The organism is Arthrobacter caoxuetaonis (assembly GCF_023921125.1).
GTDB classification, from domain to species: Bacteria; Actinomycetota; Actinomycetes; order Actinomycetales; family Micrococcaceae; genus Arthrobacter_B; species Arthrobacter_B caoxuetaonis.
Genome location: NZ_CP099466.1, coordinates 3,140,148 through 3,197,264 on the forward strand (window position 1 = coordinate 3,140,148; position 57,117 = coordinate 3,197,264).

Annotated in this window: 50 protein-coding genes and 1 pseudogene (2 of these 51 running past the window's edge); 25 read left to right on the top strand and 26 right to left on the bottom strand. The window is 65.5% G+C overall.

Annotation, left to right across the window (positions count from 1 at the left end; translation table 11 throughout):
* Window positions 1-518, top strand: the 3' portion of a protein-coding gene (locus NF551_RS14525) for a hypothetical protein (protein ID WP_227893967.1). Its footprint begins 1,081 nt before the window's first position; 518 of the gene's 1,599 nt are visible here — the last part of the coding sequence; its start codon lies beyond the left edge, outside the window; the stop codon is at window positions 516-518.
* Between the two features lie 137 nt (window positions 519-655).
* Window positions 656-1,318 (top strand): class I SAM-dependent methyltransferase, encoded by a 663-nt coding sequence (locus NF551_RS14530; RefSeq protein ID WP_227893966.1) that lies wholly within the window; start codon window positions 656-658, stop codon window positions 1,316-1,318.
* Between the two features lie 9 nt (window positions 1,319-1,327).
* On the opposite strand, the gene NF551_RS14535 is transcribed toward NF551_RS14530, so the two are convergent.
* On the bottom strand, window positions 1,328-1,939 hold the full coding sequence (locus NF551_RS14535; RefSeq protein WP_227893965.1) for a dihydrofolate reductase family protein: 612 nt from the start codon (window positions 1,937-1,939) through the stop codon (window positions 1,328-1,330).
* A gap of 80 nt (window positions 1,940-2,019) precedes the next feature.
* On the bottom strand, window positions 2,020-2,574 hold the full coding sequence (locus tag NF551_RS14540; protein WP_227893964.1) for an acyl-CoA thioesterase: 555 nt from the start codon (window positions 2,572-2,574) through the stop codon (window positions 2,020-2,022).
* Between the two features lie 124 nt (window positions 2,575-2,698).
* On the opposite strand from NF551_RS14540, the gene NF551_RS14545 reads away from it, so the two are divergent.
* A complete protein-coding gene (locus NF551_RS14545; RefSeq protein WP_227893963.1) occupies window positions 2,699-2,911 on the top strand; it encodes a hypervirulence associated TUDOR domain-containing protein in 213 nt (70 codons plus the stop codon).
* A gap of 72 nt (window positions 2,912-2,983) precedes the next feature.
* On the opposite strand, the gene NF551_RS14550 is transcribed toward NF551_RS14545, so the two are convergent.
* Together NF551_RS14550 and NF551_RS14555 are read right to left on the bottom strand one after the other, a co-directional pair.
* Window positions 2,984-4,429 carry an APC family permease gene (locus NF551_RS14550; RefSeq protein ID WP_227893962.1) on the bottom strand — a complete coding sequence of 482 codons (1,446 nt, stop codon included), beginning with the start codon at window positions 4,427-4,429 and terminating at the stop codon, window positions 2,984-2,986.
* A 192-nt stretch (window positions 4,430-4,621) separates the two neighbouring features.
* Window positions 4,622-5,089 (bottom strand): DUF3237 domain-containing protein, encoded by a 468-nt coding sequence (locus tag NF551_RS14555; RefSeq protein WP_227893961.1) that lies wholly within the window; start codon window positions 5,087-5,089, stop codon window positions 4,622-4,624.
* A 159-nt stretch (window positions 5,090-5,248) separates the two neighbouring features.
* On the opposite strand from NF551_RS14555, the gene NF551_RS14560 reads away from it, so the two are divergent.
* A complete protein-coding gene (locus NF551_RS14560; protein ID WP_227893960.1) occupies window positions 5,249-6,556 on the top strand; it encodes an MFS transporter in 1,308 nt (435 codons plus the stop codon).
* 48 nt (window positions 6,557-6,604) lie between these two features.
* The gene (locus tag NF551_RS14565; protein ID WP_227893959.1) at window positions 6,605-7,531 is read left to right on the top strand and encodes a LysR substrate-binding domain-containing protein; all 927 of its coding nucleotides are present in this window, start codon (window positions 6,605-6,607) and stop codon (window positions 7,529-7,531) included.
* A 76-nt stretch (window positions 7,532-7,607) separates the two neighbouring features.
* Here NF551_RS14565 and NF551_RS14570 read toward each other — a convergent pair whose 3' ends face one another.
* Window positions 7,608-8,789 (bottom strand): M20 metallopeptidase family protein, encoded by a 1,182-nt coding sequence (locus NF551_RS14570; RefSeq protein WP_423720910.1) that lies wholly within the window; start codon window positions 8,787-8,789, stop codon window positions 7,608-7,610.
* 181 nt (window positions 8,790-8,970) lie between these two features.
* On the opposite strand from NF551_RS14570, the gene NF551_RS14575 reads away from it, so the two are divergent.
* From NF551_RS14575 to NF551_RS14590, 4 genes are all read left to right on the top strand, one after another.
* The gene (locus NF551_RS14575; protein WP_227893957.1) at window positions 8,971-10,428 is read left to right on the top strand and encodes a sensor histidine kinase; all 1,458 of its coding nucleotides are present in this window, start codon (window positions 8,971-8,973) and stop codon (window positions 10,426-10,428) included.
* Window positions 10,429-10,523: 95 nt separating this feature from the next.
* Window positions 10,524-11,258 carry a response regulator gene (locus NF551_RS14580; RefSeq protein ID WP_227893956.1) on the top strand — a complete coding sequence of 245 codons (735 nt, stop codon included), beginning with the start codon at window positions 10,524-10,526 and terminating at the stop codon, window positions 11,256-11,258.
* Between the two features lie 103 nt (window positions 11,259-11,361).
* Window positions 11,362-12,246: an ABC transporter ATP-binding protein gene (locus NF551_RS14585; protein WP_227893955.1), complete on the top strand. Its 885-nt coding sequence runs from the start codon at window positions 11,362-11,364 to the stop codon at window positions 12,244-12,246.
* Window positions 12,243-13,430 (top strand): ABC transporter permease, encoded by a 1,188-nt coding sequence (locus NF551_RS14590; protein WP_227893954.1) that lies wholly within the window; start codon window positions 12,243-12,245, stop codon window positions 13,428-13,430. Before NF551_RS14585 ends, NF551_RS14590 begins: the two co-directional genes overlap by 4 nt.
* Before the next feature lie 144 nt (window positions 13,431-13,574).
* Here NF551_RS14590 and NF551_RS14595 read toward each other — a convergent pair whose 3' ends face one another.
* The gene (locus NF551_RS14595) at window positions 13,575-14,168 is read right to left on the bottom strand and encodes a PadR family transcriptional regulator (protein ID WP_227893953.1); all 594 of its coding nucleotides are present in this window, start codon (window positions 14,166-14,168) and stop codon (window positions 13,575-13,577) included.
* Window positions 14,169-14,462: 294 nt separating this feature from the next.
* Between NF551_RS14595 and aceE the strand changes: the two genes are divergently transcribed.
* A complete protein-coding gene (gene aceE, locus NF551_RS14600; RefSeq protein WP_227893952.1) occupies window positions 14,463-17,204 on the top strand; it encodes a pyruvate dehydrogenase (acetyl-transferring), homodimeric type in 2,742 nt (913 codons plus the stop codon).
* 89 nt (window positions 17,205-17,293) lie between these two features.
* Here aceE and NF551_RS14605 read toward each other — a convergent pair whose 3' ends face one another.
* Window positions 17,294-18,058 (bottom strand): IclR family transcriptional regulator, encoded by a 765-nt coding sequence (locus NF551_RS14605; protein ID WP_227893951.1) that lies wholly within the window; start codon window positions 18,056-18,058, stop codon window positions 17,294-17,296.
* 214 nt (window positions 18,059-18,272) lie between these two features.
* Here NF551_RS14605 and NF551_RS14610 point away from each other — a divergent pair, with 214 nt between their 5' ends.
* The 5 genes from NF551_RS14610 (at window position 18,273) to allB (ending at window position 23,978) form a co-directional block, all read left to right on the top strand.
* The gene (locus tag NF551_RS14610) at window positions 18,273-19,667 is read left to right on the top strand and encodes an NAD(P)-dependent malic enzyme (protein ID WP_227893950.1); all 1,395 of its coding nucleotides are present in this window, start codon (window positions 18,273-18,275) and stop codon (window positions 19,665-19,667) included.
* On the top strand, window positions 19,664-20,956 hold the full coding sequence (locus NF551_RS14615) for a DUF6986 family protein (protein ID WP_227893949.1): 1,293 nt from the start codon (window positions 19,664-19,666) through the stop codon (window positions 20,954-20,956). The genes NF551_RS14610 and NF551_RS14615 overlap by 4 nt, the downstream gene beginning before the upstream one ends.
* On the top strand, window positions 20,957-21,769 hold the full coding sequence (locus NF551_RS14620) for a bifunctional allantoicase/(S)-ureidoglycine aminohydrolase (protein ID WP_227893948.1): 813 nt from the start codon (window positions 20,957-20,959) through the stop codon (window positions 21,767-21,769). It abuts the gene before it with no gap.
* 68 nt (window positions 21,770-21,837) lie between these two features.
* Window positions 21,838-22,623, top strand: a complete 786-nt coding sequence (locus NF551_RS14625; RefSeq protein ID WP_227893947.1) for a hydroxypyruvate isomerase family protein — start codon at window positions 21,838-21,840, stop codon at window positions 22,621-22,623.
* Window positions 22,620-23,978, top strand: a complete 1,359-nt coding sequence (allB, locus tag NF551_RS14630) for an allantoinase AllB (RefSeq protein WP_227893946.1) — start codon at window positions 22,620-22,622, stop codon at window positions 23,976-23,978. Before NF551_RS14625 ends, allB begins: the two co-directional genes overlap by 4 nt.
* A 35-nt stretch (window positions 23,979-24,013) precedes the next feature.
* On the opposite strand, the gene NF551_RS14635 is transcribed toward allB, so the two are convergent.
* From NF551_RS14635 to NF551_RS14645, 3 genes are all read right to left on the bottom strand, one after another.
* On the bottom strand, window positions 24,014-25,363 hold the full coding sequence (locus tag NF551_RS14635) for an HNH endonuclease signature motif containing protein (RefSeq protein WP_227893945.1): 1,350 nt from the start codon (window positions 25,361-25,363) through the stop codon (window positions 24,014-24,016).
* Between the two features lie 154 nt (window positions 25,364-25,517).
* Window positions 25,518-26,051, bottom strand: coding sequence for a metallophosphoesterase family protein (locus tag NF551_RS14640; RefSeq protein WP_227893944.1), 534 nt, complete (start codon window positions 26,049-26,051; stop codon window positions 25,518-25,520).
* Between the two features lie 203 nt (window positions 26,052-26,254).
* Window positions 26,255-27,070 carry a helix-turn-helix domain-containing protein gene (locus NF551_RS14645; protein WP_227893943.1) on the bottom strand — a complete coding sequence of 272 codons (816 nt, stop codon included), beginning with the start codon at window positions 27,068-27,070 and terminating at the stop codon, window positions 26,255-26,257.
* Window positions 27,071-27,175: 105 nt separating this feature from the next.
* Here NF551_RS14645 and NF551_RS14650 point away from each other — a divergent pair, with 105 nt between their 5' ends.
* Window positions 27,176-27,733 (top strand): maleylpyruvate isomerase N-terminal domain-containing protein, encoded by a 558-nt coding sequence (locus NF551_RS14650; protein WP_227893942.1) that lies wholly within the window; start codon window positions 27,176-27,178, stop codon window positions 27,731-27,733.
* A 47-nt stretch (window positions 27,734-27,780) separates the two neighbouring features.
* Here NF551_RS14650 and NF551_RS14655 read toward each other — a convergent pair whose 3' ends face one another.
* From NF551_RS14655 to NF551_RS14670, 4 genes and pseudogenes are all read right to left on the bottom strand, one after another.
* The gene (locus tag NF551_RS14655; protein ID WP_227893941.1) at window positions 27,781-29,325 is read right to left on the bottom strand and encodes an acyl-CoA synthetase; all 1,545 of its coding nucleotides are present in this window, start codon (window positions 29,323-29,325) and stop codon (window positions 27,781-27,783) included.
* 80 nt (window positions 29,326-29,405) lie between these two features.
* Complete coding sequence (locus NF551_RS14660; protein WP_227893940.1) at window positions 29,406-30,416, bottom strand: ABC transporter substrate-binding protein; 1,011 nt, start codon at window positions 30,414-30,416, stop codon at window positions 29,406-29,408.
* Window positions 30,417-30,525: 109 nt separating this feature from the next.
* On the bottom strand, window positions 30,526-30,981 hold the full coding sequence (locus NF551_RS14665; protein ID WP_227893939.1) for a MaoC family dehydratase: 456 nt from the start codon (window positions 30,979-30,981) through the stop codon (window positions 30,526-30,528).
* A gap of 26 nt (window positions 30,982-31,007) precedes the next feature.
* Window positions 31,008-31,932: pseudogene (locus tag NF551_RS14670) on the bottom strand (SDR family NAD(P)-dependent oxidoreductase).
* Between the two features lie 91 nt (window positions 31,933-32,023).
* Between NF551_RS14670 and NF551_RS14675 the strand changes: the two are divergent.
* Entirely contained in the window at window positions 32,024-32,527 is a 504-nt protein-coding gene (locus tag NF551_RS14675) for a MarR family winged helix-turn-helix transcriptional regulator (RefSeq protein ID WP_227895819.1), read from the top strand.
* Here the strand turns inward: NF551_RS14675 and malQ are convergent.
* Together malQ and NF551_RS14685 are read right to left on the bottom strand one after the other, a co-directional pair.
* The gene (gene malQ, locus NF551_RS14680; RefSeq protein ID WP_227895820.1) at window positions 32,524-34,665 is read right to left on the bottom strand and encodes a 4-alpha-glucanotransferase; all 2,142 of its coding nucleotides are present in this window, start codon (window positions 34,663-34,665) and stop codon (window positions 32,524-32,526) included. The genes NF551_RS14675 and malQ overlap by 4 nt on opposite strands.
* Before the next feature lie 96 nt (window positions 34,666-34,761).
* Window positions 34,762-35,091 (bottom strand): DUF6221 family protein, encoded by a 330-nt coding sequence (locus NF551_RS14685; RefSeq protein ID WP_227895821.1) that lies wholly within the window; start codon window positions 35,089-35,091, stop codon window positions 34,762-34,764.
* Window positions 35,092-35,214: 123 nt separating this feature from the next.
* Between NF551_RS14685 and NF551_RS14690 the strand changes: the two genes are divergently transcribed.
* Window positions 35,215-35,454 (top strand): hypothetical protein, encoded by a 240-nt coding sequence (locus tag NF551_RS14690; protein ID WP_227895822.1) that lies wholly within the window; start codon window positions 35,215-35,217, stop codon window positions 35,452-35,454.
* Between the two features lie 29 nt (window positions 35,455-35,483).
* On the opposite strand, the gene NF551_RS14695 is transcribed toward NF551_RS14690, so the two are convergent.
* The 9 genes from NF551_RS14695 to NF551_RS14735 form a co-directional block, all read right to left on the bottom strand.
* Window positions 35,484-36,242 carry an SDR family NAD(P)-dependent oxidoreductase gene (locus NF551_RS14695; RefSeq protein WP_227895823.1) on the bottom strand — a complete coding sequence of 253 codons (759 nt, stop codon included), beginning with the start codon at window positions 36,240-36,242 and terminating at the stop codon, window positions 35,484-35,486.
* Window positions 36,243-36,338: 96 nt separating this feature from the next.
* Window positions 36,339-37,385, bottom strand: coding sequence for a 3-hydroxyisobutyryl-CoA hydrolase (locus NF551_RS14700; protein ID WP_227895824.1), 1,047 nt, complete (start codon window positions 37,383-37,385; stop codon window positions 36,339-36,341).
* A gap of 109 nt (window positions 37,386-37,494) precedes the next feature.
* Window positions 37,495-37,737, bottom strand: coding sequence for a hypothetical protein (locus tag NF551_RS14705; RefSeq protein ID WP_227895825.1), 243 nt, complete (start codon window positions 37,735-37,737; stop codon window positions 37,495-37,497).
* Window positions 37,738-38,081: 344 nt separating this feature from the next.
* Window positions 38,082-41,570 carry a proline dehydrogenase family protein gene (locus NF551_RS14710; RefSeq protein ID WP_227895826.1) on the bottom strand — a complete coding sequence of 1,163 codons (3,489 nt, stop codon included), beginning with the start codon at window positions 41,568-41,570 and terminating at the stop codon, window positions 38,082-38,084.
* A gap of 95 nt (window positions 41,571-41,665) precedes the next feature.
* Entirely contained in the window at window positions 41,666-42,169 is a 504-nt protein-coding gene (locus NF551_RS14715) for a DUF805 domain-containing protein (RefSeq protein WP_227895827.1), read from the bottom strand.
* Window positions 42,170-42,401: 232 nt separating this feature from the next.
* A complete protein-coding gene (locus NF551_RS14720; RefSeq protein ID WP_341482267.1) occupies window positions 42,402-43,508 on the bottom strand; it encodes a YsnF/AvaK domain-containing protein in 1,107 nt (368 codons plus the stop codon).
* A gap of 226 nt (window positions 43,509-43,734) precedes the next feature.
* The gene (locus tag NF551_RS14725) at window positions 43,735-45,423 is read right to left on the bottom strand and encodes a long-chain-fatty-acid--CoA ligase (RefSeq protein ID WP_227895828.1); all 1,689 of its coding nucleotides are present in this window, start codon (window positions 45,421-45,423) and stop codon (window positions 43,735-43,737) included.
* Window positions 45,424-45,511: 88 nt separating this feature from the next.
* A complete protein-coding gene (locus NF551_RS14730; protein ID WP_227895829.1) occupies window positions 45,512-46,471 on the bottom strand; it encodes an ATP-grasp domain-containing protein in 960 nt (319 codons plus the stop codon).
* Window positions 46,472-46,538: 67 nt separating this feature from the next.
* Complete coding sequence (locus NF551_RS14735; RefSeq protein ID WP_227895830.1) at window positions 46,539-47,291, bottom strand: SDR family NAD(P)-dependent oxidoreductase; 753 nt, start codon at window positions 47,289-47,291, stop codon at window positions 46,539-46,541.
* Window positions 47,292-47,444: 153 nt separating this feature from the next.
* On the opposite strand from NF551_RS14735, the gene NF551_RS14740 reads away from it, so the two are divergent.
* From NF551_RS14740 to NF551_RS14765, 6 genes are all read left to right on the top strand, one after another.
* The gene (locus tag NF551_RS14740; RefSeq protein WP_227895831.1) at window positions 47,445-48,122 is read left to right on the top strand and encodes a phosphoribosyltransferase; all 678 of its coding nucleotides are present in this window, start codon (window positions 47,445-47,447) and stop codon (window positions 48,120-48,122) included.
* A 158-nt stretch (window positions 48,123-48,280) separates the two neighbouring features.
* Window positions 48,281-48,871 (top strand): HdeD family acid-resistance protein, encoded by a 591-nt coding sequence (locus tag NF551_RS14745; protein ID WP_227895832.1) that lies wholly within the window; start codon window positions 48,281-48,283, stop codon window positions 48,869-48,871.
* Between the two features lie 93 nt (window positions 48,872-48,964).
* Window positions 48,965-50,950, top strand: a complete 1,986-nt coding sequence (locus tag NF551_RS14750) for a serine hydrolase domain-containing protein (RefSeq protein ID WP_227895833.1) — start codon at window positions 48,965-48,967, stop codon at window positions 50,948-50,950.
* 210 nt (window positions 50,951-51,160) lie between these two features.
* Window positions 51,161-52,447, top strand: a complete 1,287-nt coding sequence (locus NF551_RS14755) for an ammonium transporter (protein WP_227895834.1) — start codon at window positions 51,161-51,163, stop codon at window positions 52,445-52,447.
* Between the two features lie 170 nt (window positions 52,448-52,617).
* Window positions 52,618-53,376, top strand: a complete 759-nt coding sequence (locus NF551_RS14760; RefSeq protein ID WP_227895835.1) for a LamB/YcsF family protein — start codon at window positions 52,618-52,620, stop codon at window positions 53,374-53,376.
* A complete protein-coding gene (locus tag NF551_RS14765; protein WP_227895836.1) occupies window positions 53,357-55,042 on the top strand; it encodes a 5-oxoprolinase subunit B/C family protein in 1,686 nt (561 codons plus the stop codon). The genes NF551_RS14760 and NF551_RS14765 overlap by 20 nt, the downstream gene beginning before the upstream one ends.
* On the opposite strand, the gene NF551_RS14770 is transcribed toward NF551_RS14765, so the two are convergent.
* On the bottom strand, window positions 55,031-56,818 hold the full coding sequence (locus NF551_RS14770) for a thiamine pyrophosphate-requiring protein (RefSeq protein ID WP_227895837.1): 1,788 nt from the start codon (window positions 56,816-56,818) through the stop codon (window positions 55,031-55,033). The two genes, NF551_RS14765 and NF551_RS14770, sit on opposite strands and share 12 nt — an antisense overlap.
* A 177-nt stretch (window positions 56,819-56,995) precedes the next feature.
* Here NF551_RS14770 and NF551_RS14775 point away from each other — a divergent pair, with 177 nt between their 5' ends.
* On the top strand, window positions 56,996-57,117 hold the 5' end (the start) of the coding sequence (locus NF551_RS14775) for an AraC family transcriptional regulator (RefSeq protein WP_227895838.1). The gene runs 895 nt beyond the window's last position; only the first 122 of its 1,017 coding nucleotides appear in the window; the start codon lies at window positions 56,996-56,998; its stop codon lies off the right edge, out of view.

Consider the following 57,117-nt stretch of genomic DNA (forward strand, 5'->3'; position numbering starts at 1 on the left):
TGTCCGCAGGCGCCCAGAACCTCAACCAGGGCCTCGTGACCCTCGAGTCCGGCGCCTACAGCCTCTCCGAAGGCAACGCCAAGCTCGCCAACGGTGCAGGAACCCTCACCACCGGCCTCGGCACGCTGGAAGCCGGCGCCTACTCGCTCTCCGAGGGCAACGCCAAGCTGGCCGACGGCTCCGGCCGCCTGCTCTCCGGTTCGGATTCGTTGAATGAAGGCATGCTCAAGCTGGACGACGGTGCCAAGACGCTCAAGGACGGCACCACCACGCTGAAGACCGGCGCGGCGGACCTGGCTGAAGGCAACGGCAAGCTGGCCGACGGCACCGTCACGCTCGCCGACGGCAACGGTGAAATCTCCGCCGGCGCCGGAACCATGCTGGAACGCACCTCCGCCATGACACCGGGAGAAATCCTCACCTCCCCGGCCATCCTGGCGGTCCTGATCCCGGTGGTCCTGCTGCTGATCCCGCTGGCCCTGTTGATCTCGGCCCGCAGCCGCCGCTCGCAGCACTAGGAGCGGCGCGGACAGAGCGCACCACCGACGATGAAAGGCCGGTACCGCAGCCCCGAGGGGGGCGGTACCGGCCTTTCTATTTGTCCACGGGACCTGGGGGTCTGCACCCGGGGACCAACCAGACTAAAATTCACGTCATGCATCACCACGACGACGCACCCCCGCCGCAGGACCCGGACGCATTCTGGGACGGCTTCTACCGCGCGAAGGACCAGGTCTGGAGCGGTAACCCCAATGCCCTGCTTGTCCGGGAAATCGAGAACCTGAATCCGGGCACGGCCTTGGAGCTCGGCTGCGGCGAAGGAGCCGATGCCGTCTGGCTGGCGAGACGGGGCTGGCAGGTTACCGGTATGGACATCTCCTCCGTGGCACTGGAACGCGCTGCTTCCCACGCCCGGGACGCCGGCGTCGGCGATTTGGTCACCTGGATCCAGGCCGACCTCGCGGCCTGGGCCCTAAACACTCCGGAATCCGGCCCCGGCTACGATCTGGTCTGCGCCCAGTACCTGCACTCCCCCGCCGAACTGCCCCGGGACGCCATCCTGCAGCGCGCCGTGGCCGCAGTGGCACCCCGCGGACGCCTGCTCGTCGTCGGGCACCAGGACTTTCCGCCGTGGGGCCGCCATCCGGCCCCCGATCCGGCGCTGCCGACGGCAATCGAACTCGCCGCGGCCCTGGGACTTGACGCTCTGGGCTGGGAGATTGAAACGGCCGAGGCCATCCCGCGCACTGTGGAGGGGCCGGAAGGACAGCAGGCAGTCGTGCACGACAACGTGCTGCTGGCCCGCCGCGGGGTCTGAAACCCCGGCCTACATCTCCGCGACGGTAAACGGCCGGGGCAGCAGGGACAGCGATACTGCGCCGGAATTGGTTATCTGCGATCCGGTAACCAGGAAGGATGACGGCAGGCACCCGTCTTCGAACAGACGTTTACCTGTGCCAACCACCACCGGGAAGATCAGCAGCCGGTATTCGTCCACGAGCCCAGCGGCATAGAGGGCCTGGGCCAGCTTATGGCTGCCGTGCACCTGCAGTTCTCCATGCCCCTGGTCCTTGAGCTCGGCCACGGCCCGCACCACATCCCCGGAGATCACCGTGGTGTTGCGCCAGCTGGGCTCGGTGACCGTGCTGGATACCAGGTACTTGGGCAGGTGGTTCAGTGCCTCGGCAACAACATCGGTCGGGTCCTCGACCGGTTCCCAGTACGGCTGCATCATCTGATACGTCGAACGTCCGAGCAGCAGCGCATCGGCCTGCCGGAACCAGCCGGTAACGACTTCGTCCATACCTTCGTCCGCCATGGGAACCAGCCATCCGCCGCGGTCGAACCCGTTGGACCGGTCTTCATCCGCCCCGCCGGGCCCCTGCATAACGCCGTCCATGCTCAGGAAGGAATTGACGGTCAGCCTCACGACGGACACCTCCGCACCTGAAAACGCCGGTCACCGCTGGTTGCGGTCTGTCTAGGCTCGGTCAGCTGCAACGGGCAGTCAAGGGTAAGTCAGGCAGCCCAGGCATGAGGTGCCGGCCGGCGTGCCCCGGGAAGGGCGACGTTGGCCCGCCATTCGGCAATCCATTCCGGCAGCTCAAGGTCTTCCGGAGGACGACTGCCGGCGGCAGCGAAGATTTCCTCATTCGTGACCGGCCCCTTCTTGGAGACCATGCGGGTGGCGATAACGGCGCTGGCGTAGATCTCGCCGTCGGCAACCATGCGCTGCTCAAAGTAGATCGCCCGCTCGTCGAAACCGACGATCTTCGTTTCGATGCTGTACCGCTGCCACGGCCCCAGCGACTTGCGGAAGCTGATGGTCTCGTTGCTGACCACCGGGCCCCAGCCCTGGCGCCGCATCTCCGCCCAGAAGCCGCTGCGGATCATCAGGTCGAACCGGCCCAGGTCCATGAGGGAGAGGTACATGCCATTGTTGACGTGGTTGGCGAAGTCCAGATCTGTAGGCAGGACCCGCATGGGCAGCGATGAAGTATCGAAAATGTCCAGCCGCGGCCTGCGGCGGCGTGCGGTCAACAGGAGCAGCAGGGTGCGAAAGATCAGGTGCATGCCGTTATATTACCCGTCAGTAACATAGCTGCCTAGGGTGCACTCGCCGTGAAGTTCACCGCTGGGTCCACTTGAGGGCCAGCTACCCGTTACATGGAGCCGTTGCGGTGCTATGACTCTGGGCATGAGTGAGCAATTCAAAGTTGGCGACCGGGTGCGGTGGAACTCGCGCACAGGTTCCGTCACGGGGGAAATCACTGAGGTTCACACCGCTGACTTCGAGTTCATGGGACGCCGGCGGCTGTGTTCGGAGGATGAGCCGCAGTACAAGGTGCGCAGTGACGCCACCGATCTGCACGCTGTTCACCGTGCAGATGCGTTGAAACGGCTCGGCTGAACCGAAAACGCGACGGCGGCCGCCCGGGTGGGCGACCGCCGTCGTACGTTTACTGCCTGGGCTATTGAGGCGTCAGCGGCGGGAGGCGTCCCGTTCGCGGAGCTTCGCCAGGACGTGCTCTTCTGCGTCAGGGCCGGGCTTGATGCCGCCGGGGACCCGGAAGAACATCGCCAGGCCGATGACCCACCAGAGACCGAACAGCAGCCATGGCTGGATGCCCAGGGCCGCAGGCATGCCGGGCATGTAGAGGCTGAACAGCGCGGTGCCCAGAATGGCAGCCGCGATGCCGATGGCGATTCCGCCCTTGCCCTTGCCTCCGACGCGCAGCGGCCGGTCCATTTCGGGTTCGCGCTTGCGCAGAATCAGGAAGGACACAGCAACCAGCGTGTAGGCGAGGACGATGCTCGGGGCACCGGAGTCCACCAGCCAGCCGAGCATCTGCGCACCGCCGAAGGGAGCCAGGACACTGAGTCCGCCGATGAACAGCAGGGCGTTGTGCGGCGTGTGGTACTTCGGATGCAGGCGGCCGAACCAGGCCGGAAGCATGCCCGAGCGTGCCAGCGAATACATCAGTCGCGAGGCACCCATGAGCAGGGAGTTCCAAGACGTCAGGATGCCTGCGATGCCGCCGGCAATCAGGACCTTGGCCATCAAATCGGAGTTGAACATGGCGCCGACGGCGTCGGCTGTGGCGATGTCTGTGCCGGCCAGGTCACCCGCGGACATGGCGGAGGACGTCGTGAGGATGACCATCACGTACCAAATGGTCGCGAGGATGACGGCAATGACCACGAGGCGGCCGATCTGCCGTGCGGGGATGTTTACTTCCTCGGCGGACTGCGGAATGACGTCGAAGCCGATGAACAGGAACGGCACCACGACCAGCACGGCAAAGAAACCGTTCATGCCCCCGGTGAACCAGGGATCCATGTTCGCGGCGCTGCCGCCGGTGAAGGATCCGGCGATCATGACCAGCCCGATGGCCAGCAGGAACAGCACGACGAACGTCTGCACGATGCCGGCTTCCTTTACGCCCCGGATATTGATCCAGGTAATGGCGACGGCGGCCACTGCACCGACCAGCGCCCAGGTCAGGTGCACCTCGAAGCCGGCAACTGTCCAGAGCGGAATCTGGCTGAGGTTGGGGAAGATGTACTGCACCGTGCGCGGCAGCGCCACCGCTTCGAAGGCCACGATCGTGACGTAACCGCCGATGATGGCCCACGAGCCGATGAAGGACGTGCGCGGACCCATGGCCCGCAGGATGTAATTGTGCTCCCCGCCTGCCTTGGGCATGGCTGCGCACAGTTCGGCGTAGGTCAGGCCCACGATCGCCATGATGGCACCGCCGGTGAGCATGGCCAGGATCGCTCCGCCGGTCCCGGCATTGGAGAGCCAGTCTCCCGTGAGGACAACCCAGCCGAAGCCGATCATGGCGCCGAACCCCAGTGCCAGCACGTCGATGCGGCCCAGGACCTTCTTGAGTGAGGGTTCGGTTCCGGTTTCTGCTGCGGACACGCCGACACCCCCTTTCTGTAGAGCTGTGCCACTATGGGCACCGAAACGAAATTGCCCACTTACGTTACTGGTGTGGTCCGGCCACACCTAATGTTTCACTCCGTTAGGGGGTGGGGGCGTAACGCGCTATACGTCTTCGGGTGCCATTGCCGTACCACCGTGCCGCCCGCGGTCCACTGCAGAAGAACCGGATCAGTCCACCGTATAGATTTCCAGCCGCACCTCATTCGGGAGGCGGATACCAGTGCCGATCAGTATCCGGCTGGAGAGCCATGCCCAGGCACCGGAGTCGGGCGCTTCAATCTTCGGGGTACAGCGGAAATAGATTCTCTCCGGGGCTACAGCCTCACCGCGCAGCAGGGCGGCAATATCCTCCTCGCTGCCCGAGCGCAGTCCGAAGTTGTTCACGTAGAGACGTTCGCCGTCGTCCGTTTCTATGGCGTATTTGGCTTCCAGCTCGGTGAGCGTGGAGGTGCGCAGGAGCTGGAAATCAGCGCCGACGGGGAGAACAGTGCCTCGCAGTGCTGGGCCTTCCACCTTTCCTCCGAGGATGGGGATGATGCGCCGCAGTCCGGCTGCAGTTTGGCCAACCTCGACGGGTTCGCCCACTTCAACGGAAACAGTGGCCAGATACGAAAGAGCAGGAGCGGCGGGAGACATGTCCATGAGGCTATCGCGTGCAGCCGCAGCTGCGCGATGACTCTTTTCCCAACATCAGAGGCCGGTTTTATACCGTTGACCTTCTCAACTATTGCTCTGATAGTTAGTCCATGAATGCCTGCCGGCTGCAGGCTCAGGCCACGCTGCAATGGAGGAGCAATGAGTCCCACGGTTACGCATACCGGAACATCCGGAGTCAGCACCGGCAAGCGGCGGCGCGATCTCGTTGCCGTCAATATCGGCAACACCCTTGAATGGTTCGACTGGAACATCTACGCGATCTTCGCGCCGTTCTTTGCCGCGCAGTTCTTCAAAACGGATAATCCAGTTTCAGCTCTCCTCTCCACACTTGCCATTTTTGCCGTCGGCTTCCTCATGCGGCCCATTGGCGGCTGGCTCTTTGGACGAATCGCTGATGAAAGAGGCCGGCGCTTTAGCCTGACGCTCGCCATTGCCCTGGCTGCACTCGGCAGCCTCGTGATTGCCGTAGCACCGAATTTCGATGCCATTGGGGTCTTTGCTTCCATTCTTCTTTTGCTTGCCCGGCTGGTTCAGGGCCTTTCCCACGGCGGCGAAACCGGCTCAGCATTCACCTACCTCGCTGAAGTCGCACCGGAAGGGCGGCGCGGTCTCTGGGCTTCCAGCCCGTGGATCGGCGTCGGGATCGGTTCCATGCTGGCCACCGGCCTGGGTGCCGTCCTCACCGCCGTGCTTTCGGAAGAGGACATGGCCAGCTACGGATGGCGCATACCCTTCGCAATCGGTGCGCTGCTGGGCCTCTACGCCATCTACATCCGCCGCACCATGAGCGAGTCCTCCGTCTATGAAGCCAACGCCGCATCCAAGACCGATCATGAGACCGGCATCCGCTGGACCCTCAGGCAGCTCGCAGCCAACCGCCGCGGCACCCTGCAGATTGTGGGACTGACCATCAGCGGCGTGGTGGCCTTCTACACCTGGTTCATTTTTGCCCCCGGTTATGCGGTGTCCGTGCACGGCATGGATCCGACGTCGGCACTGGTTGCAGGACTCTGCGGGCAGGCGGTGTTCCTGCTGGCTATTCCGCTTATGGGCGCAGCGTCGGACCGCTGGGGACGTCGTCCGGTCCTGCTGGTCTTCAGCATCGGCTTTATCGTCGCCGCCATTCCGTTGGAGTTTGGCCTGGGCTCCAGCCCGTTCTCACTGTTCGGAACCGTCGCTATGGCTTCCATCCTCCTGGCCGCGAACTGCGCCCCGCTGGGTGCGGTGTTCGCCGAACTGGTTCCTACCCGGCTGCGGGCAACCCTGATCGGCATTGCCTACGCGACCTCCGCCGCGATCTTCGGAGGCACGGCCCCCTACCTGAATACGTGGCTCTCGAGCATCGGCCTGCATGTGATATTTGTTGTCTACATCATGGTCCTTTGCGCCGTCAGCACGGTGGTGATCCTGACTATGCCCGAGACCCGGAACCGCCGCCTGGACTAGCTAATGGTCCCGGCCGGGCCACCGGGCCCCAGTTTCCAGGCGGTACCGATGAGCCAGTTCACCCTTCGCCAGCTGCGCTACTTCTGTGCCATCGCTTCCACCGGGAGCATCAGTGCTGCCGCCGCCAGGGAACATGTGTCCCGATCGGCCATGGCAGCTGCCCTGGACGAGCTGGAGCGGATCCTGAAATCGCAGCTGTGCACCCGGCACAAATCCCACGGAGTGGTGCTAACTGCGAGCGGACAGTACGTGTTTGAACAGGCGCTTTCACTTCTCCGGTCGGCGGACAACCTCGAGGCGACGGCCGGTGCGCGTGAACTGGCGGGTCCACTCGCCGTCGGCTGCTATCCGTCCTTGGCCCCCACGATCCTGCCGCAGCTGGTGAAGCTGTTCGAACGGCTGCACCCGGAGGTGGAACTGAGCATTCATCCCACCGACCAGGAGACCCTGCTGCAGCAGCTCAAAGCCGGAGACCTGGAACTGGCGATCATGTACAACATGCATCTGGACCGCAGGGTGGAAACCGCATGGCTGTATGACACCGCAATGCATGTGATCCTTGCTGCCGGGCATCCGCTCGCTGACTGCGACGTCGTAAGGGCCAAGGATCTGGAAAACGAACCCCTGATCCTGCTCGACGCGCCGCCCAGTGCTGACGACATCCTGTCCTATTTCACGGCCCAGGGCCTCTCACCCACCATCCGGCACCGGACCCGCCACTTCGAACTGGCCCGCTCGCTGGTGGCACAGGGGCTGGGTTACTCACTGTTCATCCAGCGCCCGCGGAACCCTTCAAGCTACGAAGGCCTGCCGGTCCTGGCCCGCGCACTGGACCCGCAGCCCCACCTGGAACGGGTATCCGTTGTCTGGCCGGCAGGACGGACGTTGTCTGCCAAAGCCCTGCGGTTCATCGAGCTGGCGCAGCAGAACGTTGCCTCCTACGCTCCCGAAGCCCTGTATCCCAGCCCTCGTTAGCACTGTTGCTGGTGTGACCACAGAGGGTCACACCAGCAACGAGGGTTGGGAAGGCGTGCGGGCCAAGCCCCGAAAACTACGTCAGCCGGTTGAATGCCAGCTGTGCCAGGGCCGCGGCCTGGTCAGCCAGGACCGAATCGTCGAAGAGCACCCGCGGCGAGTGGTTCCATGCAGCGGTGGCGGGATCAACGTCCGGTGGAGTCGCCCCCAGGAACAGGAACGTGCCGGGGATCTTCTGCAGCACCAGGGAAAAGTCCTCCGAGCCCATCAGCGGATCACGGGACTGGATCACGCGTTCTTCGCCGAAGAGCTCGCGCAGCTCCCGCATGGCTTCAAACGTTCGGGAGGGATCGTTCTCGGTCATCGGATAGAGGATCTCGAAGCTGACCTCCGCGGTGCAGCCATGGGCGGCCGCGATGCCGTCGGCGAGCGCCTTGGTCTCGATAATCAGCCGATCCACCGATTCCGCCGAGAGCGTGCGCACACTGGCGCCCAGGCTCGCGCTGTCGGGGATGACGTTGATGGCGCGGCCGGCCTCCAGCTGGGTCACAGTCAGGACGATCGGATCGAAGACAGAGAACTTCCGGGTAGCCATGACCTGCAGGGCAGCTGCAATCTCGACCAGGGCCGGAACGGGATCAAGCGCGTTGTGCGGCTGGGAGCCGTGCCCGCCGGAGCCGTGGACGGTAATCCGCAGCTCGTTGGCTCCCGCCATCAGGGTGTTGGGCTTGGTGCGGAAAACACCGAGCGGACCGGGACGGACATGGATGCCGTAGGCCGCCACGGGGCGCTCCCCTGCGGCCTCGAGGACGCCCTCGTCTATCATCAGGCCGGCACCGCCGTCGCCCTCTTCTCCCGGCTGGAACATAAAGACGACGCTCCCGGAGATGTCCCGCTGCTGCGCGGCAAGCAGCCTCGCTGCTCCGACCAGGCCGGCCACGTGCAGGTCATGCCCGCAGGCGTGCATCGCGCCGTTTGTGGAGGCGTACTCGAGGTCGGTCAGTTCTTCGACCGGCAGGGCGTCCATGTCTCCGCGCAGCAGGACAGCGGGTCCGTCCTCGCCGCCGCGCAGCACTGCCGTTACCGAGCTCAGCGACTTGCCGGTGGTGATCTCCAACCCCAGGCCGTCCAGGGCGTCCAGGATCTTCGCCTGGGTCCGCGGCAGATGGAGGCCAACCTCGGGTTCCCGGTGGATGTCCCGCCGAAGGGACACCAGCCCCGGCAGCAGCGCCTGTCCTTCGGAAGCAAACATGTCCATCCTTACGGTTCGTCCGGCCGTGCGTTTCAGGGGATCTCCCCCTGAGGAAGTAAACCACCCCGTGAACACAAACACACTTGCCACAAGGCAGGGAGCCTGCCATGGGCCGTCAATTCCCAACCCGCCGGGTTCCCCCGTACGGCGGATCCGCTGCGGCCGTCCCGGATTTAGACTGTTGGCCATGATCGAAACGCAGGCGTCTGGCACAGACACGGCCGGCCCGGCTTCGCAGGAGCAGGAAACGACGGTGCCCGGGCCCACCCTCAGGGGACCCGCCGGCAGACTGCGCAGTTTCCGGCTCAGTCTCCCCTGGAACTCGGAAGACGACTGGGAACGCCCCGCACCCGGCCCCGAGGGGTACCGCCGCGACGTGATCGGTGTGCTCATCGCACTGTTCCTCAGTGCGGTGATGCTCGAATTCATGCGGGGATTCGCTTTTGGCGAAGGTGATTCCGCGAGTCCCTGGGTCCAGCACCTGGTGCAGGCGTCTATTTTCGTGTTTTTGGTTTTTCGCCGCCGCTTCCCCGTTACGGTGATGCTGCTCAGTTCCGCCACATTCGTCATAGTCGGCATCACCATGCCGCCGATCAGCCAGACGCTGGGCTTCCAGGCGGCCTACTTCGCGTCCCTCTACAGTGCCGTGGCGTGGGCGCGGAACCGGCGGGCCCTCTGGCTCGCAGTCACCGTGGTGGTCGCCGCCATGTTCCTGTGGATCGTCCTGGGCTTCACCCTCTCCAGCAGCTACGACGAAATCCTGAAGACGTTCAACATTGAGTCCAATGACCCCGTGGGCCTGTTCCCGCCGCTGACTTCCTACGTGCTCTACTCGTTTATGCTCAACGCGGCCTATTTCGGCGGAGCAATCATGTTCGGCTGGAACTCCTGGCGCAGCGCCCACCAGCGCGAACAGCTGGCCGAACAGGCCGTCCAGCTCGAAGCCCAGGCCGCGGATCTAGCCCGCAAAGCCGTCATCGAAGAACGTCTGCGGATCGCACGGGAACTGCACGACGTCGTCGCGCACCACATCTCCGTGATCGGCATCCAGGCCGGAGCAGCCCGCCGGGTATTGGAGAAGAAGCCCGACGCCGCCGCCGGTGCGCTGCAGACGATCGAATCCTCCAGCCGCGATGCCGTGGCGGAGATGCGGTCCCTGCTCGGTGTCCTGCGCTCTTCCGACGCGGAGGCGGACGGCCCGGACGGAGCCGCCCACCGCCGGCCGGAGCCCGGATTGGACGAGCTTCCGGGCCTGATTGCGGACTACCGCAGCAACGGCCTGGACGTGAAGTTCCAACGGGCCGAGCACGAACCCGGTGCGCTGGGCAATCTCTCCGCCCCGCTTGCCCTCTCGATTTACCGCACCATCCAGGAGTCCCTGGCGAACGTGCGGCGCCATTCGACGGCCGGGGGCGCCGTCGTGGTCCTGCGCACCGGCGGCACACCGGCAGGCGCCGATCATGCCGCCCAGCGCTGGGTGGAAGTGGAAACGGTCGACGACGGCCGTCCACGCCACGGCACCAGCGGCACAGGCTACGGACTGCGCGGGATCCGCGAGCGGGCAGCGCTCCACGGCGGACTGACGGACATTGGTTCGCGCGACGGCGGCGGGTGGCGGGTACGCGTCCGTTTTCCGCTGCGCTGAGAGCGGCTGGTGCATGTGTGACCCCCGTTCCGCTGATGCCGATAGTTTTAGAGGGGGGCGGCAACGGGCTGCCGAGAGAACTGTGAAGGATATCCATGGAACCGATCCGTTTGCTGCTCGCTGACGACCAGGCGCTGGTACGGGCAGGCTTCGCCATGATGCTCTCGGTCGAAGAGGAAATCGAGGTGGTCGGCGAAGTCGCCAACGGGCAGGAAGCAGTCGACTTCGCCGCAGCCCACCCCGTGGACATCATCCTCATGGACGTCCAGATGCCCGTACTCGACGGCATCCGGGCGACCGAACAAATCGTGGGCGCCGGCCGCGCCAAGGTCATCATCCTGACAACGTTCGAACGCGATGACTATCTCTTCGACGCCATCCGCGCCGGGGCGAGCGGCTTCCTGCTCAAGAATGCCGACCCTGACGACCTCGTGGATGCCGTGCACGCTGTGGCCGGGGGCCACGCGTTGCTGGCGCCGGAAGTGACCGTGCGGGTCATCGAACGGTTCGCCCGCCACCTTGATGCGGAACAGCAACCCTCCAGCATTCCGGTGCCGCAGGCCGCCGCTGTCCAGCAGCCTGATCCGGAACAGCAGAAACTGCTGGCATCCCTGACTGCCCGCGAGCGCGAGGTCCTGGAACTCGTGGCCACCGGGCTGAGCAACGCCGAAATCGCGTCCCGCATGTTCGTCGCAGAAGCGACCGTCAAGACCCACGTATCGAACCTCTTGGGCAAGATCCAGGTCAGGGACAGGGTCCAGGCCGTGGTCTTCGCGTACGAGTCCGGGCTCATTCTTGCGGGTGACACCGGCCGCGGAGCCGCGGACTGATCTTCACCCGCACGGCCGATCCGGCGAACCGGGGACTTTCCTAGGATTATGGGAAGCAGTCATCCCAACTCTTCCGGTCCGCCGGGCAAAGGAGCAGTCCCCCATGCTGCAGGTCCGCAGTCTCACCCGCCGGTTCGGTGAGAAAACCGCCGTCGACGCGGTGACGTTCGATATCCCCTCCGGCCAGATGACGGGGTTCGTCGGTGCCAACGGTGCCGGCAAGACGACCACGATGCGCATGATCATGGGCGTCCTCAAGGCGACGTCCGGCGACGTCCTGCTCGACGGCGAGCCGCTGACCGCTCAGGCCCGCTCCACCTTCGGCTACATGCCGGAGGAGCGCGGCCTCTACCCCAAGCAGCCGATCCTGGACCAGCTGGTCTATCTTGGCCAGCTGCACCGGATGAGCCAGGCGGACGCCAAAAAGGGTGCCATTGACCTGCTGGACCGCTTCGGGCTGGCCGGAAGGACCAAGGACAAGCTGGAATCGCTGTCCCTGGGCAACCAGCAGCGTGTGCAGATTGCTGCTTCCCTGCTGCACAAGCCCAGCGTCCTGATCCTGGATGAGCCCTTCTCCGGCCTGGACCCTGTCGCCGTCGATTCCATGGTGGAACTGCTGCGGGAGCGCACCTCCGCCGGCGTGCCCGTGCTCTTCTCGAGCCACCAGCTGGACCTCGTGGACCGGCTCTGCGACAACATGGTGGTGCTGCAGCAGGGCAAGGTCATCGCTTCCGGCACCGGAGACGACCTGCGGGCCAAAGCGGTCAACCGGCACCGTCTCACCGTTTTCCCGGATGCAGGCTGGGTCCGGGACGAACCCGGAGTGCGGGTCCTCGACGTCGCCGGCCCCACCGCCGTCCTGGAGTTCGACGACGTCGACGCGCGGCAGCGCGTGCTGGCCGCTGCCCTTACCCGCGGCTCCGTGGAGGAGTTCGCCCCCATCCGACCGTCCCTGAGCGAAATCTACCGTGAGGTCACCGCAGCATGAGCACCGTTTCCCGGCCTACCCCGGCGTGGGCCATCGTCACCCTCCGTGAGGTCACGGTCAAGGCCAAGGACCGCAGCTACCTGATCTCCACCCTGGTCACGCTGGTGCTGATTGTCGGCGTCGTGGTCTTCAACGCCTACATGAGCACCAAGGCGGACGATTACAGGGTTGCCGTCAATGATTCCGCCGGCACTGCCGTCGTGGACCTGGCCCACGAAGCGGGGCAGGCCGACGGCGGGAATACCAGCTATGAGGCACGCTCCGCTGATTCGGCGAAGCAGGCCGAAGAGCTGGTCCGTTCGGGGGAGGCTGACGCGGCACTCATCCTCAGTGATGACGGCACCTGGACCCTGACCGGCAACGAGGAGCTTTCCGGCGGACTCCAGCAGGGAGTAGCCGAGGCCCTGCGTGCCTACACCCTGGGCATCAACGCCGGCCAGGCCGGGACCACGCCGGAAGCCCTGCTGGAAGGCAGCGAGTTCGAGACGGCGCTGCTCAACGGCAATGCCGAGAATCAGTTCCTGGCCCAGTTCACCGGCTATGTTTTCGGGTTCCTCTTTTATATGGCCGCGATTGTGTTCGGCATGGCGATCGCCACCTCCGTGCTGGAAGAAAAGCAGAACCGGGTAGTGGAGATCCTTGCGACGGCGATTCCGATCCGGCAGCTGCTCTACGGCAAGGTTGCCGGCAACACTGTCCTGGCCATGATCCAGCTGGCGCTGTACGCCGGCGCGGCCCTGCTTGCCCTGACCTTTACCGGGACGGCAGATTCGGTGAGTACGATCATTCCGGCGTCGGGCTGGTTCCTGGTCTTCTTCCTGGTCGGCTTCCTGATCCTGGCTTCCCTGTGGGCCATGATCGGCTCCATGGCCTCACGCTCCGAGGACCTGAACAACAGCTCCGGTCCGGTGCTTACCGTGATCATCGTCGCCTTGTTCGCGGGCCTGTTTGCCAAAGGCCAGCTGCTGGTTCTCGCATCCTTCGTTCCGGTGCTCTCCACCGTTGCGATGCCGGTGCGGATGCTCAGCGGCGAAGTTCCCCTGTGGCAGACGTTTGCATCGCTGGCCATCGCGCTGGCCGCTGCATATGCGCTTCTGCGGTTCGGCGAGAAAATCTACCGGCGGGCCGTCATGCAGGGCGGCGGGGCCCTGACCCTGCGCAAGGCCATGAAGCTGGAGCAGTAGCCGCTCGCAGACCACCGAGATTGCAGAAACTGCCCGTGAGAGCTCACGGGCAGTTTCTGCTGTCTGGGGGAAAGGCTCAGGCGTGCGGCCGGCGAGTGGGTGGCCGGCAGGCGCGCGGCAGTGTGAGATCTCAGCGCGTGATGTCTAGGCAGACCCCTGAGGATAGAGCTCATCGAGCAGGGCAAGTCCACGTTCGGCCCAGGCGACTTCGGATTCAGCCCGCGAGGTCAGTCCCTCATACGTGAACCGTTTGAAGGCCGCCACCTTCCCGTGGTCTTCTTCGGGTACGGTCGCCAGGCGGCGGTTGAGCATGTCCGAGGATCCGCCGTCGATCTCCTGGATCTTCTGCCGCCATTGCAGGAGAAGGGCACCGTAGTGCTCAATGTGGGCTTCAAGCTGCCGGCGGGCAGAATCGGGTTCAGCCCATTCCAAATAGGCAGCTTTCAAGTGCATGGGGTCCCGTTCCCGGGGGTAGTCCAGCTGGCTGTTGACCCAGGTCCGGAAGGCATCACGTCCGGCATCCGTGACGTGGTACTGCCGTTTGCGCCCCTTGGAGCCCCACCGGACTTCTTCTCCCTCCAGCAGTCCGTCCCGTTCCATCCGGCGAAGTTCGGGGTAGATCTGGGAGTCCGGGGCATGCCAGACGTACCCGACCGAGGACTGGAACTGCTTGTACAGGTCGTAACCAGTCATTGGCTCGACGTTCAGCAGTGCCAGCAGCGCGTATCGAAGGCTCACTGGTGCCTTTCCGGAGAAGAATCCTTGCCCGCACCACTATAGGCATAGCTAGTGGGCCGGTCCTTGGCTGGACCGGCCGTTTAGCTGGAGGGCGTCGGGGAATTGCCGCTGTCTTGCCGGATATGCCCTAAAGGGCATCTGTGATACGTCTTACGGTGAAGCAACAATGCCGTACCCGAAGAAGCATGAAATCGCCTGTTCGTATAGATTGAACTGAGCATTCCGCATAACGGAGTGGTCGGTGAGTCACCGAATTACCTTGAGGGGACCCCGCCCTCAACCGAGAGGCTGCATATGAGCGTCAGTGAAGACAGAACGGACATCCTCAGCGGGCTGACAAGCCAGCTGCCGGATCGTGACCCGGAAGAAACCGCGGAATGGATTGAATCCCTCGATGAGCTGATCCGCTCGCAGGGTACAGAGCGTGCGCAGTTCATCATGCGCTCCCTGCTCCAGCGGGCAGGTTCCCGCTCCGTCGGCGTCCCCATGGTGACCACCACCGACTACGTCAACACCATCCCCGTTGACCAGGAACCTGAGTTCCCGGGAGACGAGGAAATCGAACGCCGCTACCGCGCCTGGCTGCGCTGGAATGCCGCGATCATGGTGCACCGCGCCCAGCGCCCCGGCATCGGCGTCGGCGGCCACATCTCCACTTACGCAGGTGCCGCCACCCTGTACGAAGTGGGCATGAACCACTTCTTCCGCGGCAAGGACCACCCCGGCGGCGGCGACCAGATCTTTTTCCAGGGCCATGCCTCCCCCGGTGTGTACGCCCGCGCCTTCCTTGAAGGCCGCCTGAGCGAGGAAGACCTCGACGGCTTCCGCCAGGAGAAGTCCCGCGAGGGACACGCCCTGTCCTCGTACCCGCACCCGCGTTCCATGCCGGACTTCTGGGAATTCCCGACCGTGTCCATGGGCATTGGCCCCATGAACGCGATCTACCAGGCACAGTCCAACCGCTACCTGGAAAACCGCGGCCTGAAGGACACCTCAGACCAGCATGTCTGGGCGTTCCTTGGCGACGGCGAAATGGACGAGCCGGAATCGCGCGGCCTGCTCCAGCTTGCCGCCAATGACAAGCTCGACAACCTGACCTTCGTGGTGAACTGCAACCTGCAGCGCCTCGACGGTCCGGTGCGCGGCAACGGCAAGATCATGCAGGAGCTCGAAGCCTTCTTCCGCGGCGCCGGCTGGAACGTCATCAAGGTTGTCTGGGGCCGCGAGTGGGACTCGCTGCTCGAGAAGGACAACGACGGCGCACTCGTGGACATCATGAACTCCACGCTCGACGGCGATTACCAGACCTACAAGGCCGAGTCCGGCGGCTTCGTCCGCGAGCACTTCTTCGGCAAGACCCCGCAGACCAAGGACATGGTTGCCGATCTCTCGGACCAGGACATCTGGAACCTGAAGCGCGGCGGCCACGACTACCGCAAGGTCTACGCCGCCTACAAGGCCGCCACTGAGTTCAAGGGCAAGCCGACCGTCATCCTGGCGCACACCGTCAAGGGCTACGGCCTGGGCACGCACTTCGAGGGCCGCAACGCGACCCATCAGATGAAGAAGCTGACGCTGGAGGACCTCAAGGCCTTCCGCGACCACCTTCGGATTCCGATCAGCGATGAGCAGCTTGAAGCCGACCCCTACCAGCCGCCGTACTACCACCCGGGTGCCGACGCACCGGAGATCAAGTACCTGCTGGAACGCCGCAGGGAACTCGGCGGCAACGTCCCGGAACGCCGCGAGAAGCACGCACCGGTGAAGCTGCCGGATGAGTCCGCCTACGAAGTCGCCAACCGCGGTTCGGGCAAGCAGATGGCCGCCACCACCATGGCGTTCGTCCGCCTGCTCAAGGACCTCATGCGGGACAAGGAGTTCGGCAAGCGGATTGTGCCGATTATCCCGGACGAGGCCCGTACCTTCGGCATGGACTCGTTCTTCCCGACGGCAAAGATCTACAACCCCAAGGGCCAGAACTACCTGTCCGTGGACCGGGACCTCGTCCTGGCCTACAAGGAGTCCCCGCAGGGCCAGATTGTGCACGTCGGCATCAACGAGGCCGGTTCCATCGCTGCGTTCACCGCTGCCGGTTCGGCCTACGCCACCCACGGCGAACCGCTGATCCCGGTCTACGTGTTCTACTCGATGTTCGGTTTCCAGCGCACCGCCGACTACATCTGGGCAGCTGCTGACCAGATGGCCCGCGGCTTCCTGATCTCCGCGACTGCCGGCCGCACCACCCTGACGGGCGAAGGCCTGCAGCACGCCGACGGGCACTCGCCGATCCTGGCCTCGACCAACCCCGCGGTGAAGACTTACGATCCGGCCTACGGCTACGAGATCGGGCACATCATGCGCCGCGGCCTCGAAGAGATGTACGGCGAAGGCTCCGAGGACCGGAACCTGATCTACAACATCATGGTTTACAACGAGCCGATCCTGCAGCCCAAGGCTCCGGAGAACCTCGACGTGGAAGGTGTCCTCAAGGGCATTTACCGTGTCTCGGCGTCGGACGCCCAAGGGCCGAAGGCCCAGCTGCTGGCTTCCGGCGTCGCGGTTCCGTGGGCCCTCGAAGCCCAGAAGCTGCTCGCTGACGACTGGGGAGTTTCGGCTGATGTCTGGTCGGTGACGTCCTGGAACGAGCTGCGCCGTGACGGTTTGGCTGCCGAAGAAGAAGCCTTCCTGAACCCCGGCTCCGAGCCCCGCGTGCCGTTCGTGACGCAGCAGCTTGCCGGTGCCGAAGGCCCGATCGTGGCGTCCACGGACTACATGAAGGCTGTTCCGGACCAGATCCGCCAGTTCCTGCCGAACGACTTCGCCACCCTAGGTGCGGATGACTTCGGTTTCGCGGACACCCGGGCCGCAGCACGCCGTTACTTCAAGATCGACAGCCACTCCATGGTGGTCCGCACCCTGCAGCTGCTCGCCAAGCGCGGCGAGGTGGATGCTGACGCACCGCGTATGGCGCTGGAGAAGTACGACCTGCTGAACGTCAACGCAGGGACCAGCGGCAATGCGGGCGGCGACGCCTAACCGCTGACCAGCTAAGTAAGGGCCGGAAACCGTGCGCGGTTTCCGGCCCTTACTTGTTTCAGCGTGTCTGGTTTAAGCGTGCGGCAGGCTCAGGCGTGCTGCAGCGCCAGATCCCCGGAGATCTCCCGTGCAGCAGCCTGGAGCATTGGAACAGCCCGTTCACCGAAGGCCTCATCAACACGGGAGACCGGGCCGGAGACGGAGATGGCTGTCGGTGTAGGGGCATCCGGAACCGCAGCAGCGAAGCAGCGGACTCCGAGTTCCTGTTCCTGCTCATCAATGGCGTAGCCGCGTTCACGGATGATGGCCAGGTCGGCGAGCAGGCCTTCGATGCTGGGAATGCTGGCCGGCGTGGCTGCGGGCAGGCCGGTCCGGGCCACGATGCCGCGCACCTGCTCATCGGTGAGCTGCGCCAGGATGGCCTTCCCGACGCCGGTCGCATGGCTGTGGGCGCGGCGTCCCACTTCCGTGAAGGTCCGCATGGAGTGCCGGGACGGAGCCTGGGCGATGTAGAGCACCTGGTCCGAGTCGAGTACTGCCATGTTGGCTGTTTCCCCGACTTCGTCCGCCAATTTCCGCAACACAGGTGTCGCCAGCGCTCCGAGCTGCTTTCCGGCGCCCTCGCCGAGCCTGATGAGCCGGGGGCCAAGGACATAGCGCCGGGTCGGCAGCTGTCGGGCGTAGCCCAGCTTTACCAAGGTGCGCAGCAGGCGGTGAATCGTCGGGAGCGGAAGGCCTGCCGTGGCAGACAGCTCGCTCAGCGTCGCGGATCCTCCGGCGTCAGTGATCAATTCCAGCAGTTCGAACACGCGCTCGACGGACTGCACACCGCCTCCGGCGCTTCGCTCGGCCATCTCGTTGGATCCTTCCGGGGCGGTTCGAACTCAGAAGTGGTTTTGTTATCGTCATGCGGAAAAGCAGTTTCGGATTCCCCACCGTAACCGCGGTTGGGAGGGAAGACCAGCTATTTCTTCCCCTGGATCACAATCCGAACAAATCTCTTGTCATTCCATATGGCAAACAATATTATCCATAATACGGAAATCGTTCGGCTGGGAGGTAGAGAAAATGGCAGTTCCCGGCCCAGGCAATTCGATGACCTTCCGCGTCCACGTGCCCTCGGATTTCAGTGCCGCCAGTGATCTGGCCGCGGCGGTCGGCCACGCCGGAGCCGCCCTGACCGGACTGGACGTCGTGGAATCAAGCAACCGCGTCCTGCACATCGACCTTACCTGCAACACCATTGATGACGCCCACGCCGCACTTGTGAGCGAGCAGCTCGAAGCCCTAAGCGGCGTCACGGTCGAGAGCGTCACCGACGGCACCTTCGCGATGCACCTTGGCGGCAAGATCGCCGTCGCGCCTACCGTACCGCTGGATAACCGTGACGATCTCGCCCGTGCCTACACTCCCGGCGTCGCCCGCGTGTGCAATGCCATTGCCGCCGATCCAGCCGAGGCCCGCCGGCTGACCATCAAGGGCAACACGGTTGCCGTGGTCACGGACGGTTCCGCGGTGCTGGGGCTGGGCAACATTGGTCCGGCTGCTGCCCTGCCGGTCATGGAGGGCAAGGCGGCGCTGTTCAAGCAGTTCGGCGGGGTGGACGCCTGGCCGGTCTGCCTGGACACGCAGGACACGGAGGAGATCATCCGGACCGTGCAGGCCATCGCTCCGACCTATGGGGGCATCAACCTGGAGGACATCGCTGCGCCGCGCTGCTTCGAGATCGAACGCAGGCTGCGCGAAGACCTGGATATTCCTGTGTTCCACGATGATCAGCACGGCACCGCGGTTATGGTGCTGGCGGCCCTGACGAATGCCCTGCGTGTAGTGGATAAGCCGCTGGATGAGGCGCGGATCGTGGTTTCCGGAGTGGGCGCGGCGGGGTCGGCGATCATCCGCCTGCTCCTGTCCGACGGTGCCGCACGGATTATCGCTTTCGGCCGGGAAGGGGTCCTCCGCTCTGCTGATGAGCAGCCCGATCCCACCCGTGCCTGGCTCGCGGCCAACACGAACCATGACCAGTTTGCCGGGAGCCTGTCCGAAGCCCTTGCCGGTGCTGATGTCTTTATCGGGGTCAGTGCACCCGATATCCTCAGCGAGGCTGATATCGCCTCGATGGCTCCGGACGCCGTCGTTTTTGCGTTGGCCAACCCCGATCCGGAAGTGGATCCGGCCGCCGCTGCACGGCATGCCGCCGTCGTTGCCACCGGGCGAAGCGACTTTCCGAACCAGATCAACAATGTCCTGGTGTTCCCGGGCTTGTTCCGCGGGCTGCTCGACGCCGGCGCCTCCGAGATCACCACGCCCATGCTGGTAGCGGCTGCGCGTGCGATTGCGGAGCGTGTTTCTCCGGAGGAGCTCTCTGCTGCGTACATCGTGCCCAGCGTGTTCGACCCGATGGTTGCTCCGTCCGTGGCCTCCGCTGTGGAGTCTGAGGCCCTTTCAGAAGGAAATCGATGAACCCGCCCGATACCGCGAAACTCGCCCTGAGTGCGGAGGATTACGCACGAATCGGAGAGTCGCTTCGCGCCACAGATGAGCTGCTGGCCGCTGGCTATCCCGGCGATGACGGCTCCCGCCAGCCGGTGCATACCGTGTATGTTCCGGCGGATAAGTTCACGCCGGCCCTGGCATCCGAATGGGGACAGCAGGCCCTGGCTGCGGTGGATGCGCAGGGCGGCCTCGAACGCCTGGCGTCCTGGCTTGATCTGGAGAACCCAGGTGTCCTTGCGGGCCTTGTGGAGGCGAAGCTGGCCTCGGAACCCATCGAAGACCTGCGCCTGGACTTCGAAGACGGCTACGGCTCACGTCCCGATGACGAGGAAGACGCCCACGCCGTGGCGGCCGGAACCAACGTGGCACGTGCTGTCGCTGCCGGGACCGCTCCTCCCTTCATCGGCATCCGCTTCAAGTGCTTCGAGGCTGCGACCCGGGACCGCGGCCTGCGGACCCTGGACCTGTTTCTCGGGTCCTTGCTGGACTCGACGGCGAACCGGACCCTGCCTGACGGCCTGGTGCTCACGCTTCCCAAGGTGAGCACGGTGGCGCAGGTGCAGGCCATGGCCTACGCCTGCGAGCGGCTTGAGGACGCGCATGGCCTTCCCTCCGGACGGCTGCGCTTTGAAGTGCAGATGGAGACGCCGCAGCTGATCCTCGGGGCCGACGGTACAGTTCCGGTTGCTGCCGTGCTGCATGCTGCCGGCGGTCGGGTCAGCGGGCTGCATTACGGCACGTATGACTACAGCGCCTCGCTCGGCATAGCCGCAGCGCATCAGTCCATGGAACACCCCGCTGCGGATTACGCGAAGGCTGTCATGCAGGTGGCGGCTGCAGGTACCGGTGTCCGGCTCTCTGATGGCTCAACCAACATCCTTCCCATCGGCGACCCCCAAAACGTTGACCGGGCCTGGGCCCTGCATGCCCGGCTGGTCGCCCGGTCGCTGGCTGCCGGTTACTACCAGGGCTGGGACCTCCACGCAGCGCAGCTGCCTACCCGGTTCCTTGCCACCTACGATTTCTACCGCAGCGGATTCGCGGCAGCTGCTTTCCGGCTGCGGAACTACGTCCACCGGCTCGAGAGCACAATCCTGGACGAACCTGCCACAGCCCGGGCGCTGGCCCGCTACATCCACCGTGGCCTGGCCTGCGGTGCCGTGACCGCAGCAGAAGTCGCCGATGCAGCCGGGGTTTCCACGGAAGACCTGGCTGCCCTTGCCCACCCGAACGCCCCCAAGAGAACCGGATCCTGAGTGAACACCTACTACGCACCCGAGGCCGGACTTCCGGCACAAACCGCACTGCTTTCGGACCGCGCCGTCGTCACAGAGGCCTACACGGTGATCCCGCGCGGCGTGCTCCGGGACATCGTCACGAGCGTCCTTCCGGACTGGGACGGTACCCGCGCCTGGATTTTGAACCGGCCGGTTGCCGGAGGTGCCACCACGTTCGCGCAGTACCTGATGGAGGTCGCGCCGGGCGGAGGTTCACGCAAACCCGAACCGCAGGAAACCGTGGAGTCGTTTGTGTTCGTGCTCGACGGCGGTCCGCTCACCGTGACGATCGACGGCGAGCAGCACGAATTGACGCCCGGCGGCTTCGCCTACCTTCCGCCGAAGATAATCTGGACTGTTGCCAACGAAGGCACCGAACCGGCGCGGTTCCAGTGGATCCGGAAAGCCTACGAACCTCTGGCGGGGCACCTGCCCAAGGTCGTCGTCGGGCACGAAAGCGACCTTGAACCGGCGGGGATGCCCGGCACGGATAACAAGTGGCGCACCACGCGGATGCTTCCGGTGGACGACCTTGCCTACGACATGCACATCAACGTCGTGACGTTCGAGCCCGGCGCCTCGATCCCGTTTGCCGAAACCCACGTCATGGAACACGGCCTCTACGTCCTGGAGGGCAAGGCCGTGTACCGGCTGAACGAGGACTGGGTGGAGGTCCAGGAGGGCGATTACATGTCCCTGCGGGCGTTCTGTCCGCAGGCCTGTTACGCCGGGGGCCCGTCGAATTTCAGATATCTGCTGTACAAGGACGTAAACCGTCAGATCATGCTCTGAGCACGCCCATGAGCGATAGTCCCCTGGCTGCTGTACCTGGTACATGCTGGACCGTGAATTGTTCGATCATGCTGACGGATCTGCCTCTGCTGGAGCGTCCGGCCGCAGCAGCTGCCGCCGGGTTCGAGGCGGTCGAATTCTGGTGGCCGTTCGATTCGGCTGTTCCGGACGATCTTGAGGTCGATGCGTTCCTGCGCTCGCTGAATGAGGCCGGGGTCCGGTTGACCGGATTGAACTTCTTTGCCGGGAACATGCCGGCCGGTGAGCGGGGTGTACTGTCGTCGCCGTCCCGCAGCCAGGAGTTCCGGGCCAGCCTGGAAACGGCCGTCGGGATCGCGAGGCTGACCGGATGCCGGGGCTTCAACGCGCTCTACGGGCTTCGCGAGGACGGCGTTCCGCTGGCCGAGCAGGACGAGACGGCGGTGGAGAACCTGATGATCGCTGCCGACGCCGTCGCTCACTTGGGCGGCACGGTCCTCCTGGAACCGCTTAGCGGTGCTCCGGGGTACCCGCTGCTGACGGCGTCGGACTGTTTTGCTGTCATCGACCGTGTGCGGAATGGCGGGATGCCGAACATTGCCCTGCTGGCCGATTTCTACCACCTGGCGGTGAATGGGGTGAATGTGCCGGCGCTGATTGCGTCGCATGCTGCGGAGTTTGGCCACATCCAGATCGCTGACGCCCCGGGACGAGGAGTGCCGGGAAGCGGGAACCTTCCGCTGGCCCAGTGGGTTGCCGAGTCTGTGGCCGCGGGTTACACGGGGTTGGTTAGCTTGGAATACCAGAGTCTGGCGGCTGATGCCTTTGGCTGGCTGCAACTGCCGGGTGCAGAAACTAAGGAGTGCGACGTATGACCCACGCTGATTTCGATCTGGTCGTGCGCGGCCGGAAGATTTACGCCGCTGCCGGGACTGGTGCCTGGGAGATCGGCGTCCGCGGGGGCACCGTGTCCGCCGTCGTGCCCCTGGGGACGGGGCTGAGCGGAGCGCGGGAGATTGAGCTCGCTGATGACGAGGTTCTGCTGCCCGGCTTGGTGGACACGCATGTGCATGTGAATGAACCCGGCCGGACGGAATGGGAGGGGTTCGCGTCGGCCACTCGGGCTGCTGCTGCCGGCGGCGTCACGACGATCATCGATATGCCGCTGAATTCGATTCCTCCCACCGTGTCGGTGGAAGCTCTCCACGCCAAGCAGGAAGCGGCGGCTGGCCAGGCTTTTGTGGATGTGGGGTTTTGGGGTGGTGCCGTTCCGGGCAACACTGCTGACCTGCGTCCGCTGCATGATGCCGGCGTCTTCGGATTCAAATGCTTCCTGGTTCATTCGGGGGTGGATGAGTTCCCTCACCTGGAGCCGGCGGAGATGGAGAAGGACCTTGCGGAGCTGGCGTCTTTTGACTCGCTGCTAATCGTGCACGCGGAAGACCCGGCCGTGATTGAGGCCGCACCGGAACCGTCTGGAAGGGACTATGCAGGGTTCCTGGCTTCCCGGCCGCCGTCTGCGGAGAACAATGCGATCGCACAGGTCATTGAAGCGGCGCGGCGGACACGGGGACGTGCGCACATTCTGCACCTGTCCTCTGCCGAAGCCCTGCCTATGATCGCGGAGGCCAAGCGCGACGGAGTCCGGCTGACCGTGGAGACCTGCCCGCATTACCTGACACTGCTGGCGGAGGACATCCCCGACGGAGCGACAGCGTTCAAGTGCTGCCCTCCAATTCGGGAGGACGCCAACCGGGAGCAGCTGTGGCAAGGGCTGCTTGACGGGACCATCGATCTCATCGTCTCAGACCACTCCCCCAGCACCCTGGACCTGAAGGACCTGGAAGCCGGCAATTTCGGTGTGGCCTGGGGAGGGGTCTCTTCGCTTCAACTGGGACTGTCCCTGATCTGGACGGAGGCACAGCGTAGAGGCATTGGGTTGGAAAAGGTCCTGGAGTGGATGAGCCACCGACCGGCTGAACTGGCACGGCTGGGACGAAAGGGCCGGATTGAGGTGGGTGCTGACGCCGACTTCGCCGTGTTTGCTTCAGAAAGGACCTTCGTCGTCGACGCAACCAGACTGCACCACAAAAATCCCATCACTCCCTACGCCGGCAAGGAACTGTCAGGCATTGTTCAGCAGACGTTCCTGAGGGGTGTAGAGGTCAGCCCCGCACCAAACCGTGACACTGAGGTACCGCCAACAGGTCGTCTGCTACGACGTGACTGAGCGACGTCAGTTCACCGAAACGTAATCCGAGCCACCTATCCTGCCCGGGTTTCCGGCCCTTCCCCGGCCGCAGGATAGGTCGGCCGCCCATAGTCCAGTACAGGTTTGACCTGGTAGGTGCGACCAAGAGTCGATCTCCACTTCAAGACCCCGGGAACCGGCTGGTCGGCCGACCAGAATCCCAGTGTCTTGTATCTGTGGTGCTTCGGGCACAGGTTGGCCAGATTTCCGTGCTCGGTGGGACCGCCATGGGACCACGGGATCGTGTGGTCGATTTCGGTCCGCGGCGTACTGACCGAACATCCCGGAAAGCGGCATGTGCCATCCCGCGCCTGCAGCCAGCGTTTGAGTCCGGCGGGAACCCGGCGACGCCGGCCCACTGCCAGGATCTCCCCGGTAGCCGGATCCTGGACCAGCCCTGTCCAGTGGAGCGCTTGTCTTGCCAATCTCCGGGCAGCCTCTGAGCTGATCGGGCCGTAGCCGTTTAGTTCGGCAGCTTTGTCGTCGCCGCCAAAGAGCGTGTCCGCGGGGATCAGCACCATGATTTCGGCGGCGATTCCGGGGACTTCATGAACCGTGTCCCCGTTGCCCGCAACCTGCGGCACGGCCGGATCGTCGGGACCTGCTCCAAGCATTAGGGAGCTGAAGATGTCTGCGCGCAGTTGGTCCACGGTTCGCGTGTCCCCTGCCTGTTGCTGCCCCCGAGCAGCCGCCGTCAGCTTCGAGAGGATTGCCTGTCCTGTCTCCGCTGCCACAAAAGCAGTGAACTGGCCCATACCGTCGGGAAGAGGGTCAAAGCCCACTCTGCGTTTCTCCAAGGCGGCACGGTGACGCTCAATCATGGTCTCCGGCCAGCGCCGTTCCCTGAGCCGCCGAGCCGCACGCATCAGGTGGGCGCAGGTCTGTCCCTCCGCCAAAGCCAGCAGCTCGGACTGGAACCCCCGCCGTTCCTCCTCCGGGACACTGTCAGCCTGGTCGATAACTGCCTGCGCGTGCCGGTAGCTGATACTGCCGTGGGAAAGGCTCGCCAGTGTCTCCGGATACCGGTCGCACAGTGCTTCCGAATCGCTGACCAAATGCATCGCCGTCATATGCGGCAACCGCAGCACGGAACCAGCCTCGGCTGCAGTCAGCGACATGGCCATCACCGGATCAGGCTTCTGCAGCATCTCCTCAACCTCACGGTTGATGAGTTCCTCCATGCGGTGCACCACCCTGGCTTGCAGCGCCTGGGCCCAGGCAGTCAGCGACGCAACCGCCTCCAGCATTTCGACGGCTTCGGCAGCATCAAGGGCGTCAACATCCGAAACGGTCAAGGACCCGCTGAAGCGTCTGGAGATTCCTTCCGCCAGAGTGAAGTCGTTGAGCAGACCTCGCCCGGACATGGCCGAAGCGGCATCTGTCCGAACTCCTTCTGAAGCACCCCTTTTTTCCATAGGCCCAAAAGTGCCAGCCCTGCTAAAGGGAACGTCCTTCCGCAGGCCCCTTTGTGGAAAACATCTGGCACGAACCGCCACGTGGCGACGTTGTGGATAATCCTCAGGGAACCGGCCCGGCCTGCACCCGCAACCCGCGCAGCGGCAACCGCCGCAGGTCAGCCTCGACCGTCCGGCCATCCACGGTAACGACCATGTACGTGCAGAACGGCTGCCTGCGCCGGTCTGTGGGTGAACCTGGATTCAGCAGCCGCAGGCCGCCCGGCGCGGCGGTATCCCACGGAATGTGGCTGTGCCCGAAGACCAGCAGGTCTGTCCCGGGATAGGCCTCAGCCATGCGCGCTTCACGCCCGCGGGCGGCGCCTGTCTCATGTACGACGGCGATTCTCACGTCCTCGACGACGGCGCGGGCGACTTCGGGGAGCCTGGCACGCAGGCCCGGCCCGTCATTGTTTCCCCAGCAGGCCAGCAGCGCGCGGGACCGGTCCTCGAGCTCGTCCAGCAGATCCTCGTTCACCCAGTCGCCGGCATGTACCACCAGGTCTGCAGCTTCAACCGCGGCCCAGACCTCGTCCGGCAGGGCTTTGGCCCGCAACGGCAGGTGGGTGTCTGCAAGCAGCAGCAGGCTCGTTGTCATGTTGGCGTTCCTCCCCAACGGCGTATCGGCCGGCGCATCGGCGGGCGGCCGATGCGCCGGCCGCTGACCTGGCCCCTGACTAAGCAGCGTACCCGGGAAGCGGTGCCTGCCGGCGCCCGGCGCCGGCGGCAACGGCGGCCACGGCAACGGCAACGGCAACGGCAACGGCGGCAGTCATCACGGGGCAGCAACGGGCCCGCAGATCACCGGACCTCCCCAGGCATTCCCTTCGCCATGCGCGCAAACAGGCCAGGGGGCCATCCGGTAGCCGCTCGGAAATCCCGGGAGAAGTGGGACTGATCGGTGTACCCGAGCCGGGTGGCAAGATCTGCAAGGGACCCTCCGTTCCTTAGCCGCTCCCCTGCTTCATGCAGCCGCCGCTGCCGGATCAGCCAGCGTGGACTCACACCGAGGAAGCCGGAACACAGCCGCTGGAGTTTTCGCTCCGGCAAATCAAGCGCTTCACAAAGATCGGCAACGGAAGCAATCAGCGGATCCTCCACCATGGAGACCACCCTGCCGGCGAGGACTGCACCGTCATCCGGGTGGCCAAGTGACGCAACCCGCCCTTCCACGACGTCCTGTGCCGCTCGATGTGCATCCGCACTTCGGGGGTCGGCCTGCATGAGATTCCGTATCTTCTCCGCAAGGCCGTGAAGGAGCGCTATCTCCGAGAGATCCGCGTACCCGTCGGTTATCGCCGAAACATCGCGGCCCAGCAAGCGCCGTCCAACGCCGGGACGGAACATCACCCCAAACGCCCAGCCGTCGCCGCGGAGCACCTGCCGTGCCGCAACGCTGGCCGGTCCGACCAGACGTGCGTACGAATCCGTAATGCTCAGCAAACACACCGGGTGGGTGAGGACCCGCTGTTCACGAAACCCGGACTCTGGAACCGACCACACGGGAATCCAGAAAACCTGAAGCCAGTTCCGGAGGGAAGCGGAGGGGTCACGGCGGTAGATCGTAACGGAACCGTCCTCCGGGTCATTGAGGTGTCCCCTGCTGATTTCGTCCACGGCTTCACCTGCCCTCCACACTGACGGATTCGTACAAGACAGGCAGCGGGGCGCGGCCCTAGCCTCAGATAACCCAAACCTGGCGGAAATGACAAGGAGAAGAATATGACGGAAGCACTGCGAATGTGGCGTGAACGGGCAGACCCATTTACCGCCCTCGTGATGGCAGCCGCTGACTGGGACGCGCCGACACCCTGCGCCCAGTGGCGGGCACGGGACATCGTGGCACACATAGTGTCGACGGAGCGGGAGTTCCTGGAGCAGCATAATCTCCTGGGAGGCGATGCCGCAGCGGACACCGGGCCGGTCCGGCAATGGACCAAACACGAGAAAACGGTGGCCGGCCTGCTGGCAGATCCCGACGTCGCCCGCCGGAGTTTCGCGGGCTACTTCGGCCCCAGCACCATCGGGGAAACCCTTGCGGGGTTTTACGGCGGCGATCTTCTGGTGCACCGGTGGGACCTTGCCGTGTCCCAGGGACTGGATGCGCTGCTGACCGAAAAGGACCTCAATGACATCGGGGCAGCCATGGACGGGTTCGGCGACCTTGCCTACGCGCCCGGCCTCTTTGACCGGCCGGTGGACGTTCCCGACGGAGCGGACCTGGAACAACGGGTGCTGGCGCGAACGGGCAGGACGGTCCCGTTCATCGCCGTCGAATGAGCCGTTGAATGAGCCGCCCCTAACCAGCCGCCGGATCAGCCGGATCGCTAGCCGGCATGCTCCCGCCGCAGGTCGGCCTTCCGGATCTTTCCGCTGGCCGTCCGCGGGAATTCCGGCACGATTTCAACCGTCTTGGGGATCTTGTACCTGGCCACCCGTCCGTCCAGGTGCGCCGGAACCTCAGCAGGGTCAAGGGCGTACCCGTCACGCAGGGTGATGATGGCCTTTGGCACTTCACCCCACTTCTCGTCGGGTATCCCAATCACAGCCACACCGCTGACAGCCTCGAGTTCGCTGATGATCTGCTCCACCTCGGCCGGATAAATGTTCTCCCCGCCGGAAATGATCATGTCCTTGAGCCGGTCGGAGATGAAGAGGAAGCCGTCGCCGTCGAAATAGCCCATGTCGCCGGAACGGAACCAGGACCCGTCGGTGAAGGATTCCTCCGTGGCCTCAGGCCGGTTCCAATAGGACTTGATGACGTTCGGCCCGCTGATCTGGACCTCGCCGACCTCTCCCGCAGCGGCAACCGCGCCATCAGGACGCGTGACCCGAACCGACGTGAAAAAGTGCGGGATTCCGGCGGAGCCGGCCTTCTCCCGGGAGCGCGACGGCGGCAGGGCAGTCGCTCCGGGAGCCGTTTCGGTCATGCCGTAGCCGTTGGAGAATCCGAGACCACGCTCTTCGTAGGCGTCGATCACCCGCAGCGGAACGGCGGAACCTCCGCAGGTCAGTTTGCGCAGCGAGCTGATGTCGCGCTTGGGCCAGTCCGGATGTTCACACAGCAACTGGTAGGTGGTGGGCACACCGCTGATAAAGGTGGCGCGGTACTTTTCGATCAGCTCCAGCGTCCGGCCCGGTTCAAACCGGGTTTCCAGAATGACGGTTGCACCCTTGAGCAGGTTGGGAAGAACCCCCATGTCCAGCGAGGCAACATGGAAGAGCGGCGAGATCATGAGCGCCACGTCGTCCCCGGCGACGTCGTAATCCACCAGCACGTTGAAGCAGTTCCAGGCGAGATTGGCGTGAGTCAGCAGCGCACCCTTGGGTCGTCCCGTTGTCCCTGAGGTGTAGAGGATGATGGCGCCGTCCTCAAGCGAGACTTCAGCGTCAGCAAACGGGGCATCAGTGGAGAAGCAGTCCTCGTACGCCTGGACCGGCAGGCTGCCGGCCTCCGCGGAGGCCGCACCGCTGCCGTCATCCACGAGCAGGCGGAGTTCGACGCCGGTCTCCCGGGCGCCGCGGACCGCCAGGTCGTCCAGGGCCAGGGTATTCACCAGGATGATGCTCCCGGAGTCCTGCAGCGCGTACTGGATCTCCGGTGGGGCCAGCCTGGTATTAAGCGGAACAAACACTGCCCCAAGAGATCCGGCAGCGAAGAAGGTCTCCAAGAACGCCGGGTGGTTGTCGCCCAGGAAAGCGACCCTGGATCCGTGTTCCACGCCGTTGGCTCGGAGCACGGAAGCCAGCCGGTTGATCCGGGCGTCCAACTCGGCGTAGGAAATGCTGCTGTCCCGGAAAATCAGTGCAGTCTTGGATCCAGACTTAACCCGCTGGCGGTGGATCCATGAGCCCAGGCCCTGGTTCTGCATTGCTCGAAATCCTTCATCGGTGGGTGAGTTGCCGGAGGTAGTGCCGGGGCCGGCCGGAGGAAGCAGGCCCCGGCACGGCTCTATTCGACCGTCATGGAGCCCAGGTCAGGGGCCTTTTCGACGAACTTGTACTTGAGCATCAGTTCGCCCATGTCGGTGAGCTCTTCAGTGCGAAGTTCGGCCTCGTACTGCTCCATCTTGAGGTTCGCGGCAACTTCGGGAGGCATGGTCATGAAGTCGGGCAGGGTTGCCTTGACGTCGTCGATGTTCTCCTCCGCCTGGACCAGGAGTTCCTCCATGGCGTCCTTGAACTTGGCCACGGTTTCCGGGTTTTCAGACGCATACTTGCCGGAGGTGAAGGACACCATGGTGGGCATTCCGGGAACGGCTTCCTGGTTGGAGTAGCCGACCAGGACGTTGTCCGGGTTGGAGAGTGCCTTGCTCAGGAACGGCTCGGGAAGCCAGACGGCATCTGTGTTGCCCAGCTCGAGCTGCGCTTCCATGTCCGCGAACGGCATTTCGGAGAAGTTGATGGCGCTGGGATCGGCACCGGCCAGTGAGGCGGCTTCCATGATGGTCAGGTCGCCCTGGGTGTTGATGGCGTTGACCGTGGCGGTCTTGCCCTCCAGGTCGGCAAAGGAGGTGATGCCGGAGTCTGCCCGGGCGACCACGCCGTTGATGTCCTCCCCCTCCGCGTAGGAGTTGGAGTAACCCGTGACGATCTTCATGTCCAGGCCCTTGTCCTTGGCCACCATCACTGTCAGCGGGTTGCCAACGGCGAAGTTCATGCTGCCGGTGGAGACGGCCGGAAGCATCGCCGCGCCTCCCTGGCCCGTCTCGAGCGTGACGTCGAGTCCGTGCTTCTCGAAGACGCCTTCCTCGATGCCGTAGTGCATGGCAGCCGACGGCGCGATCGCCAGGACACCGACTACTACCTTCTCGAGTTCACCGCTTCCGGCGGACTCGGAAGCGGCAGGTGATCCGGACTCGCTGCCGGACAGGCTGCCGCCGCCGCAGCCTGCCAGTGCCAGCGTCGCAACGGCGCCGAGCGCAAATACCTTCGCGGACCGGCGGGTAATGAAGTGCCTCATAACTTTCCTCTTCCTTGAGGGGAGAAACGGATACTGCGGTGATGGTGCTTGGTACAGCTTTTCCTTCCCGGCCCGCGGAGGGAGCCGGAAGTCAGGGACGCCAGGGGAATCAGGCGTAGAAACGGGCCAGGAATTCAGCGACGACGGCGGGACGTTCCTCGCCTTCGATCTCGATGGTGTTGGACGTCTTGATCTGCACGCCGCCCTTCACCTCGGTGACCTCCGCGATCACAGAGTGCAGCCGGACCTTGGAGCCCACCTTCACCGGGTTCGTGAACCGGACCCGGTCCAGGCCGTAATTGACCTTGGTCTTCACGCCGTCCACGTCGAACAGGGCACTCCACAGCGGAATGATCAGGGACAGGGTCAGGAACCCGTGGGCGATGGGGGCTCCGAAGGGCCCGTCCTTGGCCTTTTCCGGATCGGTGTGGATCCACTGGTGGTCATCGGTCGCGTCAGCAAAGGTGTTGATCTGGTCCTGGGTGATCTCGATGTAGTCGGTGTAGCCCAGGTCCTTGCCGACCAGTGAGGGAAGTTCTTCGAGGGTGACAACGGTAGCGCTCATAGGGTTTTCCTGTTTCTTCGTCGTAGCTAGTTGGAAGCGGTCTGCGGCTGGAGCTCTTCGGGCAGCGGCGGGAACTTCTCCCCCACACTCTGCTGCTGCCCGGCGAACGGGAACGCCGACGCGAGATCCGCATAGGACCAGCCGCCGTCACGGTACTCAGTGGCCACAGCCTCAGGATGGGACCACAGCTGCAAACGGTCCCCGCCCACACCAATCGCCTGACCCGTGATCCCGGCAGCTTCCTCCGACGCCAGGAACGCCACCAGCCCGGCAACATCCTCCGCCGTACCAAAACCCAGGTCCTTGCGGAAGAAATCAGGCATCGCCTCACCGCGCTCGTCCGCTTCCACGGCGGCAGCGAAATACGGGACCGTCTTCGTCATCGCCGTCGCAGCCACCGGAATCACCGCATTGGCAGTCACACCGGCCTTCTTCATCTCCATCGCCCAGGTCCGCACCATGCCCACGATCCCGGCCTTCGCCGCAGCGTAGTTGGTCTGTCCGAAGTTTCCGCTGCCCGGTCGGGGAACCGATCGTGATGATCCGGCCGGCCACGTTGTGTTCCTTGAAGTAGGCATAGGCCTCCCGCACACAGGTGAACGTCCCGCGCAGGTGCACGTTGATCACCAGGTCAAAGTCCTCATCGGTCATCTTCAGCAGCGACTTATCGCGCAGTACCCCGGCATTGGTCACCAGGATGTCCAGGCCGCCGAAGTTCTCCACCGCAGCATCCACCAGGGCCTTCGCCGTCTCGGTGGACCCCACCGGGGCAACAACAGCCACGGCACGCCCGCCGTCGGCCGTGATCACCGCGACTGCCTCCTCAGCCACAGAAGCATCGACGTCGTTCACCACCACAGCCGCACCCTGCCGGGCCAGCTCCCGGGCGTAAGCGAGGCCCAGCCCCCGCCCGCTGCCGGTAACAATCGCGACTTTGCCGTCCAGGGACATGATGACTCCTCATTATTGTGTCCTACCTCACACCATAACAACCGAGATGATTGAGAATGTCAACAGTTGTGATTGGGCGTACTCTGGACCCATGACTCAGACCGCCCGACAGGACAACGCTGCCGCAGCTGCCGCTCCCGAGACCGGGATTGAACGGCTGTATTCCTCCGAACTGGCGAATGAAACGGAGTTCCTGGCCGCCCGGGCCCGCTCTGTGGGTTCGCGGCGTGCGAACGAGGATCTGGCCGCCCTGGACCTCAAAGTGCGTTCGTATTCGGTGCTCTCCCTGGCCTGCAGCGGATTGAAACCCTCGCAGCGCGAACTGGCCGAGTTCCTCTTCCTGGACCCGAGCCAGATCGTGGCCCTGGTGGACGCACTGGAGAAGCGCGGCGCAGTGAAACGCAAGGCCGATCCGCGGGACCGCCGGTCCAACATCATCACACCGACTGCCGCAGGCAAGCGCCTCTATGCGGAGGCGGCGGCAATTGTCCAGAATGCAGGAAACAGTGCCCTCGGGGCCCTCTCCCCCGCCGAAAGGGACCAGCTCCGGTCCCTGCTTCGCCGGGTGGCCTTCGCTGACCAGCAGCCCGCTTAGCTCCGCAGTGACTCGTTCATGACCTCGGCGAGGGAACGGAACCGCTGATTTCCGGCAAGGTCTTCCAGCAGGACAGGCGCCCCGTCCGGGCCGGCCAGCGGAATCCGCCAGTTCGGATATTCATTTGATGTCCCCGGCTGGTTCTGGATGCGGGATTCCCCCACGGCATCGACAAGGCCGACGCCGATGAGCACTGACGGCGTCTCGGCGATAAAGCGGTGCAGCGCTTCGACAGTCTCTTGTTCTCCCGCCTCTTCGGAGAGCAGTCCGTGTTCCTTGACCAGGTCCAGGATTGCCGACGTCGCTTCCCGGTCCAGGGCGCGTTCTTCCTCCAGCGGGCGGTTCAGCAGCCCCAGGGAGTCCCTCAGCCTGACATGCTCTCCGGCGAGGTAGCCGGCGGCAGGCGGAAGGTCATGGGTCCCGATCGTGGCGAGTGCACCCGCGCGGTAGTCCGCAGGCTGGCGCGGCCCGTCAGCGGTGTGCTCAAACCAGAGGATCGACGTTCCCAGGACACCCCGTTCGGCAAGGTATTCCTGGACCCAGGGCTCGAAGACCCCAAGGTCCTCACCGATCACGACAGCCCCGGCGCGCTGCGCTTCGAGGGCCAGGATTCCGACGAGCGCCTCGTGGTCGTAGTACACGTACGCGCCGTGGCCCGGTGCCTCGCCGCGCGGGATCCACCAGAGCCGGAACAGGCCGAGGATATGGTCCACGCGGACTCCGCCTGCATGCCGCAGGACGGTGCGGAGCATGTCCCGGTAGGCCCCGTAACCGCTTTCAGCCAGCCGGTCCGGGTCCCAGGGCGGCTGGCTCCAATCCTGCCCCACCTGGTTGAACATGTCCGGCGGTGCCCCCACCGAAACTTCGGGAACCAGCACATCCCGCAGGGTCCAGGCATCCGCACCGCCGGGATGGACACCAACTGCCAAGTCGTGCACGGTTCCGATGCCCATGCCGGCTCTCCTGGCCGCACGCTGCGCGTATTCAAGCTGCTCGTCGCAGATCCACTGGAGCCACTGGTAGAACCGTATCTCCGCGGAAAGTTCAACCGCCTTCGCCCGGGCATAGTCGCTGTGCAGCCCTGCTTCCCATTCCGGGGCCCCCGCCGGGGCCTGCGCGGCGAGGGCACACCACAGGGCGAAACTCTCCAGTCCGGCGCCTTCGCCGCTGACAAAGGCCTGGAACTGCTGCTCGCGCGAGGGGCTGCGCGGCACCTGGTACACCTCTCGCAGGCTCTGGAGTTTGGCCGCAAAGGCGGTGTCCCGGTCAAGCAGCCTGGCGTCATGGTTCAGCGCCTGCTGGCCGGCGGCCCGGGCTTCGATTCCGGCGCGGGTCGCGGACGGAAGATAGCTGTACTCCGGGATAGCCTCCACCCTGATGTAGAGCGGGTTGAAGAACCGCCGCGTTGCGGGAAGATAGGGCGAGTCCTCGACATGAGGCACCGGTTCCGCCGCATGGAGCGGATTGATCAGGACGAATCCGGCACCCGCTTCGCCGGAGATGGCGGAAAGATCGGCCAGGTCCGCCAAGTCGCCGACCGCCCAGGAACGTTCGGAGCGGACTGAATACAGCTGGGCCATAATTCCCCAGCTCCGTTCCTGTCCTCCGTGTCCGGGACCGGGCAGCCGATCCGGTGTAACCACCAGCACGGAGTCGGCCTGCAGGCCGCCGGCATCAACGTGCAGCCGGTGCCAGCCCAGCGGAAGCTCCGCCGGCAGCGCCAGCTGCGTGCGCTGGATTTCGGTTCCGTCGACGACGGCGGATTCCTCCGGCTCGCCGGGCCAGGAAAGCTGCGCCGTGCCCCCGTCCTCAAGGTCGATCCATGCCCGCACCGTGCTTCCCGGTGTCAGGTGGACGGCCACGGATACGGAGTGTCCCTCCCGTGCCACCGCTGTCGGAGGCAGGACCCTGCGCCAGGGAGCGGCCAGGGCCTCGCGCAGCGATTCCTCAGCCTGCGCCGGGGTATCCGCTGGAGCTCCCCGTGCCGCGAGGATCGTCCGCAGGGTTGTGTCCGAAACATCCTGCCGCCCGCCGTTCCAGCCGGTGAACGTCGTCGCCACCCGCTTGGCTTGCGCGAGCTGTTCCAGGACGGCGCGGCCGGCAGATGTCCCACCGGCAACTTCACTAACGGCGTTCATGCGGTCTCCACAGTCATGTCTGCCAATCTAGGCGTTTGCGGTTCATCCCAACAGGCCAGCGGACGGTCAGCGGGATCTCCCGGAGGACGGTGGAAATCAGGGCCGCTTTTCCACCAGCCGCCAGACATCCTGGTATTCGGAATGGTCGGCATAGGGAGCAGCCAAAGCTGCCAGGGCCAGTGTGGTCCATTCCAGTTCGTCTGCGTAGGCACGGCTGCCGTCCTCCGTGTCCTGAAGCATCCTGGACAGGGCATTGCGGCGTGCACCGCCGATGATGTCGATCAGCATCAGTTTCGCTTCGCATTCCCGCAGGAGCCGTTCCTCATACCAGCGGTCCGAGAGCGAAATCTCGGAACCGCCCAGCAGCTTGCGGGACTCCGCGGCGTCTTCGTGAAAGCGCGTCAGCAGGAAATCCACGATGTCCATGGCCCAGACTTTACCCTTCGGACAACCCTGCGTCAGGGGGTGGATAACGCTTTGGGAATATTTGGGGGCAGTTGATCCGTTGACATAACTAGGCCCCCTTAGGAACTGTCCAGGAGTACAAGCTTGCCCTCAGCCACCCCGTCCCCATCTACCCCCAATACCTTTGCCCGCCGCATCCGCAATGTCAGTTCGATCCACCGCGGAGACCATGTTGAAGTCCGCAGCGGCGGCCACGTCTACTATCGGGGAGAGGTGCGGGATACAGCCCCGGGGCTGGCTACGTTGTGGCTGCGCGACGAAGAGTCCGGAGCACACACGGCGGTAAGCACCGAGGATTACACCATCTGGCGGACCCTCGCCTAAAGCCGTTCCCGGCCCCGGAACGGGCGCTGCTACCAGTCGATCAGCGCGCCTGCACTGATGTTGATCGTTGCTGCCGTCACGCTCGCTGCCATGTCCGACGCCGCGAAGACCGCCGCATTGCCGACGTCCTCGAGCGTCGCGGCGCGGCCCAGCATCGTGGCGTCCTGAATCGCGGAGGCAATGTCCTCCCGCCCCTGAAGGTCCGCCGGCAGCGACTCCGGTATGCCGCCGGAACGCAGGGTCACCACACGGATGCCGTGCGGTCCCAGTTCGACGGCGAGCTGGCGGCGCATTGCCTCAATCGCTTCCAGGGCTGTGATCAGGCCGCCCAGGTACTGCCCCGGGCTCTGGGTCCCTGATCCGCCGAAGGCCAGGAGAACGCCGGAGCCCTGTTCCATCATGTGCCGGGCAGCAGCCTGGGCCGTGGTGAGGGTTGCCTGGACGGCGGTGGACACCGGTCGCAGGTAGTCCTCCACATACATGGCGGCCATCGGAGTTCCCTGAACATCACCGTGCTGGATGACGTTGACGGAGATATCCAGGCTTCCGGCGCTGGAGGCGACGTCGTCGGCGTGCGCGTTGACCGCCTCCTGGTTCAACGCGTCCAGGACGGCGGTTTCCGCCAGGCCGCCGGCCTCCCGGATCTGCTCCGCGACGGCCTGCAGCGGTTCGGCGTGCCTGCCGGCCAGGAAAACCCGTGCACCTTCACGCGCGAACGCCCGGCCGACCGCACCGCCGATCGAGCCGCCGCCGCCGTAAATGATTGCATTCCTGCCGTTGAGCAGCATGAGGTGTCCTTTGCCCGAACCTGTGCGGGCCACCATCATGGCACCGGTCCGGCGGCGGGACCAGCGTCCCTCCGCCAACGGCGGCCGGCGATGCTGCTAAAGAGCCAGCGTCCACGCGACGTCTTCGGCAGACACATCCTCCAGCCGCCCCGGCATCCATACCGGAGCGTCCCGGTCAATCAGCCGGGCCCGGACTCCCTCACGGAAATCCGGCCGGACGATCATCCGGTCCGCCATGGTCAGGTCCCGGGCCAGCACCTTCTCCAGCACAGGGTCCTGCGCTGCCGCGCGCAGCCCGGCCAGGGCAACGGCCAGGGAGAAAGGCGCCATACCCCGGATCGCTTTCGCAGCTTCGGCAGCTGCCGGTGCCTCATGGCCGTCCAGGCGTTCGAGAATGAGCTGCAGGTCAGTTCCGGCATAGCATTCGTCGATCCATTCCTGCTCCGCTGCCAGCGGCGCTTCGGGCGGCTCGACGGCGAAACCCGCCACCACGGCGGCGGCGTCGGAAGGCGATTCCTCCAGTTCGGCTGCCAGCGCCCGAAGTGAGCGGGAGGGGACGTAGTAGTCCGCAAAACCGCACAGGATGGCATCAGCCCCGGTCATGGTGCCGGCGGTCAGGGCCAGATGGGTGCCCAGTTCGCCGGGCGCCTGGGCCAGGAGCAGTGCCCCGGCGCAGTCCGGGCTGAAACCGATCCGCACTTCCGGCATGGCCGCCTGGGTCCGTTCGGTGACGATCCGGATGCCGGCATGGCCGGACACGCCGACGCCGCCGCCCATCACGACGCCGTCCATCACAGCGACGTATGGCTTCGGGAAGGACGCCACAGTGGCGTTGAGGGCATATTCCGCGCTCCAAAACTCCATTGCTTCGGCGTCTGTTCCGGCGGCAATGGCACGGATGTCCCCGCCGGCGCACAAGCCGCGGTCACCGGCACCCATGAGCAGGACGGCGCGGACGGCGTCGTCCGCTGCCCAGTCCTGCAGCACCCGGTTCATGGCCTTCACCATGTCCACGTTCATTGCGTTCAAGGCCCGCGGCCGGTTCAGGCGGATGGTTCCCAGGCCACCGGAAATCCACGCGAGAAGTTCTTCGGTAGCGTGGGCGGAAGACCGGGGCAAAGTGGCGGGGGGTGTTAAATCCATGATGTTTAGCATCCCAAAGAATCCGGCCCGGCCCCAACTCCGCAGAGTCCTCCCCGCAACAGCGAACCGGCTGCAGGCGGGCAGCCTGCAGCCGGTTCACCAGGGATTCCTACCAGCGGACCTTACGTTCCCGCGGGCCCTGGCGGCCGTTGGCGTGGTTCGGTTTGCCTCCTTTGCCAAGGCTCTGCCAGCCCGGCAGGTTCGCCTCCTCCGCGGACTTGGCGGAAGCCAGGCGGCGCAGGCCTTCCTCACTGAGCCTGCGGGCGGCTGCGGGCGCGATGTTGACCTGCAGTTCCGGATCGGCGGACATCTGGTTGGACACTTCAGTAGGTTTCTTGATCGGCTTCGTCATGGTTTTTAGCTCCAGATCTTCTGAGGCTTGCCGGGGCCGGGCTGTGCCCTTCCGGGCGCGCTGAGGCGTTGCGCCACCAGCGGTTTTCGAGGTGCAGACGGAAGGACTCGGAGGCCGCAGCCTCAACAAGCTGTGTACTGTGCGGTCTGCTTAGAGCGATGCGGACCAGCGGGGGAAACCCAGGGTTTCCCGGCCGGCGCGCAGTTCGCTACTCGAAAATGAGCATGTCCATGCCGAGGACCGTAACAGCCGAGGGCAGCGAAGACCAGAGGCAGCACAAAACCCGTTCCGGCGCTGGGCACATTCCGGCGCTGGGCACATTCCGGCTTAGGGCACATTTCGGCTTAGGGCACCCCGGGGGTCACGTCGGCGATGGGGCTCGGCGTACCGAAGCGGTGCGCCGTGATGCTGATGGCCTGTTCGTGCAGGAACGGCAACAGTTCCACCCGCCCCGACTCGGTCACGGGCTGGTCATACACCGGGACGTCGGGACGGCCTCCAACAGCAGCGGCGACGGCAAGCCGGTTCCCTCCGAGCAGCCGGATGCGGGCCGGCAGCCCGCCATCGAACCCCGTTCCGGAGCCCAGCCGGGCGAGCCAGCCGGCGTCGTCCTCCACACTCACCCTGTAGCCGCGGCCCGCAAGCAGTGCGCAGATCCCCGAAGGCAGCGGGAACGGAACCGAGATTGTCACCGGTGCGCCCGCGCGAAGGCCTGCAGACAGCACGCGCAGCAGGCGCGCCTCCGGCTCTCCCTCCGCAAGCCGGACATGGACGGCGACCGGAAGGTAGCGCAGCAGGTTCCGCTCCGCGAGCAGGCCGGAGACGTCACGGACCTCGCCGTACCCGGCACGCCAGGCGGCTTCGTCACTGGCCGCCGAGCGGGCCAGGAAATCCATCTCTGCCGCGGAGTAGCTTCCGCAGAGGTCCGCTTCGGCGAGCAGGGCAACCGCGTCCTGTCCTGGTTGTGCGTCCGCTGTGGAGGGGCGGGATGTCCAGCCGCCCAGGCCCAGCAGGTAATTGGGTCCACCGGCCTTGGTGCCTGCGCCTACAGAGGACTTCTTCCAGCCGCCGAAAGGCTGCCGCCGCACAATCGCCCCGGTGATTCCCCGGTTCACGTACAGGTTTCCGGCCTGCACCTTCCCGGTCCAGAAGCGGATTTCCTCCGGATCCAGTGAATGCAGTCCTGCCGTCAAGCCGTACTCCACCTGGCTCTGCAGTTTCACGGCTTCCTCGAGGGTCGATGCCCGCATGACTCCAAGCACGGGTCCGAAATACTCGGTGAGGTGGAACTCGGAGCCCGGCCGGACCCCGGCCCGGATCCCGGGGCTCCAGAGCCGGCCTTCGACGTCGAGTTTCTGCGGCTGAAGGACCCAGGACTCCCCCGCGCCCAGTTCCGTCAGGCCGCGCAGCAGTTTGCCCGTTGCCGGCTCGACCACCGGGCCCATCTGAGTTTCAGGATCCTCCGGACGCCCCACCACCAGTGATTGCACAGCGTCCAGGAGCTGGTGGTGGAAACGCCGGGATTCAGCCACGGAACCCACCAGGATCACCAGCGAGGCAGCCGAACACTTCTGCCCGGCGTGCCCGAAGGCAGACGCGGCGACGTCCCGGGCAGCGAGGTCAAAGTCGGCGCTGGGAGTCACCACAATGGCGTTCTTGCCCGAGGTCTCTGCCAGCAGCTGCAGTTCGGGGCGGAAGGACCGGAAGAGTTCAGCGGTCTCATAGGCTCCCGTGAGGATGACGCGGTCCACCAGCGGGTGGGAGATGAGCTGGCGGCCAAGCTCAGACTCCCCCAGCTGCACGAACCGCAGGACGTCCCGGGGCACACCGGCCTCCCAGAGCGTTTCGGCCAGCACTGCCCCGCAGCGGCTGGCCGGACCGGCAGGCTTCAGCACCACGGCCGAACCGGCGGCCAGCGCCGCGAGGGTGGAGCCGGCCGGGATTGCGACCGGGAAGTTCCAGGGCGGGGTAACCACGGTAAGGCGGGACGGGTGGAAGACCGCACCGTCGACGTCGTCGAGCTCCTCGGCACGCGCGGCGTACCAGCGTGCGAAGTCGATGGCCTCGGATACCTCGGGGTCACCTTGGTCCAGCGTCTTGCCGGCCTCCGCAGCCATGACTTCCAGCAGCTGGGCACGCCGGGTTTCCAGTCCTTCGGCGGCCCGGCGGAGGACAGCTGCACGGCCGCTGCCGCCCAGAGCGGCCCATCCGGCCTGTGCCGCGGCAGCTCCGGCCAGGATCTCCTCGAGTTCCTCCTCGCTTTCGATCCGGGCCGCGGCCAGAGGCAGCAGCCCGAGCTCGGAGCCTGGAACCCGGGCCAGGATTTCCCTCCCCCACATCCGGTTGGCCGGAAGGGAGGGGTCCGTGTCCGGGGCGTTCTCGAATCCTTCTTCCGCCGGGACGGGCGGCAGGGTGCGGTCCTGACGGCGGTTCGGTTCCGGGACCGAGCTGTCCAGCGCGTCCAGGGAGGAGAGGAAACGCTGCCGTTCCCGCTCAAACAGAGCGTCATCGGAGGCGAGGTCGAACACGGCGGACATGAAGTTCTCACTGCTGGCCCCCTCCTCGAGCCGGCGCACCAGGTAGGCGATGGCGACGTCGAACTCTGCCGGGTGCACCACCGGGGTGTAGAGAAGCAGGTGCCCGACGTCTGCCTTGACCACCTCGGCCTGGGCGGCTGCCATGCCCAGGAGCATCTCGACGTCGATACCTTCCCGCACCCCGCGGCGTCCGGCCAGCAGCCAGGCGTAGGCGATGTCGAAGAGGTTGTGTCCGGCAACTCCGAGCCGGACGCTGGCAATCCGTTCGGGCTGCAGGGCGTAGTCCAGGACCCGCTTGTAGTTGGTATCCGTTTCCTGCTTGCTGCCCCACGTGGCAAGGGGCCAGCCGTGCAGCGAGGCCTCAACGGCTTCCATCGGGAGGTTGGCCCCCTTGACCAGCCGCACCTTGATTCCGGCGCCGCCGCCGGCACGGCGTTCGGCGGCGAAAGCCTGGAGCCGCTGCATGGCGCCGAGGGCGTCCGGCAGGTACGCCTGGAGCACCAAACCGGCTTCGAGCCGGTGGAACTCGGGACGGGAGAGCAGCTCCATGAACACCGCCATGGTCAGCTCCAGGTCCTTGTACTCCTCCATGTCCAGGTTGATGAACTTGGGCCGGGCAGCGCCGGCCGCGAGCCGGTAGAGGGGCGTGAGTGTCTCGACGACGTCGGCAACGGCCTCGTCGAAGGCCCAGGGCGCATGCGGTGCAACGGTGGAGGAAACCTTGATCGAGACGTAGTCCACGTCCTCGCGTTCGAGCAGGCGCCGGGTTCCCTCAAGCCGGCGTGCCGCTTCCGTGCGGCCAAGCACCGCTTCACCCAGGAGGTTCATGTTCAGGCGGACACCATCGCGGCGGATGTGCCTGATGCTCTTTCCCAGCCGGGCGTCGGTTGCATCGATGATCAGGTGCCCGACCATTCGCCTCAGCACCGCCCGGGCGGCGGGGACGACGACGCCGGGCAGCACCGGCGCCAGGACTCCGCCGGTACGGACGGCTGCGCGCATATACCAGGGCAGGAAGGCCGGGACCTTCGGTGCCAGCGCGGCAAGGTTCCGGGCTGCAACCGTGAGGTCTTCGGGACGCACGACCCCGTCCACGAATCCGACCGTGAATTCGAGTCCTCCCGGGTCCTTCAGGATTCCTGCGAGCTGGGCTGCGGAGGCATCCACGCGGATGGTGGATGCCTCCGAGAGCCAGCGGCGGACCAGCTGGACTGATTCCTCTGCCAGATCAGCCGAGCGTGCGTCGGAAGCGTTTCCGGCGTCGCTGCCGGGAGATGACGAAATAGCGTGGGTCATACCCCCAGTATTGAAGCCATGGCCCTGTTCCGGAAGGGGTTGGACTCCCACCTGCGGTTATACCGGCCGGGGTGGGAGCCGGGACATACCCTCGGTTATGCCTGCGGGTAGGCTGCGTACTGTTGCTGGGCTCCGGCGTCGAAGCGTGCGCCTTCAGGCTTGCTGGGCAGGATCGCGAAGACCAGGATGATGAGGCCACCCACAAACGGCACCAGCCCCAGGAGTGCCATCCAGCCAGAGAAGCCGCCGTCATGCAGGCGGCGGACCAGGATGGCAATGCCGGGAACCAGGACGGCGAGTGAGAAGGCCAGCAGCAGCAGTGCCGCAATGATGCCGAGACCCGTCGGCTCTCCATAGGAATTTACGCCGAGGTTCACGATGACGCCCAGTGCGGTGTAGACCACGAAGTTGAACAGCATGTACCACCAGTATTCGCTGCGGCTCGCACGGCCGGAAAAGGTGGCGTATTTCTTGAAGAACCGCTTGATGGCTTCACCGAAGCTGGCGCCGTAGAGCGGCTGGGACAGGTCCGCCGGTCCAGGCTGGGCCGGGGCATACGGGTTGTGGGCATACGGGTTGTGGGCAGACTGATGAGACATGATTCCCCCTGGTAGTACGCAGCGCTAAGTCTGCTTAGGACTTTGACCAAGGGAGCTTATCCCAAATCCTCCAATGCGTCGACTTGGCGGGCATCATTCCCGCAGGTCAGAGCAGGATTTCATGGGGACGCATGGGGTTCTGGCCGGGACAGGAAAAGACCCCGCAGCCTGGTCAGCTGCGGGGTCTTTTCCTGTTCCTTGGAGCCTGGCCCCTAAAAGGCCGGATCGGGAATCAGCGCGAGCCGCCTGACCCGGAATCGCGGCCCGATCCGGAACCGCCCGATCCGGAACCGCCCGATCCTGAGTCGTGGCCGGATCCGGAGCCGTGGTGTCCGGAATCGTGGCCTGATCCCGTGGACATGTTGCGCTTGGAGGCATCATCCACTTCGGTGTCGATCTTCTCCTTCTGCACTTCTTCGCTCACGGTTTCCGACCCGCTTACGGTTTCGGTGCCCAGCCGGATGCGCTCCACCGGTTCGGTGTGTTTCTCGACAACAGGCTCCTCGCTGTGCAGGGTGACTTCGTACTCATCCTCGCGCAGCTCCGGACCGCGCATCGCCGCTTCCCGGTTGGCGTCAGTGATCGGCTCACGCTCGATCACGACCTCTTCGTGGCTCACCGGCACTTCGGTGGTTACGTTTTCCGTCACCGTGTACTTGCGCAGCCGGGCCTTGCCGGTCTCGCGGCGCTGGGTGCCGACGTCGAGCCGCTCTTCCGAGCGGGTCATGGCATCGTCCACATTCGAACCGCTGCGCTCCGAAAGGTTCGAAGTACCGGTGCCCGAGCCGCTGCCCATTCCGGACCCGCTTCCCGAGCCCATACCTGAGCCGGACCCCATGCCCGACGAGCGTCCTTCCGTGCCCGAAATGGTGTCCGTTTCGGACTCGATCAGGGTGTCCGTTCCCCCGCCCGCTTCCATCGAGTCAGTGCCGGAGCTGCCGTCGTCGTACGTAAAGCCGTAGTAACGGTAGAGAGTGACTTCCTCCTCGGCGCTGATGGAGCCGTCGCTTTCGATTTGGGGAGCGTTCTTCACTTCTTCCTTGGAGTAGGGCACCAGCACATCCATGCCCTCCACGGTTGCCTCACTGAGGGGGACAAAGGTCTCGTTGGAACCGAACAGCCCGGTGTTTACCGTCACCCAGGCGGGCTCGTTCGTCTGGTCATCGAGGTAGAACGTTCCCACGGATCCGATTTTGTCTCCGTTGGGACCGAGCACGTTTCCCGAAGAGGCCATGAGTCCTTCGACTTGCTGATTGCTGATCATCGTGTTGTTCTCCTTCGGCAGCGAATGTACGCCGGGAACCCCCGGCGCTTGGAATTCACGATCAGTTTCAGCCACGTCCACCCCTGCCGCTTCCGCCCGCAGCGGCCTGGTTACCGGGTCATCGGTGCATGTCCATGGCTTTGTCGCGGCCTTCGTGATCGGGCCGGGCCTGCACTACCAAGCCTACTTATTATTCCACTGCCTGTGTATAGGCCCGTCAAGATGAACCCCGCACGGCAAAGGGACGGCCACCATGCGGCGGCCGTCCCTGTAGCGTTCTTCCAGGCTGGAGCTGGAGTGCTTAGATGGTGCCCTCCAGCGAGTCGCGGACCTGCTTGCGCAGCACCTTCCCCAGCATCGACTTGGGCAGCTCCTCGATCGCCACGATGCGGCGGGGAACCTTGTAGGGCGTGAGCCGTTCACGGCAGAAGGCACGCAGTGCCTGTTCGTCCAATTCGGTGTCCGGCTGCATCACGACGGCGGCGACCACCTGCTCGCCGCTGGCGCCCCGCTGCAGGCCCACCACGGCGACGTCGGAGACGTCCTGGTTGCTGCGGATGACTTCCTCGACTTCGGAGGGAGACACATTGAACCCTCCAGTGATGATGAGCTCCTTGCGGCGGTCCACCACCTTCACAAAACCGTCTTCATCCACCGTGACGATGTCCCCGGTGCGCAGCCACCCGTCCTCGGTCAGGACTTCTTCGGTTTCCTCGGGATTGTTCCAGTAACCGGAGAACACCTGCGGCCCGCTGATCAGCAGTTCGCCGGGCTCGCCGGTCGGTACGTCCCGGGAAACATCGTCCGGATCTGCCACCCGCATGCGCGTGCTGGGGAACGGCACGCCGATTGTTCCGTTGCGGCGGCTTTCCGCGAAGGGATTGCCCAGGGCCACCGGGGAGGACTCGGTCAGCCCGTAGCCTTCCACCAGCAGTCCGCCGGAGACCTCTTCCCACAGCTCAACAGTCTTTGAAGAGAGGGTCATAGCCCCGGAAATCGCGTAGCGGATGGTGGAGATGTCAATGCCGCGCTTCTTGGACTCGATGGCCACCTTTTCGTAGATCGGCGGCACGGCACAGAAAACGGTGGGCTTGGATTTCTTCGCCGCATCCAGGACCAGGTCGACGTCGAACTTCGGGAACAGCACCAGCCGGGAACCCGTGAGCATGGCAAACGTCAGGTACAGGGTCAGGCCAAAGGCGTGGAACATGGGCAGCACGCCGTAGATGACCTCCTCCCCTTCCTGAGCTCCGTGCATCCAGGCCTGCCCCTGCAGGGCGTTGGCGCGCAGGTTGTAGTGGCTGAGCATCACGCCCTTGGGCATGCCGGTAGTTCCGGAGGTGTACTGCAGGGCGGCGAGGTCGTTGACCGTCGGCTTGGGGTGCAGCGGGTCGATCGGATCGTTGGCGAGCAGCTTTTCCCAGGGGATGGTGTGCTCGGTCTTGGTGGTGAGGCCCGCACGGGTCCGGCGGATCGAGGGAATCGGCAGGCGCAGGCCAATCCGCTTCAGCCGCGGCATGGCCTTGGTGATGTCCACGGCGATGATGTTGGGAACCGTGACGTCGTCGGGGAAGTCCTGGATTTTCTCGACGGCCTTGTCCCAGACGATCGCGACCTGCGCGCCGTGGTTCTCGAACTGGTGGCGCAGCTCGCGCTCGGTGTACAGCGGGTTGTGTCCGACGACGACGCCGCCCAGCCGCAGGACCGCATAGAACGCGACGAGGTACTGGGGACAGTTGGGCAGGATGATCGCGACCCGGTGTCCGTGGCGGACCCCGAGCTTCCGCAGGCCTTCCGCTGCACGGTTGATCTGGTCGCCCAGCTGCTCGTACGTGGTCTCGGCGCCGAAGAACTCCAGGGCTACCTTGGGGCCGAACCGGGCGACGGCGTCTTCCACCATTGCGGTCAGCGATTCCGTCGGCAGTTCGATTTCTGCCGGCACGCCTGGCTGGTAGTGCCTAACCCACAGCGGTTCCTGGGCAGCGGTCATGTGAAGGAGCTCCTTAGTTCGGTACTTTCCGACTATATTCCAGTTCGCGCATAGGCGGAGAAAACTCCCGCTGATGGGTGGGCCGGAGCTACGCTTCTGCGGCGAGCGCCCCGAGATAGGCGGCCAGTGTCCGGGGAGCGGAGACGGGTGCTGCAGCCTCAACCACGGCGTTGTAGTTCGTATTGGTGTTCACGTCATAGGTCAGCAGCCGGCCGTCCGCGGCCTCGATGAATTCAATGCCGCACACCTCCAGGTCCATCCGGCGGGCGAACTCCTCATAGGCGGCGATGATGGGGTGGTCGAATCCCTCCCGCAGGCTGAAGAGCTGGGTATCGGGCTCCGGCGCGATCGATGCCCCCGGCGGCATGATCGGCCTGCCGGTGGAGGGGTCGATCGCACAGGCATCGGCAGGGCACAGCTGGAAGCCTCCGCGGGCGGTGTCTGCCTGGATGGCGTAGACGAACTTCCCTCCGACCAGCTCTACCCGGCTGATGAACGGTTCCGCCGCCTGGATGAACTCCTGCACCAGCGTGATGCCGTCGGCCGGTTCCTCGAACTCCTCCGAGGCCACGTAGTCGGCCAGCTCACCGTGGGATTCGAACTTGCGGACGCCCAGGCCCTTGCCGCCCTGGTTGTGCTTCAGGATGAACGGCACCGGGAATTCCTTGGCGGCAGCGAGGATCTGGCTGCGGCCGATCGCCGCTACAGTGCGGGGCGTCTCAATGCCTGCGGCACGCAGGGCGGTGAGCTGGTCCACCTTGCTCATTTCCAGCTCCAGGACACGCCGGCCGTTGACCGTACGGCGGCCGTGGGCTTCCAGCCAGGCCAGCACCGCGCGGGCGTAGTCCTTGGAGAGACCGTGTCCGCGGGTGTGGGATGAGGCGCTGATCCGTGACCAGAAGATTCCCTCCGGAGGTGCGGCATCAAGGTCCAGGACGCCGTCCGTCAGCAGCCATTCGTGCACCTCGACTCCCTCAGCCTCGAATGCCTTGGCGAAGGGCGGGAACCACTCGGGATTCTCGTGCAGGGCGTATACGGGCAGTGCCATGGTGAGACCTTTCAACAGCGTTGGAGCGTGCTTGGAAGCCTACTGGAAAACCAGCTATACCCGCCTCTTAGCGCCCGCGGCCGCCGATCCTGGCTACCAGCGCCTGGGGCCCCCGGCTGCCGATCGCGGCCAGGACCCGGTAACGGGTTGACGGCACGGATACGCCCTTCCCGGCGAACGCGTCCTTGAGTCCCTCGCGCACCACGCGGTCTGCGTCAAGCCACATCCAGGTCGGATAGAGAGTCTTGTCCATGTCCATCCGCTGATGGAATTCGGTATGCACGAAACCGGGGCAGACCGCCGTTACCGTGATCCCGCGGGTGTTGTAGTGCAGGTTGGCCCAGCGGCTGAAGTTAATGACCCAGGACTTTGCAGCACTGTACGTACCGCGCGGAATGAATCCGGCCACGGAGGCGACGTTGATGATCCGGCCGCCGCCCCGGCTCAGCATCGAATTGACCGCAGCGTGGCTGAGCAGCAGGGGTGCGGTGACCAGCACGTTCAAATGGTCGAGCTCCGCCTGGGCCGGGTTGGCATGGAAGTCGTTCTTGAGTCCGTAGCCGGCGTTGTTGACTAGGAGCGCGACGTCGGGCTGCGCCACCCTGGCAGCCACGGCGTCCACCCCCTGCGTGGTGGACAGGTCCGCGGGAAGCACGGATGCCTCCACTTTGTAGCGGGATGCGAGTTCGCCCGCCTTGGCTTCCAGCCGCTCCTTATCCCGGGCGGTGAGCACAACGTTGTAGCCGCGCTCAGCCAGCTGGCGTGCGAATTCAGCACCCAGGCCCGAGGTTGCACCGGTAATTACTGCCGTTTCAGTCATGGGGCCAGCCTGCTACGCCGCAGTGCCCTTTGCAACGCACCGCTCCGGCACCGGAACTCATTGCCGCTGCCCCTCCGCCGTCCTACCGTGGAAGGAACGGCCCCGCTCCCCGGGCGCCACCTCAGGCAGGAGGCCAACAGGGCAGGAGCACCTGTGAATGAGAGGCCAGTGCACCCCTTTCCCTATTCCGACCGGTCCGAAGCCGGGCGGGTCCTCGGCGCTGCGTTGAGGAAGTACCGTGGCACCCCCGGGCTGCTGGTCCTCGGCCTGCCGCGCGGCGGTGTTCCGGTAGCTGCGGAAGTGGCAACCGCACTGGACGCAGCGCTTGACGTGGTCGTGGTGCGGAAAGTGGGCCATCCCCGGCAGGCGGAACTTGCGGCGGGCGCGGTGGCTGAGGCGGCGGGCGAGAGCGTTGCCGTCTGGAACGACGACGTCGTCCGGCACTGGCTGGACACGGAACCGGCGAGCGCCCAGGCGGAATTGGACGCCGTTGCCGCTGCGGAACGGGCAGAGCTGCTTCGCCGGTCCGAAAATTACCGGCCCCGGCTGCCGCCGCAGCAGGTCTATGGCAAGACGGTCCTTGTGGTCGACGACGGGCTCGCCACCGGGGCGACCATGCGTGCTGCACTGGCCGCGGTTCGAGGACTGGACCCGGCGTGGCTGGTGGCCGCCGCACCCATGAGCTGCGGCCCCGCTTCCCTGGCGGCCGGGCCCGCAGACGACGTCGTGGTGCCCTGGGATAACAGCCGGCTCGCCTCGGTGGGTCAGGCTTACCGGGTCTTTGGCCAGACCAGCGATGCGGAGGTGCGGAAGACACTGGGGCTGAACTGAGTGGCTGAACTGAGTCTTGTGCCAACGGTGGTCGACGCAGGTATTCCTTTTCCAGCGGCACCGAGGCGTCCTCCCCACTGGTTTGGTGCTCACCGCCGGAGGATAATCCAAAGAGCTTGGGGACGGATTCCGAGATCTCGGGAGGCAGGACCATGTCCATGACCCACGGAAGCGCTTACGGCTGGGGAGGACTCTCCCTCGACACCAGCGAGCTCTCCTCACGGACCATATCGGCGGTGCGGACCGGCTTCGGCATAGCAGGCGGTGTTGCACTCGTCATCGGACTGCTGATCCTCTTTTGGCCCCAGGCCACACTGTCCGTCATCGCCTTTTTCTTTGGCCTGTACTTCCTCATTTCGGGCATAGTGCGCGTCGTCAGCGGAATCACCGCCCCCATGTCATCCGGCCTGCGGGTACTGAACATCATTTTGGGGGTGCTGCTCTTCATCCTCGGCATCGCTGCCATCCGGAATCCGCTGTCCTCACTCGAGGTGCTTGGCATGGTGGTGGGAATTGCGTGGATCATCGAGGGGATCATGGCGCTGACGGAGATCGAAACCGGAGGGTCGCGCTGGTACGCCATAACCTTCGGGGTGCTGAGCATCATTGCCGGAGTCGTGGTGCTGTTCCTGCCGGTCGAGTCCCTGGCCGCACTGGTCATCTTCGGTGGAATCTTCCTGGTCGTGCTGGGAATCGTGCAGCTGGTGCGGGCCATCACCTTCGGCCGCGGCAGCGTGCGCGCCGCCTAGCGGCAACTCTTCCGGGAACCAGGCGCGACCGGACACACCGTAACATCAGCCCCGGAAGCCTCATCAGCCGCATGGTCCACGCATACTTCTGGGATGGCTCCTACAACCGCCGGCCGAACGCGTCTCCGGATTCTCGCTGCCGCGCTGCTGGCCCTGACCGCCGCTGGAAGCGGCGCTGCGCAGGCTTCCCCGGCTGCACAGCTGCCTTCAGCACCAGCTCCTGCGCAGGTCACCGGGCAGGACGTCGGGCAGTGGCTGGACGGCCTAGTGCCCGGTGCCCTCGATTCGACGGGAATTCCGGGCGCTGTCATTTCCGTGGTCGCGGGGGACGAGGTCATCGCCGCCCGGGGCTACGGTCAGGCGCAGACCGGCACCCCGGGGAAGGCAGCGGCTGCCGAAGACACGCTTTTCCGGATCGCTTCAGTGTCCAAGACCATCACCGCCACGGCGGTGATGCAGCTGGTCGAGCGCGGCGAGTTGAATCTTGACACAGGCATCTCCGCGTACCTGGACTTCGATCTGCCGCAGCCCAAGGGCGAGGTGACCCTTCGGCATCTGCTGACGCATACCGCCGGCTTCGAGGAGCGTATCCGCGGGCTCGTCTCCCCGGATGCTGCTCCGCCGCTGCGGGACACCGTGGCCATCGATCCCCCGGCACAGGTATTCCGGCCCGGCACGGTGCCCGCATACTCCAATTACGGCAATGCCCTGGCCGGTTACATCGTCGAACGTACTGCTGACCAGCCGTTCGCAGACTACGTTGAGCAGCACATCTTTGACCCCCTGGATATGGACTCCACCAGCTTCGCGCAGCCGCTGCCGCCGCACCTGGCTGACCGTTTGGCCTTCGGATATCCGGATGAAGCCGGACCGCCCCTCCCCTTTGAGTACGTGGCCGCGGCTCCCGCAGGTGCCGCCTCGGGAACGGCCACCGACATGGGCCGATTTATGCTGGCTCTCCTGGGCGCTGGACCACAGCCTGAACGGGTGCTGCGCCCTGCGACCCTGGCACAGATGCTCTCGCCCGGACTCACGGATGGGGACAGCCTGGAACCGCGTATGACTCTGGGGTTTTTCGACCACAGCCGCAGCGGCCACCGCGCCCTGGGCCACGACGGCGACAGCCAGGTCTTTCACACCGCCATGCGGCTGTATCCCGACGCCGGTCTGGGCATCTTTGTCGCCTTCAACGGGAATGGCCGTTCGCCCAGCGATCCAACTGCTCTGCGGCAGGCCCTGACGGAAGGTTTCGCTGACCGCTATCTGCCCGGCGGCCCCGGCGGTTTGGAGAACTCAGGAACTGTTCCCTCCGAGGGCACGGACACGCCTTCCCCTGCCTCCGGTGACGCCTTCCATCGGGCTGAAACAATAGCCGGCGTCTACCAGCAATCCCGGGCTCCGTTCAGCTCCTTTGCCGGGCTGATCAGCCTGACGGGCCAGACTGTGTTGACTGCCCAGCCGGACGGCACCCTGCTCGCTTCCCCGGACCCCGCTGGCTTCGCTCCGGCAGTGTACGAAGAAATAGGGCCCTGGGTGTGGCGGCAGGCTGATGGCCAGGAGATCCTGGCTGCCCATGCGCCGGACGGCCGTGTCGAGGCCATAAGGTTCAGCTCCGCTTTCGCGCTTCTTCCGGTAGCCGCGTGGCAGGACGCCAGGGTGGTACTTCCGCTGCTCACCGGTTGCCTGGGGGTTTTGGCGCTGACTGTCATCGCCTGGCCGCTCCGCTATGCCCTCCATCGCCGGCACCGCATTCCCGGCGCTTCGCCTCGGCGTCTCAGCGGCATTCTGACCGGGGCTGGTGTAGGAGCAGGGCTGGCCGCTGCAGCCGGCTGGATAGCCGTCCTGGTCTCCATAGCGTCTTACCGGGACGTTCCGGACGCTCCGCTGCGTGTCCTGCAGCTGCTCCAGGCCATGGCCCTGGCGGCAGTAGTTCCGGCCGGTGCCTGGGTCATCGAGGCCATCCGTCTCCGTCCCGGGGCAGCCGCTCTCGCCGGCCGCGTCCTTATCCTGCTGGCATTGGCCGGCTGGGGGTGGTTCGCGCTGTCCTTCGGGTTGTTGGCCGCCGACGTGAGTTACTAGTGCCTTCAGGCAACGTCCAGCGGCCTCACAGCAGCTGTTAACACGGACCTAACCTGCAGGCGCTGCCCCCTGTAACACGCCGGCTCCTACTCTTGGAGGGCGGCGCGCTTCCACCGGACGGACACCTGGGAACGCGGCTGCACAGGTCTCGCGCAAACACCAGTTCCCGACCAGCCCATGCGGCTGGTCCGTCCCGGAATGGAGCCGCACATGGACTCTGGAAACACCGCCTGGCTGCTCGCCAGCGCCGCGCTCGTCTGCCTGATGATTCCCGGAATTGCCTTCTTCTACGGCGGAATGGTGGGGTCGCGGCGGATCCTGAACATGATGATGATGTGTTTCGGCAGCGCGAGCCTGGTTGCCATCCTCTGGGTGCTTTTCGGATACTCCGCGGCTTTCGGCAACTCGCTCGGCTCCCTGGGCCTGCTGGGGAACCCGGTGGAGTTCTTCGGACTGGAGCAGCTTCTCACCGAAGATCCGGCGGCTGCGCTTCCGGGAGCCCTCTTTGCCGTCTTCCAGCTGATGTTCGCCTGCGTCACTACTGCCCTGGTGGCAGGGGCAGCAGCGGGCCGGATGAAGTTCGGGGCCTGGATGGTTTTCGCCGGTCTCTGGGCTGCACTGGTCTACTTTCCGGTCGCGCACTGGGTCTTCGCCTTCGACAATGAGGACGGCACCGTGGTGGGCGGGTGGATCGCCAACATGCTCGGAGCCATTGACTTCGCCGGCGGTACCGCCGTCCATATGAACGCAGGTGTTGCGGCACTGGCGCTGGCGCTGGTCCTGGGCCGGAGCCGGGGCTGGCCGCAGGTGGTCAGCCGGCCGCACAACCGTCCGCTCGTGATCCTGGGCGCCAGCCTGCTGTGGGTGGGGTGGTACGGCTTCAACGCCGGCTCCGCCCTAAGCGCAGGACACACTGCCGCCGTCGTCTTCCTGAATACGGCCGTGGCTGCTGCCGCCGGCCTGCTGGGGTGGGCCCTCATGGAGCGGCTGCGCCTTGGCCGGTCCTCCACCCTGGGTGCTGCCTCCGGGCTGATCGCCGGGCTCGTGGCCATCACTCCGGCCTGCGGGGCCGTCAGTCCGCTCGGAGCCGTGGCCATCGGCGCCATCGCCGGGCTGGTCTGTTCCCTCGCCATCGAGTGGAAGTTCCGCCTGGGATATGACGATTCCCTCGACGTCGTGGGCGTGCACCTGGTGGGCGGCATCATCGGCACCCTCCTGATCGGCTTCTTCGCCACGGATGCCGCCCCGAACGGGGTCAGTGGAGTCTTCTACGGCGGCGGATGGAGCCAGCTGGGGATCCAGGCGGTTGCGACCGTCGCGGTGCTGGCCTACTCCTTCATCCTTACCTGGGCGATTGCCAAGGCCCTGGACCTGGTGATGGGCCTTCGCGTTCCGGAGGAACATGAGCTGAAGGGCATCGACCTTGCGGCCCATTCGGAATCGGCGTACTTCAACGATGACGAGCCGGCGGAACTGGGGGCACCTGCACGCCAATAGCCCGCAGCCGGTAAAGATGTTGAACATAACGCCGCCTGCCCGGGGGACGCTATGTTCAACATCTTTTTCGCTGCCGCGGACACAATCGTCAGGAAGCGCAAAGATGTTGAACATAACCGGCGAAAACGGAAAGCTGGGGAGCTCCAGCTTCTTCGACAAAGGAAACCGACATGGCCACGATCGACCTGAATGCCGACGTCGGGGAATCTTTTGGCCGCTGGTCCCTTGGGGATGACATGGCAATGATCGGCGCCGTTTCCAGTGTGAACGTCGCCTGCGGTTTCCACGCGGGGGACGCCGGCACCATGTACGCGGCCTGCATCGCTGCCGCCGGGGCCGGGACCGCCGTCGGCGCCCATCCCGGCTACCGCGACCTCTCGGGTTTCGGACGGCGTGCCCTGGACGTGGAGCCGGCTGAGCTGACCGGAGAGATCATCTACCAGATCGGCGCGCTGCAGTCCCTGGCCCTGGCGGCCGGGACGAGGGTCAGCTACGTCAAGCCGCACGGCGCCCTCTACAACACCATCGCCGTGGACCCGCGCCAGGCCGGCGCCGTGATCGACGCGGTCGGCGCAGTGGATCCCGGCCTGCCGCTGGTGGTCCTCCCGGGCTCCGTGGTTGAACGTCTGGCCGCCGAGGCCGGATTGCGCACCATTGCCGAAGTGTTTGCGGACCGCGCCTACACCCCTGACGGCACGCTGGTCTCCAGGACGGTTCCCGGAGCCGTGCTCCAAGACCTCGGCGAAATCACCGACCATGTCCTGCGGCTCGCGCTGGACGGCAAGATCCAGGCCGTGGACGGCACCGTCATCGATGTCGCCGCCGAGAGCATCTGTGTCCACGGTGACACCCCCGGGGCGGTAGCCATGGGCCGGGCCGTCCGGGTTGCCCTGGAAGAAAACGGCGTCGATGTTGCCAGCTTCATCTGAACCCGGGATCTCCTCCCCGGTCCTGTTCGTGCGGCGGGCCGGGGAACGGGCACTGCTGGTGGAGCTCGCCGGACCCGCAGGGGCCGCTGCCTTGCACTCCCGCCTGCAGGCAGACCCGCTTCCCGGGCAGACCGGGCTTGTTCCGGCGGCCTGCACCGTGCTGGTCCGCCTGGCAACCCCGGCGCACGCCCGGCAGGCGGCAGGCCTGCTTGCCGAGCTGGAGCTCCGTGCCGCCGACCGTGCCGGCCAGGCGGGGCTGGTGGAACTGGACACCGTGTACGACGGCGAGGACCTGGCTGAGGTTGCCCGCCTCACCGGCCTCGGGTCCGCCGATGCCGTCGCCGAGGCACACAGCGCCGCCGTCTGGACCGCTGCCTTCTGCGGGTTCGCTCCGGGCTTCGCGTACCTGACCGGAGGCGACCCGCGGCTGGACGTCCCCCGGCGGGCCGAGCCGCGAACCGCCGTCCCGGCCGGAGCCGTTGCACTTGCCGGCGCTTACTCCGCCGCGTACCCCGGCTCGTCCCCGGGCGGTTGGCAGCTGATTGGCCGGACGTCGGCGCCGCTGTGGGATCTTGAGCGTGAGCAACCCGCCCTGATCTGTCCGGGAGCGACGGTACGGTTCCGGCCGGTGCGCGAGCAGCTTGCCCTCCGGCAGCGCCCTGCCGCAGCCCTGCACACGGCAGCTGCGCCCATATCCGTGGAACGCACCATACCGGGGGAACACACCGTCGCCGGGAATCCCGGCCCGCCGCCCGCCGCCGTCGTTCTTGATCCGGGCCCGCAATCCACCATCCAGGACCTGGGCAGGCCCGGCTACAGCCATGTTGGCGTCGGCCGCTCCGGCGCTGCCGACCGCTCCGCCCTGGTCCGCGCGAACCGGATGGTGGGCAATCCTGCCGGAGCCGCCGGCCTGGAAGTCCTGTTCGGCGGGCTGCGGCTCCGGGCAGAGCGGGATCTGGTCGTTGCCGCCACCGGAGCCTCAACTCCACTGGCGCTGCAGGCCGCTGACAGGCCGGAGCGTCCGGCTCCGTTCGATGCTCCCTTCCTGCTGCGGGCTGACGAGGTCCTTTCGCTGGGCCCGCCGGCCGCCGGGCTGCGCACTTACCTCGCCGTCCGCGGCGGCCTGGCCGGAGAGCCGGTGCTGGGCAGCCAGTCGACGGACACACTGGCGGGCCTGGGACCGGAGCCACTCACGGCAGGACGCGGACTCGGTGTGGGGCCGGAACCCGGAACCGCCGTCGGCCTGCCCGAGCCCGCTCCGCCGCTGCCGGGGACGGAGGCCGGGGCGGGGACGGAGACGGACGTCCAGCTGCGCTACATTCCCGGGCCGCGTGAGGACTGGTTCGACGCCGCAGGACTGGACGGGTTCGCCTCCCGGACCTGGACGGCGGCGCAGGACTCGAACCGCGTCGGCATCCGATTCTCCGGTGAGCCGCTGACCGGGCGGCGTTCCGGGGAACTGGAGAGCGAAGCTGTGCTGCCCGGCGCGGTCCAGATCCCTCCCTCGGGCCTGCCGATCCTCTTCCTTGCCGATGCTCCGGTGACGGGCGGGTATCCCGTGATCGGCGTCGTCGTGCAGGCGGACCTGGACCTGGCTGCCCAGCTTCGGCCGGGCACGTCGGTGCGGTTCACCCCTGTCCTTCCTCCTGAGGAGCTACGGGACTAGGTCTTCTTCCTGGCCCAGGTAGGTCTCAAGAAGCTCGCGGGCGTGCTGTGTGGCGGGCCCCTCCTTCACCAGTGCGTCCATCATCGACTGGCCCTGTTCCTTTCCTCCGGGGAACGGGGGCAGCAGGGGAACGTCCGGATCGGACATCACTTCGATCAGCACCGGCCGGTCCGCGTCCAGCGCCGCATCCCACGCGGCCCCGATCTTCGCGGGATCATCCACCCGGATCCCCTGCAGGCCGAGCAGCTCGGCGTACCGCGCGTAGGAGAAGTCCGGCAGCGCCTGGCTCTGGTCGAACCGGGGATCCCCTTCCATCTCACGCTGTTCCCAGGTGACCTCGGCGAGTTCGCCGTTATTGAGCACCATCACCACGAAGCGCGGATCCGCCCAGTCCGGCCACAGCCTGCTGACAGTGATCAGCTCCGCCACACCGGCCATTTGCATGGCACCGTCACCGGACAGTGCAATGACCGGACGCTCCGGGTCTGCCAGTTTCGCCGCCAGCCCGTACGGGATGGAGCAGCCCATGCTGGCAAGGGTGCTGGAGAGGTGTGCCGGGACTCCCGCGGGAAGGCGCAGCTGCCGCGCGTACCAGTACACAACGCTGCCGACGTCGACGGCCACCTGCGCGTTGCCGGGCAGCCGGCCGCTGAGCTCACGCACGGCGAGTTCCGGGTTCACCGGCCGGGCGGGGGTTCCGGCGCGCTCGGCCGCGAGCCGGTGCCAGTCCTGGACAGCCCCTTCGACCCGGGTCCGCCACGCTGATTCCGGGCGTGGCTCCACCAGCGGCAGCAGCGACTCAAGGCTGGCGGCCGCCTCTCCCGTGACCGCGGCTTCCACCGGATACCGGTTGCCGATCGCCGCAGCGTCGATGTCGATCTGGACGGCCCGCGCGGCCCCGGGCGGCGGATAGAACTCCGTCCACGGGTCATTCGAGCCCACGATCAGCAGGGTGTCGCACTCCCCCATCACGACGCCGCTGGCGCTGGTGCCCAGATGCCCCATCACGCCTGCGGCCAGCGGATGCGACTCATCGACATAGGGCTTCCCCATCAGGGACGTGGTGATGCCGGCGCCGATTTTCTCTGCCAGTGCCTTGACCTGCGGCCAGGCTTCGCGCGCACCCTGACCGACCAGGAAGGCGACCCGGGCGCCGTCGTTGATCACCGCTGCTGCGGCTTCCAGGTCTGCCTGCCCCGGCACCAGGTTGGGCGGGCTCCAGACGGGAGCGGTGGTGATGATGCCGTGTTCGTGCTCCAGCTCCGGCGCAGGCGCCTGCTGGACATCATGCGGGATGATGACGACGGCGGGTCCCCGGTCCGCGAGCGCGGACTTGAACGCCCGGTCCAGCACCAGCGGTATCTGCTCGGGACTGTTGACCTGCTGGCGGAACGACGACGCGACGTCGCGGGTGAGGTTCAGCAGGTCGATTTCCTGCATGTACGCAGAGCCCAGGACCGTCCGGGACTGCTGGCCGATGATGGCGACCACGGGAACGCTGTCCATCTTTGCGTCATAGAGCCCGTTGAGCAGGTGCACGGCACCGGGGCCCTGGGTGGAGAGCATGACGCCCACCCCGCCGGTGTACTTGGCGTGCCCAACAGCCATGAAAGCGGCGTTCTCCTCATGCCGCACCTGCACGAACCGCGGTGCCCCTGCGCGCCGGAGGGCCCCAAGGACCGTGTTGATTCCGTCTCCGCTGTAGCCGAAGATGCGCTGCACCCCCCAGGCCTGGAGCCGGTCAACAATGACATCAGCGACGAGCCGTTCTCCCATGGAAGCCTCCTGCAATCAGCATGCTTACGGTTAGGCACCACTATTCCATTGAGTCCTGCGGCGTAAAAGCCCGGACGCCCCCGCGGCTAGTCACAGTGAGTGGCACCCGTCACATGTGGCTTACTCTGGAGGCACTGCCCAATCCGGAACCATGACACCTGCCTGGAGGTGCCGGCCATGCCTGTTTCCACACCGCTGACCCACGGCGGACCAGTTCACCGTGCCCCTGCCGGAGACTGCCGCACCAGCCGCTTCTCCACAGCCCAGGCACCACTGGCTCAGCGGCTGGACCTCTGGGA

Excerpts from the sequence above, each read along its gene's own strand:
- NF551_RS14530 (WP_227893966.1), top strand. The coding sequence starts at position 656 with ATGCATCACCACGACGACGCACCCCCGCCGCAGGACCCGGACGCATTC.
- NF551_RS14750 (WP_227895833.1), top strand. The coding sequence starts at position 48,965 with ATGGCTCCTACAACCGCCGGCCGAACGCGTCTCCGGATTCTCGCTGCC.
- allB (WP_227893946.1), top strand. The coding sequence starts at position 22,620 with ATGACCCACGCTGATTTCGATCTGGTCGTGCGCGGCCGGAAGATTTAC.
- NF551_RS14665 (WP_227893939.1), bottom strand. The coding sequence starts at position 30,981 with ATGAGCGCTACCGTTGTCACCCTCGAAGAACTTCCCTCACTGGTCGGC.
- NF551_RS14735 (WP_227895830.1), bottom strand. The coding sequence starts at position 47,291 with ATGACTGAAACGGCAGTAATTACCGGTGCAACCTCGGGCCTGGGTGCT.
- NF551_RS14540 (WP_227893964.1), bottom strand. The coding sequence starts at position 2,574 with ATGCACCTGATCTTTCGCACCCTGCTGCTCCTGTTGACCGCACGCCGC.
- NF551_RS14765 (WP_227895836.1), top strand. The coding sequence starts at position 53,357 with ATGTTGCCAGCTTCATCTGAACCCGGGATCTCCTCCCCGGTCCTGTTC.
- NF551_RS14555 (WP_227893961.1), bottom strand. The coding sequence starts at position 5,089 with ATGTCTCCCGCCGCTCCTGCTCTTTCGTATCTGGCCACTGTTTCCGTT.
- NF551_RS14585 (WP_227893955.1), top strand. The coding sequence starts at position 11,362 with ATGCTGCAGGTCCGCAGTCTCACCCGCCGGTTCGGTGAGAAAACCGCC.
- NF551_RS14560 (WP_227893960.1), top strand. The coding sequence starts at position 5,249 with ATGAGTCCCACGGTTACGCATACCGGAACATCCGGAGTCAGCACCGGC.
- malQ (WP_227895820.1), bottom strand. The coding sequence starts at position 34,665 with ATGAACGCCGTTAGTGAAGTTGCCGGTGGGACATCTGCCGGCCGCGCC.
- NF551_RS14570 (WP_423720910.1), bottom strand. The coding sequence starts at position 8,789 with ATGGACATGTTTGCTTCCGAAGGACAGGCGCTGCTGCCGGGGCTGGTG.
- NF551_RS14730 (WP_227895829.1), bottom strand. The coding sequence starts at position 46,471 with ATGGCACTGCCCGTATACGCCCTGCACGAGAATCCCGAGTGGTTCCCG.
- NF551_RS14710 (WP_227895826.1), bottom strand. The coding sequence starts at position 41,570 with ATGACCCACGCTATTTCGTCATCTCCCGGCAGCGACGCCGGAAACGCT.
- NF551_RS14575 (WP_227893957.1), top strand. The coding sequence starts at position 8,971 with ATGATCGAAACGCAGGCGTCTGGCACAGACACGGCCGGCCCGGCTTCG.
- NF551_RS14755 (WP_227895834.1), top strand. The coding sequence starts at position 51,161 with ATGGACTCTGGAAACACCGCCTGGCTGCTCGCCAGCGCCGCGCTCGTC.
- NF551_RS14715 (WP_227895827.1), bottom strand. The coding sequence starts at position 42,169 with ATGTCTCATCAGTCTGCCCACAACCCGTATGCCCACAACCCGTATGCC.
- NF551_RS14580 (WP_227893956.1), top strand. The coding sequence starts at position 10,524 with ATGGAACCGATCCGTTTGCTGCTCGCTGACGACCAGGCGCTGGTACGG.
- NF551_RS14610 (WP_227893950.1), top strand. The coding sequence starts at position 18,273 with ATGGCAGTTCCCGGCCCAGGCAATTCGATGACCTTCCGCGTCCACGTG.
- aceE (WP_227893952.1), top strand. The coding sequence starts at position 14,463 with ATGAGCGTCAGTGAAGACAGAACGGACATCCTCAGCGGGCTGACAAGC.
- NF551_RS14770 (WP_227895837.1), bottom strand. The coding sequence starts at position 56,818 with ATGGGAGAACGGCTCGTCGCTGATGTCATTGTTGACCGGCTCCAGGCC.
- NF551_RS14590 (WP_227893954.1), top strand. The coding sequence starts at position 12,243 with ATGAGCACCGTTTCCCGGCCTACCCCGGCGTGGGCCATCGTCACCCTC.
- NF551_RS14725 (WP_227895828.1), bottom strand. The coding sequence starts at position 45,423 with ATGACCGCTGCCCAGGAACCGCTGTGGGTTAGGCACTACCAGCCAGGC.
- NF551_RS14625 (WP_227893947.1), top strand. The coding sequence starts at position 21,838 with ATGCTGACGGATCTGCCTCTGCTGGAGCGTCCGGCCGCAGCAGCTGCC.
- NF551_RS14565 (WP_227893959.1), top strand. The coding sequence starts at position 6,605 with ATGAGCCAGTTCACCCTTCGCCAGCTGCGCTACTTCTGTGCCATCGCT.
- NF551_RS14640 (WP_227893944.1), bottom strand. The coding sequence starts at position 26,051 with ATGACAACGAGCCTGCTGCTGCTTGCAGACACCCACCTGCCGTTGCGG.
- NF551_RS14660 (WP_227893940.1), bottom strand. The coding sequence starts at position 30,416 with ATGAGGCACTTCATTACCCGCCGGTCCGCGAAGGTATTTGCGCTCGGC.
- NF551_RS14655 (WP_227893941.1), bottom strand. The coding sequence starts at position 29,325 with ATGCAGAACCAGGGCCTGGGCTCATGGATCCACCGCCAGCGGGTTAAG.
- NF551_RS14545 (WP_227893963.1), top strand. The coding sequence starts at position 2,699 with ATGAGTGAGCAATTCAAAGTTGGCGACCGGGTGCGGTGGAACTCGCGC.
- NF551_RS14705 (WP_227895825.1), bottom strand. The coding sequence starts at position 37,737 with ATGACGAAGCCGATCAAGAAACCTACTGAAGTGTCCAACCAGATGTCC.
- NF551_RS14700 (WP_227895824.1), bottom strand. The coding sequence starts at position 37,385 with ATGGATTTAACACCCCCCGCCACTTTGCCCCGGTCTTCCGCCCACGCT.
- NF551_RS14635 (WP_227893945.1), bottom strand. The coding sequence starts at position 25,363 with ATGTCCGGGCGAGGTCTGCTCAACGACTTCACTCTGGCGGAAGGAATC.
- NF551_RS14695 (WP_227895823.1), bottom strand. The coding sequence starts at position 36,242 with ATGCTGCTCAACGGCAGGAATGCAATCATTTACGGCGGCGGCGGCTCG.
- NF551_RS14685 (WP_227895821.1), bottom strand. The coding sequence starts at position 35,091 with ATGGACATCGTGGATTTCCTGCTGACGCGCTTTCACGAAGACGCCGCG.
- NF551_RS14615 (WP_227893949.1), top strand. The coding sequence starts at position 19,664 with ATGAACCCGCCCGATACCGCGAAACTCGCCCTGAGTGCGGAGGATTAC.
- NF551_RS14745 (WP_227895832.1), top strand. The coding sequence starts at position 48,281 with ATGACCCACGGAAGCGCTTACGGCTGGGGAGGACTCTCCCTCGACACC.
- NF551_RS14605 (WP_227893951.1), bottom strand. The coding sequence starts at position 18,058 with ATGGCCGAGCGAAGCGCCGGAGGCGGTGTGCAGTCCGTCGAGCGCGTG.
- NF551_RS14650 (WP_227893942.1), top strand. The coding sequence starts at position 27,176 with ATGACGGAAGCACTGCGAATGTGGCGTGAACGGGCAGACCCATTTACC.
- NF551_RS14675 (WP_227895819.1), top strand. The coding sequence starts at position 32,024 with ATGACTCAGACCGCCCGACAGGACAACGCTGCCGCAGCTGCCGCTCCC.
- NF551_RS14760 (WP_227895835.1), top strand. The coding sequence starts at position 52,618 with ATGGCCACGATCGACCTGAATGCCGACGTCGGGGAATCTTTTGGCCGC.